The sequence below is a fragment of the Mycobacterium sp. GA-1199 genome, assembly GCF_001500045.1.
Taxonomy (GTDB): domain Bacteria; phylum Actinomycetota; class Actinomycetes; order Mycobacteriales; family Mycobacteriaceae; genus Mycobacterium.
Map to the genome: position 1 here is coordinate 1 of NZ_LQIX01000012.1, position 56,371 is coordinate 56,371.

General features: G+C 67.9%; 57 protein-coding genes and 1 tRNA gene (1 of these 58 cut by a window edge). 32 read left to right on the plus strand and 26 right to left on the minus strand.

The genetic code is table 11. The annotated features are described in order from the left end of the window. Positions 1 to 163: 163 nt before the first annotated feature. Positions 164 to 1,033: a type IV toxin-antitoxin system AbiEi family antitoxin gene (locus AU198_RS08990; protein ID WP_064347739.1), complete on the minus strand. Its 870-nt coding sequence runs from the start codon at positions 1,031 to 1,033 to the stop codon at positions 164 to 166. A gap of 179 nt (positions 1,034 to 1,212) precedes the next feature. On the opposite strand from AU198_RS08990, the gene AU198_RS08995 reads away from it, so the two are divergent. After that, positions 1,213 to 3,108 (plus strand): DNA polymerase III subunits gamma/tau, encoded by a 1,896-nt coding sequence (locus AU198_RS08995; RefSeq protein WP_064348163.1) that lies wholly within the window; start codon positions 1,213 to 1,215, stop codon positions 3,106 to 3,108. Between the two features lie 14 nt (positions 3,109 to 3,122). Here AU198_RS08995 and AU198_RS09000 read toward each other — a convergent pair whose 3' ends face one another. Both AU198_RS09000 and AU198_RS09005 read right to left on the minus strand, forming a co-directional pair. Further along, positions 3,123 to 4,436 carry a class I SAM-dependent methyltransferase gene (locus AU198_RS09000; protein WP_064347741.1) on the minus strand — a complete coding sequence of 438 codons (1,314 nt, stop codon included), beginning with the start codon at positions 4,434 to 4,436 and terminating at the stop codon, positions 3,123 to 3,125. Continuing rightward, complete coding sequence (locus AU198_RS09005) at positions 4,433 to 5,833, minus strand: FAD-binding oxidoreductase (protein WP_064347743.1); 1,401 nt, start codon at positions 5,831 to 5,833, stop codon at positions 4,433 to 4,435. The genes AU198_RS09000 and AU198_RS09005 overlap by 4 nt, the downstream gene beginning before the upstream one ends. Before the next feature lie 68 nt (positions 5,834 to 5,901). Here AU198_RS09005 and AU198_RS09010 point away from each other — a divergent pair, with 68 nt between their 5' ends. Then, positions 5,902 to 6,339 carry an SRPBCC family protein gene (locus AU198_RS09010; protein ID WP_064347745.1) on the plus strand — a complete coding sequence of 146 codons (438 nt, stop codon included), beginning with the start codon at positions 5,902 to 5,904 and terminating at the stop codon, positions 6,337 to 6,339. Positions 6,340 to 6,404: 65 nt separating this feature from the next. On the opposite strand, the gene AU198_RS09015 is transcribed toward AU198_RS09010, so the two are convergent. Further along, on the minus strand, positions 6,405 to 7,178 hold the full coding sequence (locus tag AU198_RS09015; protein WP_064348164.1) for an Rv3717 family N-acetylmuramoyl-L-alanine amidase: 774 nt from the start codon (positions 7,176 to 7,178) through the stop codon (positions 6,405 to 6,407). 111 nt (positions 7,179 to 7,289) lie between these two features. Between AU198_RS09015 and AU198_RS09020 the strand changes: the two genes are divergently transcribed. The 3 genes from AU198_RS09020 to AU198_RS09030 are packed head-to-tail and all read left to right on the plus strand — an operon-like array spanning position 7,290 to position 8,643. After that, entirely contained in the window at positions 7,290 to 7,622 is a 333-nt protein-coding gene (locus tag AU198_RS09020; protein WP_064347748.1) for a YbaB/EbfC family nucleoid-associated protein, read from the plus strand. Then, entirely contained in the window at positions 7,623 to 8,234 is a 612-nt protein-coding gene (gene recR / locus AU198_RS09025) for a recombination mediator RecR (RefSeq protein ID WP_064347750.1), read from the plus strand. A gap of 16 nt (positions 8,235 to 8,250) precedes the next feature. Further along, entirely contained in the window at positions 8,251 to 8,643 is a 393-nt protein-coding gene (locus tag AU198_RS09030; RefSeq protein WP_064347751.1) for a hypothetical protein, read from the plus strand. A gap of 21 nt (positions 8,644 to 8,664) precedes the next feature. On the opposite strand, the gene AU198_RS09035 is transcribed toward AU198_RS09030, so the two are convergent. Further along, entirely contained in the window at positions 8,665 to 9,381 is a 717-nt protein-coding gene (locus AU198_RS09035) for a type 1 glutamine amidotransferase (protein WP_064347752.1), read from the minus strand. Next, entirely contained in the window at positions 9,374 to 10,609 is a 1,236-nt protein-coding gene (locus tag AU198_RS09040; RefSeq protein ID WP_064347753.1) for a Mur ligase family protein, read from the minus strand. The genes AU198_RS09035 and AU198_RS09040 overlap by 8 nt, the downstream gene beginning before the upstream one ends. 83 nt (positions 10,610 to 10,692) lie before the next feature. On the opposite strand from AU198_RS09040, the gene AU198_RS09045 reads away from it, so the two are divergent. Both AU198_RS09045 and AU198_RS26800 read left to right on the plus strand, forming a co-directional pair. After that, a complete protein-coding gene (locus AU198_RS09045; protein WP_064347755.1) occupies positions 10,693 to 11,733 on the plus strand; it encodes a DEDDh family exonuclease in 1,041 nt (346 codons plus the stop codon). Positions 11,734 to 11,762: 29 nt separating this feature from the next. After that, entirely contained in the window at positions 11,763 to 11,888 is a 126-nt protein-coding gene (locus AU198_RS26800) for a hypothetical protein (protein ID WP_286141447.1), read from the plus strand. Positions 11,889 to 11,891: 3 nt separating this feature from the next. Here the strand turns inward: AU198_RS26800 and leuA are convergent, their stop codons facing one another. Then, positions 11,892 to 13,751 (minus strand): 2-isopropylmalate synthase, encoded by a 1,860-nt coding sequence (gene leuA, locus AU198_RS09050; protein WP_231744614.1) that lies wholly within the window; start codon positions 13,749 to 13,751, stop codon positions 11,892 to 11,894. A 211-nt stretch (positions 13,752 to 13,962) separates the two neighbouring features. Between leuA and AU198_RS09060 the strand changes: the two genes are divergently transcribed. From AU198_RS09060 to AU198_RS09080, 5 genes are all read left to right on the plus strand, one after another. Continuing rightward, positions 13,963 to 14,415 (plus strand): hypothetical protein, encoded by a 453-nt coding sequence (locus AU198_RS09060; protein WP_231744615.1) that lies wholly within the window; start codon positions 13,963 to 13,965, stop codon positions 14,413 to 14,415. A 21-nt stretch (positions 14,416 to 14,436) separates the two neighbouring features. After that, positions 14,437 to 15,420 (plus strand): linear amide C-N hydrolase, encoded by a 984-nt coding sequence (locus AU198_RS09065; RefSeq protein WP_064348165.1) that lies wholly within the window; start codon positions 14,437 to 14,439, stop codon positions 15,418 to 15,420. 101 nt (positions 15,421 to 15,521) lie between these two features. Beyond that, complete coding sequence (locus tag AU198_RS09070) at positions 15,522 to 16,787, plus strand: aspartate kinase (RefSeq protein WP_064347761.1); 1,266 nt, start codon at positions 15,522 to 15,524, stop codon at positions 16,785 to 16,787. Next, entirely contained in the window at positions 16,788 to 17,825 is a 1,038-nt protein-coding gene (locus AU198_RS09075) for an aspartate-semialdehyde dehydrogenase (protein ID WP_064347762.1), read from the plus strand. It begins immediately after the preceding gene. Between the two features lie 67 nt (positions 17,826 to 17,892). Beyond that, the gene (locus AU198_RS09080; RefSeq protein WP_231744616.1) at positions 17,893 to 18,969 is read left to right on the plus strand and encodes a DUF4185 domain-containing protein; all 1,077 of its coding nucleotides are present in this window, start codon (positions 17,893 to 17,895) and stop codon (positions 18,967 to 18,969) included. Here AU198_RS09080 and AU198_RS09085 read toward each other — a convergent pair whose 3' ends face one another. After that, positions 18,970 to 20,187, minus strand: a complete 1,218-nt coding sequence (locus AU198_RS09085; RefSeq protein ID WP_064347763.1) for an oxygenase MpaB family protein — start codon at positions 20,185 to 20,187, stop codon at positions 18,970 to 18,972. It abuts the gene before it with no gap. 157 nt (positions 20,188 to 20,344) lie between these two features. Between AU198_RS09085 and AU198_RS09090 the strand changes: the two genes are divergently transcribed. The 8 genes from AU198_RS09090 (at position 20,345) to egtE (ending at position 27,483) form a co-directional block, all read left to right on the plus strand. Further along, positions 20,345 to 20,725, plus strand: a complete 381-nt coding sequence (locus tag AU198_RS09090; RefSeq protein ID WP_082690970.1) for a hypothetical protein — start codon at positions 20,345 to 20,347, stop codon at positions 20,723 to 20,725. 142 nt (positions 20,726 to 20,867) lie between these two features. Further along, positions 20,868 to 21,296, plus strand: coding sequence for an organic hydroperoxide resistance protein (locus tag AU198_RS09095; protein WP_174523802.1), 429 nt, complete (start codon positions 20,868 to 20,870; stop codon positions 21,294 to 21,296). Positions 21,297 to 21,350: 54 nt separating this feature from the next. Further along, positions 21,351 to 21,950, plus strand: coding sequence for a sensor domain-containing protein (locus tag AU198_RS09100; RefSeq protein ID WP_064348167.1), 600 nt, complete (start codon positions 21,351 to 21,353; stop codon positions 21,948 to 21,950). 113 nt (positions 21,951 to 22,063) lie between these two features. After that, a complete protein-coding gene (gene egtA / locus AU198_RS09105) occupies positions 22,064 to 23,356 on the plus strand; it encodes an ergothioneine biosynthesis glutamate--cysteine ligase EgtA (RefSeq protein WP_064348168.1) in 1,293 nt (430 codons plus the stop codon). Further along, on the plus strand, positions 23,353 to 24,693 hold the full coding sequence (gene egtB / locus AU198_RS09110; protein ID WP_082690941.1) for an ergothioneine biosynthesis protein EgtB: 1,341 nt from the start codon (positions 23,353 to 23,355) through the stop codon (positions 24,691 to 24,693). Before egtA ends, egtB begins: the two co-directional genes overlap by 4 nt. Next, positions 24,693 to 25,382 (plus strand): ergothioneine biosynthesis protein EgtC, encoded by a 690-nt coding sequence (gene egtC / locus AU198_RS09115; RefSeq protein WP_064347770.1) that lies wholly within the window; start codon positions 24,693 to 24,695, stop codon positions 25,380 to 25,382. The genes egtB and egtC overlap by 1 nt, the downstream gene beginning before the upstream one ends. Continuing rightward, positions 25,382 to 26,371 (plus strand): L-histidine N(alpha)-methyltransferase, encoded by a 990-nt coding sequence (egtD, locus tag AU198_RS09120; RefSeq protein WP_064347772.1) that lies wholly within the window; start codon positions 25,382 to 25,384, stop codon positions 26,369 to 26,371. Before egtC ends, egtD begins: the two co-directional genes overlap by 1 nt. Then, entirely contained in the window at positions 26,368 to 27,483 is a 1,116-nt protein-coding gene (gene egtE, locus AU198_RS09125) for an ergothioneine biosynthesis PLP-dependent enzyme EgtE (RefSeq protein WP_064347773.1), read from the plus strand. Before egtD ends, egtE begins: the two co-directional genes overlap by 4 nt. A gap of 4 nt (positions 27,484 to 27,487) precedes the next feature. On the opposite strand, the gene AU198_RS09130 is transcribed toward egtE, so the two are convergent. Both AU198_RS09130 and AU198_RS09135 read right to left on the minus strand, forming a co-directional pair. Continuing rightward, on the minus strand, positions 27,488 to 27,928 hold the full coding sequence (locus AU198_RS09130; RefSeq protein WP_231744617.1) for a hypothetical protein: 441 nt from the start codon (positions 27,926 to 27,928) through the stop codon (positions 27,488 to 27,490). After that, complete coding sequence (locus AU198_RS09135; protein ID WP_064348170.1) at positions 27,925 to 29,409, minus strand: glutamate-cysteine ligase family protein; 1,485 nt, start codon at positions 29,407 to 29,409, stop codon at positions 27,925 to 27,927. Before AU198_RS09135 ends, AU198_RS09130 begins: the two co-directional genes overlap by 4 nt. Before the next feature lie 129 nt (positions 29,410 to 29,538). On the opposite strand from AU198_RS09135, the gene AU198_RS09140 reads away from it, so the two are divergent. The 3 genes from AU198_RS09140 to AU198_RS09150 are packed head-to-tail and all read left to right on the plus strand — an operon-like array spanning position 29,539 to position 33,220. Then, positions 29,539 to 30,339 (plus strand): MBL fold metallo-hydrolase, encoded by an 801-nt coding sequence (locus tag AU198_RS09140; protein WP_064347775.1) that lies wholly within the window; start codon positions 29,539 to 29,541, stop codon positions 30,337 to 30,339. A 54-nt stretch (positions 30,340 to 30,393) separates the two neighbouring features. Beyond that, positions 30,394 to 32,052, plus strand: coding sequence for a catalase (locus AU198_RS09145; RefSeq protein WP_064347777.1), 1,659 nt, complete (start codon positions 30,394 to 30,396; stop codon positions 32,050 to 32,052). Positions 32,053 to 32,080: 28 nt separating this feature from the next. Further along, positions 32,081 to 33,220, plus strand: coding sequence for an acyltransferase family protein (locus AU198_RS09150; protein ID WP_064347779.1), 1,140 nt, complete (start codon positions 32,081 to 32,083; stop codon positions 33,218 to 33,220). A 125-nt stretch (positions 33,221 to 33,345) separates the two neighbouring features. Here AU198_RS09150 and AU198_RS09155 read toward each other — a convergent pair whose 3' ends face one another. Beyond that, a complete protein-coding gene (locus AU198_RS09155) occupies positions 33,346 to 34,170 on the minus strand; it encodes a class I SAM-dependent methyltransferase (RefSeq protein WP_231744618.1) in 825 nt (274 codons plus the stop codon). Between the two features lie 37 nt (positions 34,171 to 34,207). On the opposite strand from AU198_RS09155, the gene glpK reads away from it, so the two are divergent. Then, complete coding sequence (gene glpK, locus AU198_RS09160; protein ID WP_286141448.1) at positions 34,208 to 35,734, plus strand: glycerol kinase GlpK; 1,527 nt, start codon at positions 34,208 to 34,210, stop codon at positions 35,732 to 35,734. Between the two features lie 7 nt (positions 35,735 to 35,741). On the opposite strand, the gene AU198_RS09165 is transcribed toward glpK, so the two are convergent. Together AU198_RS09165 and AU198_RS09170 are read right to left on the minus strand one after the other, a co-directional pair. Further along, positions 35,742 to 36,623: an oxidoreductase gene (locus AU198_RS09165; protein ID WP_064348172.1), complete on the minus strand. Its 882-nt coding sequence runs from the start codon at positions 36,621 to 36,623 to the stop codon at positions 35,742 to 35,744. Positions 36,624 to 36,640: 17 nt separating this feature from the next. Further along, entirely contained in the window at positions 36,641 to 37,504 is an 864-nt protein-coding gene (locus AU198_RS09170; protein WP_064347783.1) for an RDD family protein, read from the minus strand. A gap of 28 nt (positions 37,505 to 37,532) precedes the next feature. Here AU198_RS09170 and AU198_RS09175 point away from each other — a divergent pair, with 28 nt between their 5' ends. After that, the gene (locus AU198_RS09175; protein ID WP_064347784.1) at positions 37,533 to 38,525 is read left to right on the plus strand and encodes a stage II sporulation protein M; all 993 of its coding nucleotides are present in this window, start codon (positions 37,533 to 37,535) and stop codon (positions 38,523 to 38,525) included. Here AU198_RS09175 and AU198_RS09180 read toward each other — a convergent pair. From AU198_RS09180 to AU198_RS09200, 5 genes are read right to left on the minus strand one after another with little or no spacing between them, the layout of a single operon-like run. Further along, positions 38,522 to 39,844 (minus strand): DUF58 domain-containing protein, encoded by a 1,323-nt coding sequence (locus AU198_RS09180; protein ID WP_064347786.1) that lies wholly within the window; start codon positions 39,842 to 39,844, stop codon positions 38,522 to 38,524. The two genes, AU198_RS09175 and AU198_RS09180, sit on opposite strands and share 4 nt — an antisense overlap. Next, the gene (locus AU198_RS09185) at positions 39,844 to 40,806 is read right to left on the minus strand and encodes an AAA family ATPase (RefSeq protein WP_064347788.1); all 963 of its coding nucleotides are present in this window, start codon (positions 40,804 to 40,806) and stop codon (positions 39,844 to 39,846) included. The genes AU198_RS09180 and AU198_RS09185 overlap by 1 nt, the downstream gene beginning before the upstream one ends. Beyond that, positions 40,803 to 41,951 carry a DUF4350 domain-containing protein gene (locus tag AU198_RS09190; RefSeq protein WP_064348173.1) on the minus strand — a complete coding sequence of 383 codons (1,149 nt, stop codon included), beginning with the start codon at positions 41,949 to 41,951 and terminating at the stop codon, positions 40,803 to 40,805. The genes AU198_RS09185 and AU198_RS09190 overlap by 4 nt, the downstream gene beginning before the upstream one ends. Continuing rightward, the gene (locus AU198_RS09195) at positions 41,948 to 42,601 is read right to left on the minus strand and encodes a DUF4129 domain-containing protein (protein ID WP_064347790.1); all 654 of its coding nucleotides are present in this window, start codon (positions 42,599 to 42,601) and stop codon (positions 41,948 to 41,950) included. The genes AU198_RS09190 and AU198_RS09195 overlap by 4 nt, the downstream gene beginning before the upstream one ends. 1 nt (position 42,602) lies before the next feature. Further along, positions 42,603 to 43,793 (minus strand): glycerophosphoryl diester phosphodiesterase membrane domain-containing protein, encoded by a 1,191-nt coding sequence (locus tag AU198_RS09200; protein ID WP_197416069.1) that lies wholly within the window; start codon positions 43,791 to 43,793, stop codon positions 42,603 to 42,605. Positions 43,794 to 43,874: 81 nt separating this feature from the next. Between AU198_RS09200 and AU198_RS09205 the strand changes: the two genes are divergently transcribed. Genes AU198_RS09205 through AU198_RS26395 form a run of 3 tightly spaced genes read left to right on the plus strand, consistent with a single transcriptional unit; the run spans position 43,875 to position 45,548 of the window. Then, the gene (locus AU198_RS09205; protein WP_064347793.1) at positions 43,875 to 44,339 is read left to right on the plus strand and encodes a GatB/YqeY domain-containing protein; all 465 of its coding nucleotides are present in this window, start codon (positions 43,875 to 43,877) and stop codon (positions 44,337 to 44,339) included. 49 nt (positions 44,340 to 44,388) lie between these two features. After that, on the plus strand, positions 44,389 to 45,375 hold the full coding sequence (locus AU198_RS09210) for an LLM class F420-dependent oxidoreductase (RefSeq protein ID WP_064347794.1): 987 nt from the start codon (positions 44,389 to 44,391) through the stop codon (positions 45,373 to 45,375). Between the two features lie 11 nt (positions 45,376 to 45,386). Further along, positions 45,387 to 45,548 carry a hypothetical protein gene (locus AU198_RS26395; RefSeq protein WP_164674022.1) on the plus strand — a complete coding sequence of 54 codons (162 nt, stop codon included), beginning with the start codon at positions 45,387 to 45,389 and terminating at the stop codon, positions 45,546 to 45,548. Here AU198_RS26395 and AU198_RS09215 read toward each other — a convergent pair whose 3' ends face one another. Continuing rightward, entirely contained in the window at positions 45,549 to 46,220 is a 672-nt protein-coding gene (locus tag AU198_RS09215; RefSeq protein WP_064347795.1) for a hypothetical protein, read from the minus strand. A 124-nt stretch (positions 46,221 to 46,344) separates the two neighbouring features. On the opposite strand from AU198_RS09215, the gene AU198_RS09220 reads away from it, so the two are divergent. Both AU198_RS09220 and AU198_RS09225 read left to right on the plus strand, forming a co-directional pair. Further along, on the plus strand, positions 46,345 to 47,040 hold the full coding sequence (locus AU198_RS09220; protein ID WP_064347797.1) for a HemK2/MTQ2 family protein methyltransferase: 696 nt from the start codon (positions 46,345 to 46,347) through the stop codon (positions 47,038 to 47,040). Beyond that, positions 47,037 to 47,291, plus strand: a complete 255-nt coding sequence (locus AU198_RS09225) for a CDGSH iron-sulfur domain-containing protein (RefSeq protein ID WP_064347798.1) — start codon at positions 47,037 to 47,039, stop codon at positions 47,289 to 47,291. Before AU198_RS09220 ends, AU198_RS09225 begins: the two co-directional genes overlap by 4 nt. On the opposite strand, the gene AU198_RS09230 is transcribed toward AU198_RS09225, so the two are convergent. From AU198_RS09230 to ponA2, 5 genes are all read right to left on the minus strand, one after another. Next, positions 47,271 to 48,290 (minus strand): iron-containing redox enzyme family protein, encoded by a 1,020-nt coding sequence (locus AU198_RS09230; protein ID WP_197416071.1) that lies wholly within the window; start codon positions 48,288 to 48,290, stop codon positions 47,271 to 47,273. The genes AU198_RS09225 and AU198_RS09230 overlap by 21 nt on opposite strands. A 93-nt stretch (positions 48,291 to 48,383) precedes the next feature. Next, positions 48,384 to 48,457, minus strand: a tRNA-Pro gene (locus tag AU198_RS09235). A 389-nt stretch (positions 48,458 to 48,846) separates the two neighbouring features. Beyond that, positions 48,847 to 49,953, minus strand: a complete 1,107-nt coding sequence (gene cds1 / locus AU198_RS09240; protein ID WP_064348174.1) for an L-cysteine desulfhydrase Cds1 — start codon at positions 49,951 to 49,953, stop codon at positions 48,847 to 48,849. A gap of 11 nt (positions 49,954 to 49,964) precedes the next feature. After that, positions 49,965 to 50,927, minus strand: a complete 963-nt coding sequence (locus AU198_RS09245) for a metallophosphoesterase (RefSeq protein WP_064347802.1) — start codon at positions 50,925 to 50,927, stop codon at positions 49,965 to 49,967. A gap of 72 nt (positions 50,928 to 50,999) precedes the next feature. Then, positions 51,000 to 53,462, minus strand: a complete 2,463-nt coding sequence (ponA2, locus tag AU198_RS09250) for a transglycosylase/D,D-transpeptidase PonA2 (protein ID WP_064347803.1) — start codon at positions 53,460 to 53,462, stop codon at positions 51,000 to 51,002. A gap of 295 nt (positions 53,463 to 53,757) precedes the next feature. On the opposite strand from ponA2, the gene AU198_RS09255 reads away from it, so the two are divergent. Then, the gene (locus AU198_RS09255; protein ID WP_064347805.1) at positions 53,758 to 54,114 is read left to right on the plus strand and encodes a WhiB family transcriptional regulator; all 357 of its coding nucleotides are present in this window, start codon (positions 53,758 to 53,760) and stop codon (positions 54,112 to 54,114) included. 21 nt (positions 54,115 to 54,135) lie between these two features. Here AU198_RS09255 and bagB read toward each other — a convergent pair whose 3' ends face one another. Both bagB and bagA read right to left on the minus strand, forming a co-directional pair. Next, on the minus strand, positions 54,136 to 55,263 hold the full coding sequence (bagB, locus tag AU198_RS09260) for an ATPase BagB (protein WP_064347806.1): 1,128 nt from the start codon (positions 55,261 to 55,263) through the stop codon (positions 54,136 to 54,138). After that, entirely contained in the window at positions 55,263 to 56,282 is a 1,020-nt protein-coding gene (gene bagA / locus AU198_RS09265) for an ATPase BagA (protein WP_064347808.1), read from the minus strand. Before bagA ends, bagB begins: the two co-directional genes overlap by 1 nt. A 76-nt stretch (positions 56,283 to 56,358) precedes the next feature. Between bagA and sp36 the strand changes: the two genes are divergently transcribed. Next, positions 56,359 to 56,371 carry the beginning of a Sp36 family protein gene (sp36, locus tag AU198_RS26135; protein ID WP_109747120.1) on the plus strand. The gene runs 149 nt beyond the window's last position, so the window shows 13 of its 162 coding nt (coding positions 1–13); its start codon is at positions 56,359 to 56,361; its stop codon lies beyond the right edge, outside the window.

Below are 56,371 nucleotides of genomic sequence, written 5' to 3' on the forward strand. Positions count from 1 at the left end.
CACCCGCACCCCGGGCGGCATCTCCAACAGTCGATCCCAGACAGACACGATCAAAGAAATCTCGACGAACCGAAACTCCGAACGGACTCGGCATAGCGCAACTCCAATCACAACAGATGTTGCACTGACCGTATGAATCCGCGGCGAAAAACCGTCGCCAGATTCACAACCGAAGCCCGCGTGCGCGCAACGCGCTCTCGACCCTCGCCACATAGGTGGCGCGCCGGTAGCGCAGCAGGTCTCTGCTAACCCGGATGATCACCCAGTCGAGTTCGGTCAAGGCGAACTGCTTGTCGATGTCGCGCTGCCTCGCGCTCGGATCGGTCCAGTGTTGCGGGCCGTCGTATTCGATACCGACCTTGAAGTCCTCATACGCCATGTCGAGCCGGGCGAGGAACTGCCTGTACTCGTCGAATACGCGAACCTGCGTCTGCGGCGCCGGAAGCCCCGCGTCGATCAGCGCCAGCCGGGCCACCGTCTCCTGCGGGGATTCCGCACCGGCGTCCATCAGCGGAAGCACGCGTCTGAGCCGAGGAATGCCGCGGGCGCCCGCCTGCGCGGCGATCACCGCCTCCACGTCGACGTGTTTAAGGCTGGTGGCGTTGGCCAGAGCGTCGAGACGCTGCACTGCGACGGTCCGGTCTTCGAGATGGCGACCGAGGTCGAACGCCGTGCGTGCCGGAGTCGTCACACGCATCGCGGTCATGGTCAGGAGTTCGTTCGGTAGTACGCGTTCTATCCGCACGACGAGTTTGGTTGGCGCCCTGCGGTTGTCGTGGATGAGTTCAGCGGGCTCCGACCCGTCGATGTACTTGGTGCCCAAGACCGCCGCTGCCGACAGGCCCGCGACGATTCCGCGCCGCTTCGACCACAGCCATGCTGCCTGCGCGCGATCGCGCGCCGATACCGTGGCGTCACGTGGGACGTAGATACCCGGATACATCGGGGCGTACAGGCGGCGCATCACACGCTCGGAGATTGCGCCGGTGGCCAATGCTTCGCTCCCGACGAACGGCCATGGCAGTTCGGTCATGCTCGTACGGTGCATGCGGGGACCGACGGATCACGGCTGGGATCGCGAGTCATCCACAGGGTCGCCACCGTTTGTGCACCTGACGACGCTTAGAGCGTCCAAACCGTCGTCAGATGCACAATCCAGCGAGACAGGGCTGGCCCGCCCAGCCGTCACACCGCGCCGGTAGCCTGCTGACCGTGGCGCTCTACCGCAAGTACCGGCCCGCGACGTTCGCCGAAGTCGTCGGCCAGGAACATGTCACCGAGCCCCTGTCGACGGCGCTGACGTCGGGCCGGATCAACCACGCGTACCTGTTCTCCGGTCCGCGCGGGTGTGGCAAGACCTCGTCGGCACGCATCCTGGCGCGATCGCTGAACTGTGCGCAGGGCCCGACGGCCACGCCGTGCGGAGTGTGCGATTCCTGCGTGGCGCTCGCGCCGAACGGGCCCGGAAGCGTCGACGTCGTCGAACTCGACGCCGCCAGCCACGGCGGTGTCGACGACACCCGCGAGTTGCGTGACCGCGCGTTCTACGCCCCTGCGCAGTCGCGGTACCGAATCTTCATCGTCGACGAAGCGCACATGGTCACCACGGCAGGGTTCAACGCGCTGCTGAAGATCGTCGAGGAACCGCCCGAACACCTCATCTTCGTGTTCGCGACCACCGAACCGGAGAAGGTGCTGCCGACCATCCGCTCGCGCACACACCACTACCCGTTCCGACTGCTGGCACCTCGCACCATGCGCACGCTGCTGGAGGGCATCTGCGAGCAGGAGAACGTCACCGTCGACGACGCGGTGTACCCGCTGGTGATCCGCGCCGGCGGCGGGTCGCCCCGCGACACCCTGTCGGTGCTCGACCAGTTGCTCGCCGGTGCCGAAGGCAACCACGTCAACTACACGCGGGCACTGGCACTGCTGGGTGCGACGGATGTGGCGCTCATCGACGACGCGATCGACGCGCTGGCCGCCGGGGACGGCGCCGCGCTCTTCGGGGTGGTCGAGGCGGTGATCGACGCCGGTCACGACCCGCGACGGTTCGCGACCGATTTGTTGGAGCGGTTCCGCGACCTGATCATCCTGCAGTCGGTACCCGACGCCGCGGCGCGCGGAGTGGTCGACGGGCCCGAGGATGTGCTCGACCGGATGCGCGAGCAGGCCACGCGCATCGGCACCGCGACACTGACCCGCTACGCCGAAGTGGTGCACGCCGGCCTCGGCGAGATGCGCGGGGCCACGGCACCCCGGCTGCTGCTGGAAGTGGTGTGCGCGCGGCTGCTGCTGCCATCGGCCAGTGACACGGAATCGGCTCTACTGCAACGGATCGAGCGCATCGAGACGCGCCTGGACATGTCGATTCCGGCCGGAGAGGGCGCAGCGCCTCAGGTGAGCGGGCCGCCAAAGCAGTACGCCCGCAGGAGTAAGACCGAAACGTCGGCGGCCGAGTCGCCGCCCGCGCCGCCGCGCAGCGAGCCGCGGCCCCAACCCCAGCCCGAACCGAAGCCAGAGCCCCAGGCCGAAAGCAAGCCCGTACCCAAGCCCGAGTCCACGCCGACAGCGCCCGTGGCCGAGAGCAAACCGCCGTCGCCGCCCCCGGTGCGGCCGCCGTCCGATCCGGTGGTCGAGGCACCGCCCCCTGCCGCGGTGACGGGTGAGCCGAACGCCGCCGCGGTGCGCAGCATGTGGTCGACGGTGCGGGACAAGGTGCGCGAGCGCAGCCGCACCACCGAGGTGATGTTGTCGGGTGCGATCGTGCGCGCGGTCGAGGGCGACACACTGGTGCTCAGCCACGACTCGGCGCCGCTGGCCAAGCGATTGAGCGAACAGCGCAACGCCGACGTCATCCGCGAAGCGTTGAAGGACGCCCTCGGGGTGAACTGGAAGATCCGCTGCGAGGCGGGTCCGGCCGCGGCACCGCCGCCGCCGAAGGAACCGGTTCCGGCCGCGCCGCCTCCGCCTCCGCACGACGACGACGAGGAGGCGATGCTGGCCGAGGCCGGCAGCGACACCTCGGACACGCCGCGCCGCGATCCCGAGGAAGCCGCGCTCGAGCTACTGCAGAACGAGTTGGGCGCCCGGCGTATCGACGGCTGAGGCTGAGACGTCCACTACGGCGTCCACCACGGCCGCAGCGGCAGGCCGCCGTCGTAGCCGTCACGATCCAGCCTGACCGCCAGAACCTGGTGCAGCTGAACGACATTCGTCTCGAAGCCCAGGCGCGAGCCGGCCATGTACAGACCCCACACCTTGGCCGTCGCCAGCCCGACCTCGGCGACGGCGTCGTCCCAGTGCTCCACCAGGTTGCGACACCAGTCGCGCAGCGTCAGCGCGTAGTGGTGGCGCAGGTTCTCCTCGTGAACCACCTCCAGGCCGACATCCTGCGCCTCGGTGATGATGCGCCCGGAACCGGTGAGCTCCCCGTCGGGGAAGACGTACCGGTCGATGAAGCCCCCGGCGGTGGAACCGGTCCGGTTGTCCGGTCGGGTGATGCAGTGGTTGAGCAGCAGTGCGCCGTGACGCATCTTCGACTGGAGGAAATCGAAGTAGGCGGGGTAGTTGTGCACGCCGATGTGCTCGGTCAGCCCTATCGACGACACCGCGTCGAAATCGGACTCGCGCACATCGCGGTAGTCGCCGTGGCGCACCTCGGCGAGATCTCCGAGCCCGTCGCGGGCGATCGCCTCCCGCGCCCAGGACGCCTGCTCCTTCGACAGCGTGACCCCGAGCGCCTTGACGCCGTGCCGTGCGGCATAGCGCACCATGCCGCCCCACCCGCAGCCCACGTCGAGCAGGCGGTCGCCCGGTTTGAGGCGCAGCTTCTCGAACACCAGCCGGTACTTGTTCTCCTGCGCCTCCTCCAGCGTCGACCCGCTGTGCGGATAGCACGCGCACGTGTAGGTCATCGACGGGCCGAGCACCCACTCGTAGAACGTGTTGGAGACGTCGTAGTGGTGATGAATCGCCTCGGCATCACGAGTCTTGCTGTGGCGCAGTCCTTCCGCGATCCGACGCCACCGCGGCAGCGCCTCCTGCGGGGGCGGCGCGATCGGCTTGAGGTGCTCGATGCCGATGGAGCGCACGATCTGGGCGAGCACCCGCGCGGGCGGACGTTTGAAGTCCATCTTGTCGGCGAGCGCCTTGAGCAGCTCATAAGGATCCCCCGGATGCACACCGTGCGTCGCCAGATCGCCCGATACGTAAGCGCGCGCCAGCCCCAGATCCCCAAGCGCAGTTGCCAGATACGTCGTGCCGCGCGGCGTCAGCAGCTCCATGCCGAGCGGGGCGTCTTCGGGTCCGGCTGTGCTTCCGTCGTAGGCGCTGAAGCGCAGCGGCAGGTTTCCGCCCGCGAAGATCTCCAAAATCTCGGCCAGCGTGAGCTTTCCCGCCGGTGCCTGCGCCGCGTGTTCCTTGAAAGTCGTCATCGTCTCTGCACCGCCTTCGCATAGAGATCGAGCAGCCGTGAATCTGGATCGTATGCCTTTTTCACTATCTTGTATGTCTCGCCGCCGTACAGATCGTCGAACTCTTCGCGGCTGTAGAACGAATCCGAATACAACGACTTGTGACCGTCGAGTTCGCTGACCTTGCGTTCGATCAACATGTTGGTGTGTCCTTCGCTGGGGCCGACCGGCACCGACGACCAGAACCCGACGTTGACGTAGGTGTGGTTCGGCCGAAGCGGATACAGGGGCCACGCGCCGTCTGCGCCGGCGTCGTCGCGAAGTCGTAACGGGCACAACCAGATCGGCTCGATCGGCACATTGTCGAGAAACCAGTGCAGGAATTCGGTGACTCGTTCGATCGGCACTTCGACGTCCTGCACGACGCGTTCGCGCGGCGGCCGCCCGTTACGCTGCTCGATCCGATCGGCGATGTCGAACCGCTGGTCGAGCGCGACCAGCTTCCAGTAGAAGCTGGAGCGCCGGTACCGACGGGGCCACCACCGGCGAATCCGCGGGTTCTGGACGCCGAACGCCCGTGAGCACCAGAACCAGTCGGTGTCCCACCGCCACAGGTAGTCGTGGATCGTCAGACGGTCGTGCTTCTGAGCGCCGTTGTCCCCCGCGTGCTGAATCGAGCGGTAGTAGATGTGCTGGCCGGTGTAGTCGCTGACGGGTCCGGGTGTGGTGGTCTTGAATCCGAGTGTCAGGTAGGCCTCGTCGGCGGAGAACACCACACCGTCGAGATAGTCGACGGGAGCGCCCTCGTAGCCGCGCGTCTCGACGATGCCGTCCATGGCGGCGACGAGGTCCTCGATGCTGTTGAACCGCAGGTGGCGCAGCGCGACGAACGGCTTCACGGTTTCCAGCTCGATCTTCAACCGAACCGAATAGCCCAATGTGCCATACGAATTCGGGAATGTTCGATACAAGTCGGTGTTCTGGTCCGGTGACGCGGTGACGACGTCGCCGGTGCCGGTGAGGATGTCCATCTCCAGTACCGACTCGTGTGGAAGCCCGTTCCGGAACGACGTCGACTCGATGCCGAGCCCGGTGACCGCCCCGCCGAGCGTGATCGTCTTCAGCTGCGGTACCACCAACGGCGACAAGCCGTGTGGCAACGTCGCGGCGACAAGATCTTCGTACGTGCACATACCGGCCACGTCGGCGGTGCGCGCCTCGGGGTCCACGGCGATGACACCGGTCAACCCCGAGACGTCCAGGCCCTTCGCGGTGGTTTTGGCCCGCGGGCGGAACAGGTTCGACGTGGGCTTGGCCAGGCGAACGGTGGCATCGGGCGGAATCGCACGATAGCTGCTCAGTAGCCGCTGCACGCCCGCGGCATGAAGAGCACGTGCGTCGGTTCGGGCAACAGACACGGATATACGCTAGTCCGAGGTCGCAGGCGATGCGACCGCATAGAACTTCTACCGAGGAGCGTGCACCGATGGGACAGGTCAGTGCATCGAGCACCGTCCTGATCGACACTGCGCCGGAGACGGTGTTGTCGGCCATCGCGGACTACGCGAACGTGCGACCGAAGATCCTGTCGCCGCACTACAGCGACTACCAGGTGCTCGAGGGCGGACAGGGAGCGGGCACTGTGGCCACCTGGAAGCTGCAGGCGACCAAGTCGCGGGTCCGCGACGTCAAAGCCGAGATCGACGTGGCCGGTCACACGGTCATCGAAAAGGACGCCAACTCCTCGATGATCACCAACTGGACCGTCGCACCCGCCGGTCCCGGATCCTCGGTGACGGTCAAGACGTCCTGGCAGGGTGCGGGCGGGATCGGCGGCTTCTTCGAGAAGACGTTCGCGCCGCTGGGGCTGCGCAAGATCCAGTCCGAGGTGCTGGAGAACCTCAAGAAGCATCTCGAGGGATGACCTCGCTAAGCGGTTGATCGCAAGCACCTGGTGCACGCGATCAACCCGTTAGAGGCAGGTCGGGACTACGTCGACCCCAGGAACCCCGCGATGCCGCGCACCACGGCGTCGGCGTACTTCTGCCGCCCCTCCGGCGTCTTCATCAACGCCGAATCGACCGGGTTCTTCATGTTGCCCAGCTCCACCAGGATCGACGGGTACTGGGCGAGGTTCAGGCCCGCGATGTCCGACCGCGGGTTGAGGCCGCCCGAGCCGATGTAGGTCGACGGCACGAAACCGGATGCCTGCAACTGGTCGCGCATGATCCCCGCGAATCGGGGAGACGGCCCCGCCTGCGCGTCGTTGAGCGGCGGGGACGAGTACAGGACGTGAAAACCGCGCCCGGTCGGCGGGCCGCCGTCGGCGTGGATGCTCACGATCGCGTTGGGTTTGATCGAGTTGGCCAGCGCGGCGCGCTCGTCGACGCACGGGCCCAGGCCGGTGTCGTCGCCGCGCGACATGGCGGTGCGCACGCCCAGCGCGTGCAGGGCCTGGCGAACGCGCAGCGTGGTCTCCCAGGCGAACGTGTGCTCGGCGTAACCGTCGTCGGTGGAAGTGCCGCTGGCCTGGCAGTCCTTGGTGCCGCCGCGGCCGGTGGGCACCTGTTTGCTGATCGAGGCGTCGTTGGCGCCGTTGTGTCCCGGGTCGAGGAACACGATCTTGCCCGCGATGTTCGCGGGCGCGGCCTCGGCCTCGAAGGCGGGGTTGACGAGCGTCGATGCGGCGACGAGAAGTCCGGTCGCCACCGCGGCACAGCCGCGCAATGCTCTCGTGGCGCCGACACGCAGGCGGGCAGGCACGGCCGTCACCGTAACCGCAACGACGACTACGCTGAAAGCTCAAACGGCCGCGAGCCGAGGACAGAAACCAAGTCGAGACCGGACCGCAACCAAGACGCAAGGGGACCACTCATGCAACCGCAAGGCCAACCCGATATGTCCGCGCTGCTCGCGCAGGCCCAGCAGGTGCAGCAGCAGCTGATGGAGGCGCAGGAGGCGCTGGCCAACGCCCAGGTGCACGGTCAGGCCGGCGGCGGTCTGGTGCAGGTCACGATGAGGGGCAGCGGCGAGGTGGTGGCCGTGTCGATCGACCCGAAGGTCGTCGATCCCGAGGACATCGAGACCCTGCAGGATCTCGTGGTCGGCGCCATCTCCGACGCCGCCAAGCAGGTCACCATCCTCGCCCACGACCGGCTTGGGCCGCTCGCGGGCGGCATGGGCAATCTCGGTATCCCGGGAATGTAATTGTTCGAGGGACCCGTCCAGGATCTGATCGACGAGCTCGGCAAGCTGCCCGGCATCGGGCCGAAGAGCGCTCAGCGGATCGCCTTTCACCTGCTGTCGGTGGAGCCGCCCGACATCGACCGGTTGACCGCCGTGCTGAACAAGGTGCGCGACGGGGTGAAGTTCTGCGCGGTGTGCGGCAACGTCTCCGACGACGACCGCTGCCGCATCTGCAGCGATCCCCGGCGCGACGCCGCACTGGTCTGCGTGGTCGAAGAGCCGAAAGACGTACAGGCCGTCGAGCGCACCCGCGAGTTCCGCGGGCGCTACCACGTGCTGGGCGGCGCGCTGGATCCGCTGTCCGGCGTCGGGCCCGAACAGCTGCGAATCCGTGAGCTGCTCAACAGGATCGGCGAGCGGGTGGACGGGGTGGACATCACCGAGGTGATCATCGCGACCGACCCCAACACCGAAGGCGAGGCGACGGCGACCTACCTCGTGCGCATGCTGCGCGACATCCCGGGGCTGACGGTCACACGGATCGCGTCTGGTCTGCCGATGGGTGGAGACCTGGAGTTCGCCGATGAGCTGACGCTCGGCCGCGCACTGGCCGGCCGACGCGCGATGGCATAGCCGAGAAAGGACATCCATGCCGGACGAGTTCAAGGTCGAGGTCGAGCTCGGCAGCGAGCAGCATCTCTCGTTCTGGGAGAAGCTGCGCACCCTTGATCTGGACAACGACGCGCGCGAGCGGCTCGGATCGCGGGTGACGGTGACCCGCGACGGCGAGCGCATCCAGCTGTACACCGCCACCTTGGCCGACGCGCAGGAGGCCGAGCGCACGGTGCGCACGTTGGTGGCCGACGACGGCGTCGACGCGCAGTACACGGTCAGCCGGTGGGACGCCGCGAGCCAGGAGTGGGTGGACCCTGTCAGCGGTGAAGAGGTGCCCGACGATGCGCCGGAGGTGCCGACTCCGGATCCGCGCTATGTGATCCTCGAGGCGTACAAGCCGGAGTTCCTGCGCGACCTCGGCCTGTAACTCCGCGCCGCGGAAGTTGTCTCAGACCCGTCGGGGCGCGGCCAGGCGTTCGCGCCGCAACTGCTCCACCTCGTCGAGGTGCAGTGGCGGCAGGTCACCGACCACCCGGCTCAACAGGTGGTCGGCCAGCTCCGGGTTGCGGGCCAGGCACGGTCCGTGCAGATAGGTGGCGATGACGCTGCCCTGCACCGCGCCGTCGAAACCGTCTCCGTCGCGATTCCCCGCACCCTTGATCACCTTGGCAAGGGGCCGCGCGTCTGCGCCGAGAACGGTCCCACCGCGGTGGTTTTCGAATCCCGTCAGCCGCTGCGATAGGCCGGTCAGCAACGGCTGGGACACCACCTCGCCGATCGTGCGCTTGCCCTGCGGTGAGGTCGTGACATCGAGCAGGCCCACGCCGTCCACGCGTTCGCCCGACGAAGTCTCGTACCAGTGCCCCAGCACCTGGATGGCCGCGCAGATCGCCAGCACCGGCGCTCCCCGCGCCGCCGCCTGTTGCAAACCGGGATACCGCAGCAGGTGCTTGGTGGCCAGGCGTTGGGCATAGTCCTCGGCGCCCCCGAGCGTGTACAGGTCCAGCTCCGACGGCACCGGATCGTCCAACGTGATCTCCACGATCTCGGCGTCGAAACCCCGCAGCCGCAGGCGTTGTCGCAGCACGACGGAATTGCCCCCGTCACCGTAGGTTCCCATCACGTCGGGCAACACCAACCCGATACGCACCGCCGACTCACGCATCGGGCAGCCGCCTGTTCAGCTGCAGAAAAGCGGTGTAGTTGGCGATCACCTCAACGTGCCCGGGCGGACACGAGGCGATCGCGGCGAGCGTGTCATGCACCAGCGTGTGCTCGACGCCCGCGTAGCCCAAGCGCACTGCCAGGTCGGTGCCTCGCTCGCCTGCCGCCACCACGTGGGTGTCCTCGAAGTGCTCGAAGCGGACGTCCCACAACCAGGACAGGTCTTCACCGTCGGGCACCTGGCCGTTGACCGAGATCACCACGCCCGCACCGTGTTTGTCGACCATCGACAAGGCTTCCTGCCAGCCTGCCGGGTTCTTCGCCAACAGCACCCGCGCGGTGTGCTCGCCGAGTCGCACGGTGCGGTAGCGCCCGGCGACCTCGTCGACACCCGACACCGCTGCCACCGCCTCCGCCGGATCGGCGCCCATCGCGACCGCCGCCGCCACGGCCTGCGCGGCGTTGCCGCGGTTGACGGCGCCGGGCAGCGACAGCGTCATCGGCAGCGAAAACCCGTCCGGGCCATAGATATTGGTGTCATCGAACCACCAGTGCGGGCTGGGACGCTTGAAATCGGTTCCGGTGGAACGCCAGTCGCGGCTCTTGCCGCCGTCGCGCAGGATGATCTCACCGGAGCGGGGGCAGCTGACCGAATCGTTGGCCCAGCTGCCGCCCGCGGCCACCCACACCACGTTGGGGCTGTCGTATGCGGCCGAGGTCATCAGCACGTCGTCACAGTTGGCGACCACGACGGCCGACGGGTGACGAGCCAGTCCGGCGCGCAGGGTGCGTTCGATGTGGTTGATCTCGCCGACGCGGTCCAGTTGATCGCGCGACAGGTTCAGCAGCACGATCACCTCAGGGTCGACCGCTTCGGCCACGTGTGGGACGTGCATTTCGTCGACCTCGAGGGCGGCCAGGGGCGCCTGCCGCGCACCGGCCAGCGCGGCCACCAGCCCGGCGTCCATGTTCGCGCCGGTGTCGTTGGTGGCGACCGGTCCGATTGTGCGCAGCGCCGCCGCGATCATCCTGGTCGTCGTCGACTTGCCGTTGGTCCCGGTGACCACCACGGTGTCACGGTCCGCGCCGAGCTGGCGCAGCAGGGACTTGTCGAGCGCCAGCGCGACCAGCCCGCCGATCATCGCCCCCGCACCGCGCCCGGTGACCCGCGACGCCCAGCGGGCGCCCGCACCGGCCGCGAGGGCGAGCCGTCCACGTGTCGTGACCACCCCGGCAGTTTAGGTAGCCGACACGCTGGCAGGCGATTCGGCGAGGTCCCGGCTTTGTCACAGCACCGTGCGATCCTGACGAAGTGGGCCCAACGGACACCGGAGGTCACCGGCCGAGCGGCTCTGACGCCGAGAATCGGCCCCGCTGGGGCCGGCCGGCAGAGCATGCCGGAGAAGGCTGGGCGGTCGTCGACGTGGAGACCTCGGGCTTCCGACCGGGCCAGGCCCGCATCGTCAGCATCGCCGCGCTCGCCCTAGGCGACGACGGCAACGTCGAGAAGAGCCTGTACACGCTGCTGAACCCCGGTGTCGATCCGGGCCCGACCCATGTACACGGTCTGACGGCCGACATGTTGGAGGGCCAACCCACCTTCGCCGACATCGTCGACCATCTCGTCGAGTTGCTCGATTGCCGCACGCTGGTCGCGCACAACGTCGGCTTCGATTACTCGTTCCTGGCCGCCGAAACCGAATTGGTCAACCGCGAGCTGCCCACCGACACCGTGATGTGCACCGTCGAACTGGCGCGCAGGCTGGACCTGGGCACCGAGAACCTGCGGCTGGAAACGCTCGCCGCGAACTGGGGCATCAGCCAGATCCGGCCGCACGACGCCCTCGACGACGCCCTCGTGCTCGCCCAGATCCTCAAGCCGGCGCTCGTACGCGCGCGGGAACGCCGGGTCTGGCTACCGGTGCACCCGGTATCCCGAAGACGCTGGCCCAACGGTGTGGTCACCCACGACGAGCTGCGCCCACTCAAGGCGGTGGCCTCCCGCTTGCCGTGCCCCTACCTCAATCCGGGCCGATACGTCACCGGGCGACCGCTGGTGCAGGGCATGCGGATCGCCCTGTCGGCCGAGCTTGAACGCACCCACGAAGAGCTCATCGAGCGGATCCTGCACGCCGGGCTGGCCTACACCGACACCGTGGACGCCGAGACCTCGCTGGTGCTCTGCAACGACGCCCATCCGGCCCAGGGCAAGGGTTACCACGCCGGGGAGCTGGGTGTCCCGCTGGTCGGCGACGCGGAATTCATGCGCGCGATCGACAGCGTCGTCGGCGGCACCGGCGTCGAGGAGTTCACCGACACCACGCTCGCCGGCGACCAGTTCGCACTGTTCTGAATGGCAGACCATCGCATCGAACGGTCCTTGTGATCTCGATCGACGGTTCACCGATCACGTTCCAGTGGTTCGATCTGGTGTCCGCGCTGGCGATCCTGGGTCTCCTCGCGGTCATCTTCTGGATGTCGCTCGTCGACTCACCCCGACGCGAGTGAGGGTCAGCGCGACGCCCGGTTGACCGCCGAGACCACCGCGCGCAGCGATGCGGTGGTGATCGAGGTCGCGATGCCGACACCCCATACGGTGGTTCCGCCGATCGACGCCTCGACGTAGGCCGCGGCTTGCGCCTCCTCACCCGCTGAGAGCGCGTGCTCGGAGTAGTCGAGCACCGAAACGTCAAAACCGATGGCGCCCAACGCATCGACGAACGCGGCGAGCGGACCGTTGCCCGCGCCGACGATCTCGCGCTCGACACCGTCGACCTTCACCACCGCCTCGATGGTGTCGGTGCCACCGTCGACCTCCGCGGCCGTCACCTTCTGGCGGATGCGCTCGAGTGGGCGGATCGGCGCCAGATACTCCTCGGCGAAGACGTCCCACATCTCCTTCGGGGACACCTCGCCGCCCTCGCCGTCGGTGATCTTCTGGATCGCCTGGCTGAACTCGATCTGCAGCCGTCGCGGAAGTGCCAGACCGTGATCGGCCTTCATGATGTAGGCGACGCCGCCCTTGCCGGACTGCGAGTTCACCCGGATGACGGCCTCGTACGTGCGACCGACGTCCTTCGGGTCGATCGGCAGATACGGCACCTGCCAAAGGATGTCGTCGACGTCCTTGTCCGCGGCGTCGGCATCGACCTTCATCTGGTCCAGGCCCTTGTTGATGGCGTCCTGGTGGCTGCCCGAGAACGCGGTGTAGACCAGATCGCCGCCGTACGGGTGGCGTTCGTGCACCGGCAGCTGATTGCAGTACTCGACGGTGCGGCGGATCTCGTCGATGTTGGAGAAGTCGATCTGCGGGTCGACGCCGCGCGAGAACAGGTTCAGCCCCAGCGTCACCAGGCAGACGTTCCCGGTGCGCTCCCCATTGCCGAACAGGCAGCCCTCGATCCGGTCGGCACCGGCCTGATAGCCCAATTCTGCTGCGGCGACGGCGGTTCCGCGATCGTTGTGCGGATGCAGGCTCAAGATGATGCTGTCGCGAGGACTCAGATGCCGGTGCATCCACTCGATCGAGTCGGCGTAGACGTTCGGGGTCGCCATCTCGACGGTCGCGGGCAGGTTGACGATCAGCGGCACGTCGGGCGTCGGCTCGATGATCTCGGCGACGGCGTTGCACACGTCGACCGCATACTCCAGTTCGGTGCCCGTGTAGGACTCCGGCGAGTACTCGAACCGCCACTGGGTGCCGGGATACTTCTTGGCCTCCTCCACGCACATCCGCGCGCCGTCGGTGGCGATCGCCTTGACCGCGTCGCGGTCGGCGCGGAACACCACCCGCCGCTGCAGGATCGACGTGGAGTTGTAGAAGTGCACGATCGCGCGCGGCGCACCTTCACAGGCCTCAAACGTCCGCTCGATCAGCTCCGGGCGGCACTGCGTCAGCACCTGGATGGTGACGTCGTCGGGGATGACGCCTTCGGTGATGATCTCGCGGACGAAGTCGAAGTCGGTCTGGCTGGCCGACGGGAAGCCGACCTCGATCTCTTTGTAGCCCATACGCACCAGCAGGTCGAACATGCGGCGCTTGCGCTGCGGGCTCATCGGGTCGATCAGCGCCTGGTTGCCGTCGCGCAGGTCGACCGCGCACCACATCGGCGCCGAGTCGATGACCCTGTCCGGCCAGGTGCGGTCGGGCAGCGTGATGTTCTCGACCTCGTCGGCGAAACTGCGGTACCGGTTGATCGGCATCGCCGAACCGCGCTGGGTGTTCCACGCCGGCTGGCCGGGATGGGGCGGACCCGAAGGTTTGGTGATCTGACGGACTGAGGAGAACGCGTCGGGGGAATCGGGTGATGGTTTCGAGAACGTGGTCACGGTATTGCTCCGGGAGTTTGAAGGGGAACTCGACCGGCGCATCGCGAACACCCGCGACGGGAAGCCGGTCCGATCAGACCCCGTCGCGGCTGCCGAGAAGGAGCACCCGCTGCACGTCGAACACTGTACTCCGGGCCGCGCGCGTCACCAAACCACTGCGCTGGCGCGAGCGCGCAGCTAGGTACGGTTTGGGGCACCGGACTTTACAACAGTGATCGCTCGCCGAGTTGTGGCGCTGGCTAGAGTTGCGGCGGTGAAGTCTCTTGATCGGCGGTGGTGGGTGGCGATCGCCGTCGTGGTGATCGTGATCGTGGCACTGGTCTACAGCCAACTGCAGCAACCGCCCGAAGAATGCCGTCCGGTCCTCGATTTCCTCGAATACAACCAGCAGCAGAACGACTTGATCAGCTCCAAGAGCGAGGGCGCCGAGGGTCCGCCGACCGCGGCCGAGGAGCTGGCGTACCGCGAATGGGCCGACGGCCTCTCCGAGCGCGCCCGCAAGATCGACACCCCCGAGCTGCGGTTCACCGCCGTCGAAGTCGCCGACCTCGCCGGCCTGTTCGTCCAGAAGTTGCCCCAGGCGCGCGCGGAGACGCAGAACAGGGCTCCCGGCGCACCGGCACCACAGATCTACTACGAGATGTCGGCGCTCGACACCCAACTGCGGCGCAAGCTCGCCGAGCTGTCCGAGGCCTGCGCGAACTGAGCGCCTCATACGATGCGTGTCGTGTGCACCCGCGTCGTCTACCTCGGAACCGAGAATCGCAACATCACCGGCCGCTCCATGGACTGGAAGTCGGAGATCCAAACGAATCTGTGGGCGCTACCGCGGGGCGTCCACCGAACCGGTCAGGCCGGCACCGGCTCGACGGAGTGGACGTCGAAGTACGGCAGCGTGGTCGCGACCGGCTACGACATCAGCACAACCGATGGCGTGAACGAGGCCGGACTCGTGGTCAATCTGCTGTGGCTGGCCGAATCGGTGTATCCCGCCGAAACCGCCGCGGGTCCCGCGGTCTCGTTGGCGCTGTGGGGCCAGTACGTGCTCGACAACTTCGCGACGGTTGGCGAGGCCGTGGCGGCGCTGACCGCGACCCCGCTGCGGGTGGCCACCGCCCAGGTCCCCGGCGAGGAGCGGATGGCGACGCTGCACCTGGCGATGTCGGATGCCGGCGGCGACAGCGCGATCGTCGAGTACATCGACGGTGAGCAGGTCATTCACCACGGAAGCCAATACCGCGTGATGACGAACTCACCGACCTTCGACAAGCAGCTGGCGATCAGCGAGTACTGGAAGCAGATCGGCGGCACCGTGATGCTGCCGGGGACCAACCGTGCCGCGGACCGGTTCGTGCGGGCGTCGTTCTACATCGACGCGGTCCCCAAGACCGACGATCCGCTGCTGGCCGCCGCGACGGTGTTCAGCGTCGTGCGCAACGCGTCGGTGCCGTACGGGATCTCCACGCCCGACGAGCCGAACATCTCGACCACCCGCTGGCGCACGGTCGTCGACCACAAGGCGTTGCGCTACTTCTTCGAGTCGGCGCTCTCGCCGAACACGTTCTGGGTCGAGCTGGGCAACCTCGACTTCTCGCCGGGCGGCCCGACGCTGCGGCTGCCGCTCGGCGAGGGCGAGAAGACGATCTACGCCGGTGATGCCAGCGCGAAGTTCGAGGAAGCCGACCCGTTCCCGTTCCTCGGAGTTGCCTGATCGTCGCGGGTTCCCGCCGGCCCACCACGGGGGAAAGAAATCGGATGCGCGCAGCCCTTATCCTTATTGGGATCCTTCCCAGCACTTGAAAGGCTTGATCAGTGGCGCTCGTCGTGCAGAAGTACGGCGGATCCTCGGTGGCCGATGCCGAGCGGATCCGACGCGTGGCCGAGCGGATTGTCGAGACGCGCAAGCAGGGCAACGACGTGGTCGTGGTCGTCTCGGCGATGGGCGACACCACCGACGAGCTGCTCGACCTGGCCAACCAGGTGTGCCCGGCGCCGCCGCCGCGCGAGATGGACATGCTGCTGACAGCCGGTGAGCGGATTTCCAATGCGCTGGTCGCGATGGCCATCCACTCGCTCGGCGCGCAGGCCCGCTCGTTCACCGGTTCCCAGGCCGGCGTGATCACCACCGGAATCCACGGCAACGCGAAGATCATCGACGTCACCCCCGGCCGGTTGCGGGACGCGCTCGACGAGGGCGTCATCGTCCTGGTCGCCGGGTTCCAGGGGGTCAGCCAGGACAGCAGGGACGTCACCACGTTGGGGCGCGGCGGGTCGGACACCACCGCCGTGGCGTTGGCCGCGGCGCTGAAGGCCGACGTCTGCGAGATCTACACCGACGTCGACGGCATCTTCACTGCGGACCCGCGGATCGTGCCCAACGCGCACCACCTCGAGCAGGTCAGCTTCGAGGAGATGCTCGAGATGGCCGCCTGCGGCGCCAAGGTGCTGATGCTGCGCTGCGTGGAGTACGCCCGGCGCTACGACGTGCCGATTCGCGTGCGCTCGTCATACTCGGACAACCCCGGCACCCTGGTGACCGGATCGATGGAGGACATACCCGTGGAAGATGCCATCCTGACCGGAGTCGCACACGACCGCAGCGAGGCCAAGGTCACCGTCGTCGGTATCCCGGACGTGCCGGGTTATGCCGCCAAGGTGTTCCGCGCCGTCGCCGACGCCGACATCAACATCGACATGGTGTTGCAGAACATCTCCAAGGTCGAGGACGGCAAGACCGACATCACGTTCACCTGCCCGCGGGACAACGGCCCGGCCGCGGTGCAGAAGCTGACCTCGCTGCAGGGCGAGATCGGTTTCACCGGTGTGCTCTACGACGACCACATCGGCAAGGTGTCGCTGGTGGGCGCCGGCATGAAGAGCCATCCCGGAGTGACCGCCAAATTCTGCGAGACGCTGGCCGAGGTCGGGGTGAACATCGACCTGATCTCCACTTCGGAGATCCGGATCTCGGTGCTGGTCAAGGACACCGACCTGGACAAGGCAGTCGCCGCGCTCCACGAGGCTTTTGGGCTCGGCGGTGACCAGGACGCCATCGTCTACGCGGGGACGGGCCGTTAAATGGTCAACATCGGTGTGGTTGGGGCGACCGGTCAGGTCGGCCAGGTGATGCGAACGCTGTTGGAGGACCGCGACTTTCCGGCCACCGGTGTGCGGTTCTTCGCCTCAGCGCGCTCGCAGGGTCGGAAGCTTCCCTTCCGGGGGCAGGAGATCGAGGTCGAGGACGCCGCGACCGCCGATCCCTCGGGCCTGGACATCGCGTTGTTCTCCGCCGGCGCGACGATGTCGCGCGTGCAGGCGCCGCGGTTCGCCGAAGCCGGTGCGATCGTGGTCGACAACTCGTCGGCCTGGCGTAAGGACCCCGACGTTCCGCTGGTGGTCAGCGAGGTGAACTTCGCACGCGACGTGCGGGGCGTCACCCTCAAGAAGGGCATCATCGCGAACCCGAACTGCACGACGATGGCCGCGATGCCGGTGCTCAAGCCGCTGCACGACGAAGCGGGCCTGGTGCGCATGATCGCCTCGACCTATCAGGCGGTGTCGGGAAGCGGCGTCGCCGGGGTGGAGGAGTTGTTCGGCCAGTCCAGCGCGGTCGTGAACAACAGCCGGGATCTGGTGGCCGACGGTTCCGCGGTCGACTTCCCGGCGCCCTCGAAGTACGTCGCGCCGATCGCGTTCAACGTGGTCCCGCTGGCCGGGTCGTATGTCGACGACGACTCCGGTGAAACCGACGAGGACCAGAAGTTGCGCAACGAGACCCGAAAGATCCTGGGCATCCCGGATCTGGCGGTGAGCGGTACCTGCGTGCGGGTCCCGGTGTACACGGGGCATTCGTTGTCGCTGAACGTTGAATTCTCCCAACCGCTTTCGGTGCAGCGGGCCACGGAGTTGTTGGGCGCGGCGCCGGGCGTGACGCTGGTCGACGTGCCGACACCGTTGGCTGCGGCGGGGGTGGACGACTCGCTGGTCGGCCGGATCCGGCAGGATCCCGGCGTGCCTGACGGGCGCGGGCTGGCGCTGTTCGTGTCCGGCGACAACCTTCGCAAGGGCGCGGCACTCAACACGATTCAGATCGCCGAGCTGCTGGCCCGGGGCTGATTTGCGTCGGGACCGACGTTTTGGCGGGAAATCGCGACTGCTTTCAGCCATTTCGTCGGTCTCGGCATTGGGTTTCGTCGCGGTACCGTTGGCCGCCGCCCAGCCCGCGCCGATCCCCGATCCCGTGTTGCCTCCGCTGGCGCCCGGGCAGGTGATCAGGATCGGTCCGACGGCCGGAACCGGAACTCCGACACGCGATTACGGTATCGGGGCCACGGATCTGTGCGAGTTCATGGAGTTCCCCAGCGGCATCCTCCAGGTGTGCGGCGACAGTTTCGCCGGGCAGGGAGTCGGCTACGGGGGATGGTTCTCGCCGATCGCATTGCACGTCGAGACGGAGTCGATCGACGACCCGGGCGGCGTGCGCTACGACGGTGTGACCGGAACCGACCGTCCGCTGCTGGCCGATCCGACGCCACCTGGCATGTCGCAACTGCCGGCCGGTGTCGTCCAGATCAACCGGCAGAACTACCTGATGGTCACCACCGTGCGGGAGCTTGATCCGCAGAGTTCACGGCTGGTGAAAGCCAAACCGGCACAGGGGAATTGGCCCACGCTGCCGGACTCTGAGCGCGCCGCCTCCTATGCCGAGGGCAGGCAGTCGCAGATCAGCGGCTACTACGACCCGATCCCGCGCGCCGACTCCGAAACCGGGTGGGTGTACATCGTGGCCAACAACTTCGACCGCAGCGCGCCGCTGGAGCTGTACCGGGCCACGCCGCAGGAGTTCGAGGACCGGTCGAGTTGGCAAGGGTGGTCGGCAGATTCCGGGTGGGGCAGTCCGCCGACACCGCTGTGGCCGGACGCGGTCGGCGAGATGAGCATCCGCCAGATCGACGGGAAAACCGTGCTGTCGTATTTCAACGCCACCACCGGGAACATGGAGATGCGGGTGGCCAACGCCCCCACCGGGCTGGGCGCGGCGCCGGTGACGACCGTCGTCGTGGCCTCCGAATGGCCGGATCCCGTCGACCACCTCGGACCTCCCGAGAGCAACCGCCTGGCCCAACCGTACGGCGGCTACATCTCACCGGGATCGACGCTCGACGAGGTGCGGGTGTTCGTCAGTCAGTGGAACACCGGACCGCGCGGCGGGTCGCCTTACCGGGTGATCCAATTCGCGGTCAACCCGTTCAAGCCGTAGTCAGGCGACGGTGCTGACGTGTTCGGCCGATTCGCCGATCGTGGCGCCGCCGTCACCGATGATCGTGCGCATCAACACCTGGTGCTCGCGGTCGCCGCGGGCGGTTGCCTTCGCGATACCGCCGGGCAGGGCGACCGCGGCCACACTGCGGGTCAGGTTCACCGGTAGCCGCAGCACGGGATACCACGGCAGATGGGGGCGCAGGCCCAGTGCGCGCATCGTGCGCGGCCCGAGGAAGCCGCTGGTGACCGAAAGATGCTGCGCGCGTGCGATACGACGCCGGATCGCGGGCATCGTCTCGTAGTGCCAGATCATCGGGTCGTCGGCCATCGGAGCCGCGAGCAGCTTCGACGACTCGTCGGGTTCGGCGAGCGCGCCCAGGGTGTGATAGAGGACCCGAATGCTGTCGCGGAACCCGCGCGGCAGCCACTCGTCCTCCACGCCCATCAACCATCCGACGTAGCGGGTCAAGTGTGCGACGGCGTCACAGTCCTTCGGCCGCAACACGATTCCCATCCCCACGACGCCGACGGCCGGCGCGACCAGCGCGCCGATCAGCGTCGCCGCCATATCGGTCTGGTTGATCGGGACGCCCCAGTCATCGACGCGCCAGTCGGGCATCGCTCCGACGTGGCGGCGCACCAGTCCGTGGATCAGCCGAACCCGAAGGGTGGACCGGTAACCGGCGCCCAGGCGCTCGAGACCACCGTCGGAGATGACGTCCATCGCCCACTGCATCGTCTCGGCGAAGCGCTTGTTCGAACCCTTCTCCAGGGCGCCGGTGCGCAACAGTGTCTTGTTGAAACCTGAGAACTGGTAGCCGCCGAGAAGCGATACGTCACGTGCGACGTACATGCCGTCGGCGCCGCCGCGACGCAGCGCCTGCGCACCGCGGCGCAACTTCACCGGGTCGGCCCAGTCGGGCAGCTGCTCCACGCCCGTGAAGAATTCGCGCAACGGTTCCGGGGCGTCGGGAACCGCGTCGATTCCATAGGTGAGCGCTCGATCGAACAACGGGCGGGTCTGCTTCACGCCGGCGCCCGACATCCACTCGACGAGGCGGTCCATCGGTTCGTCTCCGACGGTCAGCCGCTCACCCAGCCTGCGCCACTGCGCCGGTGTGGGCTCGCCGATGGCCAGCGCCTTGGCGATGACGCGGATGCCGGCCGGGACGGGGCGAGGCCGCTCGGGGTGACGCGTCGGGATCGGGCGCTGCATGGTCTCTCGGCTTCCCTTCCGGCAATGACAACGCGTGTAGTCGAAACTATTCTGCGGCCTGAGCGGTGTCAATCGGCCGGGACCGACGGCCACTTTCACAGCCGGCTCATAGGTGCCACATGACGGGCTCATCGAAACGGCTCGCATGATGGCTGCCATGACTGAAACACCATCCGAACCCGCCACCACCCCCGTGGTCGCAGCACCTCACCATGACCCCGTCGGCCCGCGCCGCTCCAAGCTCGGCGCCGCTGCCGCCTGGGTCGGCATCGCCGCCGGGGTCGTGTTCATCGTCGCCGTGATCTTCTTCTCCGGTTTCATCCTCGGTGCGCACTCGGGAGGCCACCAGCGCGGCGGCCATCACGGCGGCCACGACCGCGACGTCGCAGTGTTCCATCGGGGGCCGCCGCCGGGAGGCCCGATGATGCCGGGCGGGCCGGGTCAGCGACCGCCCTTCGGGCCGGGCGCCGACGGGCCGCGGTTCCAGCCGCCGCAGTCCCCCGAGGCTCCGACCACGACGGCGCCGTCCCGTCCGTAAAGCCATCCCCCGTCTGGTGTGCACTCAGATCGATAATCGGCCGCGAATCAGCCGAATCGGCGATCTGAGTGCACACCAGCGCCGATACCCGGTGTGGGACGGGCGTCTTGCCGAATGTGAGTGGGCTGGCATGATCGAGCCCATGAGCATTGAGGTCAAGTACACGGCAGAGTCCACCGCGTCCGGAGGCGGCCGTGACGGCCACGTCCGTTCCTCCGACGGCAAGATCGATCTCGACACCCGCCCGCCCAAGGAGCTCGGCGGCAGCGGTGAGGGCGTCAACCCAGAACTGCTGTTCTCGTCGGGTTACGCGGCGTGCTTCCTCGGCGCACTGCGGCTGCAGGCCCGCAACAACAAGATCGACATCGACGAAGCCACCTCGATCACCGCACAGGTCGGCTTCGGACCGGACTCCGAGGGCGGGTTCGGGCTCACGGCACACCTGATCGGCTACCTGCCCGGCCTCGAGCAGAGCGTGGCCGACGACCTGATGGCGAAGGCACACGACTTCTGCCCGTACTCGAAGGCCACCCGCGGCAACATCGAAGTCAAGTTGTCCGCGAAGGTCTGACCGGTGCGGGCGGTCGCCGCGGCGGGCGTCTGCGTGGCCATCGGGCTCTCGGTCATGGCGCCCGCCGGCCCCGCCGCAGCGCGCCCGTCGGATCCCGGCGTGGTCAACTACGCCGTGCTGCCGAAGGGTTCGGTGGGCAACATCGTCGGCGCCACAATGCGATTCGAGTCGTTGTTCACCGAACCGGTGCAGACCTTCTCGGTCGAGCTTCCTGCGTGCAACAACTGGGCCGACATCGGCCTGCCCGACGTCTACGCCGACCCCGATCTCGCATCGTTCAACGGCGCGGTGACCCAGGAGTCGCCGACGGATGCGACGCATCTGGTCAAACAAGCGGTCGGGGTGTTCGCGACGACCGACGCCGCCGACCGGGCCTTCCGACGCGTCGTCGACCGCACGGTCGGCTGCAACGGGCAGACCACCGCGATGCACCTGGACAACTTCACGACCCAGGTGTGGACCTTCACCGGCGGGCCCACCACGGCCACCGACGCCGATTGGGTCAAACAGGAGGCGGGCACGGACCGGCGCTGCTTCACCACCACTCGCAAGCGCGAGAACGTCCTGCTGCAGGCGAAGGTCTGTCAGTCCGGCAACGGTGGCCCGGCGGTGAATGCACTGGCCGGCGCGATGCAGAACACCCTCGGCCAGTAGCCCGGGGCGGGGCCTCGTAACGAAGGCGTCATCCAAAAAACGCTGGATTTGTCGGTGCCGTCTGGAAGATGGTTGAAGGGGCAGCGGTCCACTCCCGGAAGGGGATGGTTGGAATGACCTTCACCATCGCGTCCGAGGTGGCGGACGCGCACCCGCCGTCCAGCCCGTGCACCCAGCTGACCAGCGCCGATGCCGCCGCGCGCCAGGTCGGCGCCGGGTGTCTGCGGGACGCCCCGGTCGGTCGGGTGGGCCTCGAAATCGAGGCGCACTGCTTCGATCTGACCGATCCCACGCGCCGGCCCGGTTGGGATGAGCTCACCGTCACCATCGCCGGCCTGCCACCCCTACCGGGCGGCAGCAGGGTCACCGTCGAACCGGGCGGCGCCGTGGAACTGTCCGGTCCGCCGCTCGCGGGCCCGCTCTCGGCGATCGACGCGATGGTCGCCGACCGCGCGGTGCTCTGCGCCGCGTTCGCGGGCTCCGGATTCGGGTTGGTGTCGTTGGGCGCCGATCCGCTGCGGCCACCGCAGCGCGTCAACCCCGGCGCGCGCTACCGCGCGATGGAGGCCTTCTTCGCCGCCAGCGGCACCCCAGCCGCGGGTGCGGCGATGATGACGTCGACGGCTTCGGTGCAGGTCAACCTCGATGCGGGCCCGCGTGATGGTTGGGCGCACCGGGTCCGGCTCGCGCACGCGCTCGGCCCCACGATGATCGCGATCACCGCGAATTCGCCGCTGCTGAGCGGCGACGACTCCGGCTGGCAGTCGACGCGGCAACGCGTGTGGGGCCAGCTGGATTCGGCCCGCTGCGGCCCTGTCCTCGGCGAGAACGGCGAGGACCCGGCCAGTGATTGGGCACGGTACGCGCTCAACGCTCCGGTGATGCTCGTCAACCACGCCGACGCCGACGCCGAACCGGTCACCGAGTGGGTGCCGTTCGCCGACTGGGCCGACGGGCGGGTCAAGCTGGGCGGCCGCCGTCCCACCGCTGCGGACCTCGACTACCACCTGACCACGTTGTTCCCTCCGGTCCGCCCGCGGCAGTGGCTGGAGATCCGCTATCTCGACAGCGTGCCGGAAGCGGTCTGGCCGGCGGTCGCGTTCACGCTTGTCACCCTCCTTGACGACCCGACGGCGGCCGAAATCGCCGCCGAAGCCACCGAACCCGTCGCCACCGCCTGGGATCAGGCCGCCCACGTCGGCCTGGCCGATCCCCGGTTGCGGGCCGCCGCGCAACGGTGTGTGCGGGCGGCCGCGGAACGCGCGCCCGCCGAACTCGCGGAATCGATGCACCGGCTGATGCGTTCAGTCGAGCAGGGACGCTGCCCGGCCGACGATTTCCGCGACCGCGCCGCCCAGCACGGGATCGCGCCCGCGGTCACGCAACTGGCACGAGGGGAACTGTGACACCTCGCGAAACCATCGCGCGCGAACTCACCCGGGCACGCCGGCGCACGCTGCGCCTCGTCGACTTCGACGACGCGGAGCTGGGCCGCCAGTACAGCCCGCTGATGAGCCCGTTGGTGTGGGACCTCGCGCACATCGGGCAGCAGGAGGAGCTGTGGCTGCTGCGCGACGGAAACCCGGACCGGCCCGGCATGCTGCGCCCCGACGTCGAACGTCTCTACGACGCGTTCGTCAACTCCCGGGCCAGCCGCGTGAACTTGCCGCTGCTCCCGCCGTCGGACGCCAGGGCGTACTGCGCGACGGTGCGCGACAAGGTGCTCGACACGCTGGACGTCCTACCCGACGACGAGCCCGGTTTTGCGTTCGGCCTGGTGATCAGCCACGAGAACCAGCACGACGAAACCATGCTGCAGGCGCTGAACCTGCGAAGCGGCCCCCCGTTGCTCGACACCGGAATCGCGCTTCCCGAAGGCCGCCCCGGCGTCGCGGGCAGATCGGTGCTGGTGCCCGGCGGCGAGTTCGTCCTCGGCGTCGACGCGACCACCGAACCGTACTCGCTGGACAACGAACGCCCCGCACACGTCGTCGACGTGCCTGCCTTCCGTATCGGGCGCGTCCCGGTCACCAATGGCGAATGGCGCCGGTTCATCGACGACGGTGGCTACGACGAGCCCCGGTGGTGGTCGGAGCGCGGTTGGGCGTACCGCACCGAAGCGGGTCTGACCGCGCCGCAGTTCTGGAATCCGGACGTCACCCGCACCCGGTTCGGCCACGTCGAGGAGATCCCCGACGCCGAGCCGGTACAGCACGTCACATTCTTCGAAGCCGAGGCCTACGCCGCGTGGGCGGGTGCCCGGCTGCCCACCGAGGTGGAATGGGAGAAGGCCTGCGCATGGGACCCGGCGGTCGGCGCACGTCGCCGATACCCTTGGGGCGCAACCGAACCCACTGCTGCCCTGGCCAACCTCGGCGGCGACGCGCTGCGTCCCGCGCCCGTCGGCGCCTACCCGGCCGGTGCGTCAGCCTACGGCGCCGAGCAGATGCTGGGCGACGTGTGGGAGTGGACGACGTCGCCGCTGCGCCCGTGGCCGGGATTCACGCCGATGATCTACGACCGCTACTCACAGCCCTTCTTCGAGGGTGATTACAAGGTGCTGCGCGGCGGATCATGGGCGGTCGCGGCCAGCATCCTGCGGCCCAGCTTCCGCAACTGGGACCACCCGATCCGGCGCCAGATCTTCTCCGGCGTGCGGCTGGCCTGGGACGTCGGCGATGAGCCGCTCGCGCGAAGAGGGAATGACGGCGATGAGCCGCTTGCGCGAAGAGGGAGCAACTGATGTGCCGGCATCTCGGGTGGCTCGGTGAACCGGCCTCGGTGGCGTCGCTGATCCTCGAGCCCGCCAACGGTCTTCTCGTGCAATCGTATTCGCCCCGCAGGCAGAAGCACGGATTGATGAACGCCGACGGATGGGGTGTGGGCTTCTTCGACGGCCAGACGCCGCGGCGCTGGCGCAGTGCGACGCCGATGTGGGGTGATGCCTCGCTCGCCTCGGTCGCGCCGGCGCTGCGCAGCGGTTGTATCGTGGCCGCGGTGCGGTCTGCGAGCGTCGGCATGCCGATCGAGGCGACCGCGGTGGCGCCGTTCACCGACGGGCGCTGGCTGCTCTCCCACAACGGGCTGGTCGACCGCCGGGCGCTCCCGCTGTCGCCCGCCGCCGAGTCGACCAACGACAGCGCCCTGCTCGCCGCGCTCATCTTCGACCGGGGGTTGGACTCGCTGGGCGAGACCATCGTCGACGCCGCCGCGGCCGACCCGAACGCCCGGCTGAACATCCTGGCAGGCAACGGATCCCGTCTGATCGCGACGACATGGGGCGACACGCTGTCCGTGCTGCGACGTAGCGACGGTGTCGTGTTGGCCAGCGAACCCTACGACGACGACCCCGCGTGGGAGGAGATCCCGGACCGCCACCTCGTCGAGGTCACGTCGTCGGGAGTGCAACTGGCCGCATTGAAGGGAGCCTGATGGCGCGGGGATCCGATCGCGCGGGCACGCTGTCGTTGTCGAACCACCTGTCCGCCGACTCGGCGGCGAACGCGCTGCGCCGGGACGTGCTCGACGGCTTGACTGCAACCCCGAAGTCGTTGCCGCCCAAGTGGTTCTACGATTCGATAGGCAGCGACCTGTTCGACCAGATCACGCGGCTGCCGGAGTACTACCCGACGCGCGCGGAGGCCGAGATCCTCAGAAACCGATCGGTCGACATCGCGGCGGCTTGCCGCGCCGACACCCTGGTGGAATTGGGCAGCGGCACGTCGGAGAAGACCCGCATGCTGCTCGACGCGCTACGAGACCGCGGCTCGTTGCGCCGGTTCATCCCGTTCGACGTCGACGCGAGTGTGCTGGCCGCCGCGGGGGCGGCGCTTGCAGACGAGTTTCCCGGTCTCGAGATAGACGCCGTCTGCGGGGATTTCGAGAAGCACCTGGACAAGATCCCCCGTGTCGGGCGCCGCCTGGTCGCCTTCCTGGGCTCGACGATCGGCAACCTCACCGCAGGCCCGCGCGCCGAATTCCTTTCCGCCCTTTCCGACACCTTGCAACCCGGTGACAGCCTGCTGCTCGGCACCGATCTGGTGAAGGACGCCGACCGTCTGGTGCGCGCCTACGACGACGGCGCGGGCGTGACCGCGCGCTTCAACCGCAACGTGCTCGCCGTCGTCAACCGTGAACTGGACGCCGATTTCGACCTCGAGAAGTTTGAACACGTCGCCGTGTGGAACGCCGGTGACGAACGAATCGAGATGTGGCTGCGCGCCACCGAACCGCAGCGGGTGCACGTGCGCGATCTCGGGTTGACCGTCGAGTTCGGCGCCGGTGAGGCGATGCTCACCGAGGTGTCCTGCAAATTCCGGCGTGCCGGCGTCGAGGCCGAACTCGCCGCCGTCGGACTTCGGATGACCCACTGGTGGACCGACGCCGCCGGCGACTTCGGCCTGTCGCTGGCGACGAAATGAGCCTCGCGGATCGCTGGCGGGCGGCCCGCCCAGCGGTGGCTGGAGTGCACCTTGACAGCGCCGCCTGTTCGCGTCAGAGCGTCGCGGCGATCGACGCCGCCGTCCAGCACGCGCGCCACGAAGCCGAAGTCGGCGGTTACGTCGCGGCCGAGGCCGCCGCACCGGTGCTCGACGCCGGGCGCGCCGCACTCGCCGCGCTGACCGGTTTGGCCAGCACCGACTTCGTGTTCACCACCGGCGCGAACAACGCGCTGGACCTGCTGCTCGGCGCATGGCCAGGAGAACGGACCGTGGCGTGCCTGTCCGGCGAATACGGGCCGAACCTGGCGATCATGGCCGCCAACGGATTTGCCGTCCGCGCCCTGCGCGCCGACGGCCACGGGCGGCTCGACGTCGCGGCGGCCGCGCGCCAGATGGCCGCCGACCCGCCGGCGCTGGTGCACTTGACGGCGCTGGCCAGCCACCGCGGGCTGGCGCAGCCGCTGTCGGCGCTGGCCGCCACGTGCGCAGAACTCGGTGTGCCGCTGGTCGTCGACGCCGCCCAGGCGCTGGGACACCTGGACTGCGCGGTCACACCTGCGGCGATCTACGGTTCGTCCCGTAAGTGGATCGCCGGGCCTCGCGGCGTGGGATTCCTCGGAATTCACCGCGAGCTCGCCCAGCGGCTGCAACCACGGCTACCACCCCCGGAGTGGAATCTGCCCTTGTCCGTTTTGCAGCGCTTGGAGCAGGGGGAGGCCAATGTCGCTGCCCGCGTGGGCTTTTCGGTAGCGCTCGGCGAGCATCTGGCCGACGGGCCTGCCGCGGTGCGGGCCCGCCTGGCGGAGGTGGGCCGGATGACCCGCGACGCGGTGGCCGGCCTCGACCGATGGCGGGTCGTCGAGCCGCACGATGAACCGACCGCGATCACCACGTTGGCCCCCACCGATGGCGCCGACCCGCAGAAGATCCGCAACTGGCTGATCGCCGAACACCGCATCGTCACCACGTTCGCCGATGTGCAGCGCGCCCCGTTCGAGATGACGACGCCGGTGCTGCGGGCCTCCCCGCACGTCGACGTCACCGACGAGGAACTCGCCCGGTTCGCCGAGGCCCTGGCCGCCGCCGGGTGACCCGTCAACCGGTCCGGTGCACCAGCAGCGTCGCCCGGTACTCCGAAAGCGGCGGAACGTCCTCGGGTGTCCGGGGATACGGGTCGAGCGCCTGCAACGTGAGCGCGTAATCGCCGGTCTGCACCGTCTGCCTGTTCTGCCCGGGCGCCGGGTTGGTGTTGAACTCGACGGTCTGCTCGCCGGACCGTTCGTCGTCGACCACGACGACGATTCGCGCCTGGCCGGTCCAGAAGCATTCCACCTCGGTGGGGCACCGCGAATCCTCCGGTATCTCGGTGAACCGCAGCCGCAGCGGCTCACCGACGATCTCGGCTTGCTGTCCGCCGGCGAGCACGAACGGGCGATCCAGCCCGGCCTCGATCGTGTCCGCGCGCGCCTGCTGACCGCCGTGGCACCCGGCCGCCAACGCGGCCAGCACCAGCAATGGCAGCCAGACCGCTCTCACTCGTCGAATCCCTCGTCCCAGGTGTGTACCGGTTGGTTGCTGTGCATCCGCTCGCAGTACCGGCGCAGCATCTCCGCGAGCGCGGCGGGCCGCGCCATACCGCGCTCCTGCAGCGCGCGCACCGTCGCGACCTGCCACGTGGCGCCGTTTCGGCCGGTCTTGGCCCGTCCCTCGATGACCCCGAGGTACCGATCGCGCACCTCGGCTGCGACCTCCCACCGGCGCAGGCCCTCGTCGGCCATGGGCAGCAGTTCGCGCAGTACCAACTCGTCGACGGTCACCTCGCCGAAGCCGGGCCAGTACAGGCGGGTATCCATACCGTGCTGGGCGGCCTCGACGAAATTGTGTTGTGCGGCGGCGAAACTCATCTTCGTCCACAGCGGCCGGTCGTCCTCGGACAAGGTGCGCAGCGTGCCGTAGTAGAAGGCGGCGTTGGCCATCATGTCGACGACGGTCGGGCCGGCCGGCAGCACGCGATTCTCCACGCGCAGGTGCGGACGGCCGTTGACGACGTCGTACACCGGCCGGTTCCACCGGTAGATGGTGCCGTTGTGCAGCCGGAGCTCGGAGAGCCTGGGGGTGCGACCCTCGGCGAGCTCGCGAACCGGGTCCTCCTCGGACAGCTCGGGCAGCAGCGACGGGAAGTAGCGCACATTCTCCTCGAACAGGTCGAAGATCGACGTGATCCAGCGTTCGCCGAACCACACCCGCGGGCGGACACCCTGCGCCTTGAGTTCGTCCGGTCGGGTGTCGGTGGCCTGGGCGAACAGCTCGATGCGGGTCTCGGCCCACAGCTCGTGGCCGAAGAAGTACGGCGAGTTGGCGCCCAGCGCCACCTGCGGACCCGCCAGCACCTGAGCGGCATTCCAGTTCTGCGCGAAGTCGGCCGGCGACACCTGAAGATGCAGCTGCATGCTCGTACACGCCGACTCCGGCGCGATGGAGGCGGTCTGCAGGCTCACCCGCTCCGGACCGACGATGTCGATCAGGATGTCCTCGCCGCGGGCGGTGAAGATCGAGTCGTTGAGCGCCTGATACCGCGTCGACTCGCTCATCCAGTGTCCCGCGAGGTGCTCGGGCAGCAGCGTGGGCAGGATGCCGATCATCACGATGTGTGCGTCGTGGCGGCCGGCCTTCGTCTCGGCCGCATTGAGGCTCGCCCGGACGTCGGTTTCCAGGTCGAGCGCGGCACGCCCGGGTAACCGGCGCGGCGGCACGTTGAATTCGATGTTGTAGGCGCCCAGTTCGGTCTGGTACGCCGGATCGGCGATCGCCCGCAGGACCTCGGCGTTGCTCATCGCCGGCTGGTAGGCCGAGTCGACGAGATTGCACTCGATCTCCATACCGGTCAGCGGCCGCTCGAAGTCGAAACTCGACTGGGTGAGCATGGTCTCGAAGACGTCGAGGCACTGCTGCACCTTGCGGCGGTACTCCCGGCGGTGCGCGCCGCTGTAGCCGGTGCCCTTCACTTCCTCGCCCACCCCGCCATTGTCCATCGTCGGCGAGCGTCCGCGTCTGCACTCGGACACGCCGCGATTCGCGAACATTGAGCGGTCGCTCGCAAAGGATGCGGCCCGCATAAACCCCATCGCGGCGGGTAGTCAGGGGCGATGGACGTCACCGTCACCTTCATCGGCACCGCCACCACACTGATTTCCGGCGGCGGCATAACCCTCTTGACCGATCCGAACTTCCTGCACCAGGGCCAGCACGCGTACCTCGGATACGGGCTGCTGTCCAAGCGGCTCAAAGGTCCGGCGCTCGACATCGACCAGTTGCCCGCCCTCGACGCGGTGGTGCTGTCACATATGCACGGCGATCACTGGGACCGGGTGACACAGAGCCGCCTCGACCACGGTCTTCCGATCCTGACCACACCGCACGCCGCCAAACGGCTGGCACACCGGGGCTTCGGCAGGTCGTTGGCGCTCGAGACCTGGCAGCACCACACGATCACCAAGGGAACGGTCAGCGTCACCGTCACGAGCCTGCCCGGCCGCCACGCGCCCACGCCGGTCGACCGCTTCCTGCCGCCGGTGATGGGCAGCATGATCGAGTTCTCCGACGGCACTGCCCGCCGCAGGCTCTACGTCTCCGGCGATACCCTGTTCGTCGACGAATTGCGGGAAATGCCAGTGCGATTCGAATCGATCGACGTCGGCGTGCTGCACCTGGGCGGTACCCGGCTGCCGTTCGGCAGGCACCTTCCGTTCGGGTTGACCGTGACGATGGACGGCCAACAGGGCGCCGACGTCGTCGAGCTGCTGAACCTTCCCAGGATGATCCCGGTGCATTTCGACGACTACGGGGTGTTCGCGTCCCCGCTGTCCGACTTCGTCGACGAGATGAAGCGCCGCGGCCTGTCCGACCGGATCATCGAATTGGAGCGCGGTTCCTCCGTCACCGTTTAATCCCGGCACCGGTGGGTAGGCGGCCAGGCTAGCGACAAACCGGAAGGACCTCTGATGACCGACGTCTCCTCGATGCCTCCTGACCCCGACGACACCCGCGAGATCCTCACCGACCGCCAAGGTCACCCGATTTACGACAACCAGAACCAGCGCACCATCGGCGCCCGCGGGCCGGCGACGATGGAGAACTACCAGTTCCTGGAGAAGATGAGCCACTTCGACCGGGAACGCATCCCCGAACGGGTGGTGCACGCCCGCGGCGCGGTGGCGTTCGGCTACTTCGAGGCGACCGGCAAGTGGGGTGACGAGCCGATCGAGCGCTACACCCGAGCCAAGCTTTTCAACACCGCGGGCAAGCGCACCGACCTCGCGATCCGGTTCTCGACCGTCATCGGTGGCCGGGACTCCTCCGAGGTGGCCCGCGATCCGCGCGGCTTCGCGGTGAAGTTCTACACCGAGGACGGCAACTGGGACCTCGTCGGCAACAACCTGGCCGTCTTCTTCATCCGCGACGCGATCAAGTTTCCGGACGTCATTCACGCGCTCAAGCCGGATCCTGTCACCCACCATCAGGAGCCGGCGCGCATCTTCGACTTCATGTCGCAGACCCCCGAGTGCATGCACATGATCGTGAACCTGTTCTCACCCCGCGGTATCCCCGCCAATTACCGGAGCATGCAGGGTTTCGGGGTCAACACGTACCGCTGGGTCAACGCCGAGGGGCAAAGTCACCTCGTCAAGTACCACTGGATGCCCAAGCAGGGGGTCAAGAGCCTGACCGAGGCGGACGCCGCCGCCGTGCAAGCCACCGAACTCGGCAGCGCCACCAAGGATCTCTACGAGTCGATCGAACGCGGCGACTACCCCGAGTGGGAACTGCTGGTCCAGATCATGAGCGATGACGACCATCCCGAGCTCGACTGGGATCCGCTCGACGACACCAAAGTGTGGCCGGAGAACGACTTCCCGCCGCAACTCGTCGGCCGCATGGTCCTGAATCGCAACGTGGACAACTTCTTCAACGACAACGAGCAGTTGGCGCTCGGCACCGGTGTGTTGGTGGACGGGCTGGAGTTCTCCGATGACAAGATGCTGGTCGGTCGGACCTTCTCCTATTCGGACACCCAGCGTTACCGCGTCGGACCCAACTACCTGCAGCTGCCCGTCAACCGGCCGAAGAACGCGAAGGTCGCAACGAATCAGCAGGGCGGCCAGATGCAGTACGGCGTCGACAACGTCGGGACCAATCCTCATGTGAACTACGAGCCGTCGATCACCGGGGGCCTGCGTGAGGCCTCCGCACCCATTCCCGACGACGTGGGTCCGGAGATCTCGGGACGTCTGACGCGCAAACGCATACCGCGCACCAACGACTACGAGCAGGCCGGGCAGCGCTACCAGTTGATGGACCAATGGGAGAAGGACGACCTGGTCAACAATTTCGTCACCAACATCTCCGAAGCGACCCGCGAGGTGCAGGAGCGGATGGTGTGGCACTTCTTCATGTGCGACGACGAACTCGGCTTGCGGGTCGGCGAAGGCCTCGGCATTTCGGTCGACGATGTGCGCGACCTGGAACCGCTGAAGTCCCAGACGCTTTCAGAGGACGAGGAACGGCGTCGCCAGCACCTCGGCAAGAACGGCCCGCGTGACGTCGAGGGGTTGCAGATGACGCATTGTGTCCCGAATGAACGCGTGGTGATGGCCACGTAAGGGGCTGCCCTACCGGCATACTGGCCGGGTGAGTTCGTCACCGGGCGACCTCGACCAGGGTGGTCTGGAACAGGTCTCGAGGGTCGACCGCGTCGCGTCGCTGACGGGCATCCGGGCCGTCGCAGCGTTGTTGGTGACGGCCACCCACGCCGCATACGGCACCGGCGCCTACAACCGGGGATACGTCGGGCTGGTGTTCGCGCGCATGGAGATCGGCGTGGCGATCTTCTTCGTGCTGTCGGGCTTCCTGCTGTTCAATGGATGGGTACGGGCCGCGGCGAGCGGCACTGCCCCGCCGCGGACGCGTCGATATGCGCGAAACCGATTGCGTCGCATCATGCCGGCCTACGTGGTGACGGTGCTGCTGGCGTTCGCACTGTACGAGTTCCGCACCATCGAACCCAATCCCGGCCACACCTGGCACGGCCTGGTGCGTAACCTCACGCTCACCCAGATCTACAGCTCCAACTACATCACGGCCTACATGCATCAGGGGCTGACCCAGATGTGGAGTCTCGCGGTCGAAGTGGCGTTCTACGCCGTGCTGCCCGTGCTGGCCTACCTGCTGCTGGTCGTGCTGTGCCGGCGCCGGTGGCGCCCCGGTGTGCTGTTGGCCGCGCTGGCGGTGCTCGGTGTGCTGAGCCCGCTGTGGCTCGTCATCATCCACACGACGGATTGGCTGCCCAACGGCGCAGGGCTGTGGCTGCCGCACTACTTGGTGTGGTTCGTCGGCGGGATGACCCTCAGTGTGCTGGCGCGCACGGACTTTCGGTGTTACGCACTGATCGCGCTGCCGCTCGCGGTGGCGATGTACCTGGTGGTGTCGACGCCGATCGCCGGACGCGTCGACGCGCCCGCGCTCGACCTCGGACAGGACATCGCCAAGGTGATGTTCTACGCGGCAATCGCGACACTGGTTGTCGCGCCGTTGGCCCTCGGCGACAAAGGCTGGTACGCAGCGCTACTCAGCAGCCGACCGATGGTGTGGCTCGGCGAGATCTCCTACGAGATCTTCCTGTTGCACGTGATCGTGATGGAGATCGCGATGGTGTCGGTGCTGCAGTGGCGGGTGTACACCGGTTCGGTGGCGGTGCTGTTCGTCGTGACCCTGGTTTTGACGATTCCGGTTGCGTGGCTTCTGCATCGGCTGACCCGTCCGCGCGGCTGACCTGCGGTGACAGGTTTGGTGAGCCGAAAGCGGGGTATCAACCTCGGCATGAGGATGATTGGGTCTCTGTTGGCGCGGCATCCGGGACTGTACGACGTGCTCGATGCCTTCATCGAGTTCGGCTATCAGCGTTGGTCGTTCGGTCGCAACGGATCCGGGGCGCCGCGTTGAGCCACCACGACCTGAGGGCTCAACAATCCGCCGCGTAGCTCGACCTCGATAGTGGGGTCGGCATACGCCGCCAGTGCGCGCAGCGCCGACGGACTGTAGGAGCGGAGCGAGCTGATGACGCCGTCGTGGACGAACGGCACTATCGCGGCGAACGGAAGCATGGTCGCCAGGCGCACGAGATGCAGCGGTGAGGGCGGGCGGGGCAAGTCGATGACCAACAACTTGCCGGCCACCCGGGTGCCTTCCGACATCGCCCGCGCGGCCGCCGCAGGCGGCAGGTGATGAAACGACAGCGCGAAGACCGCGAGGTCGAACGAGGCGTCGGCGACGTCGATCGCCGTGGCGTCCATCTCCCGAATCGTTGCGCGTGGATGCCCACCCAGCTCGCTCGCGTCCATCGCCGCCACGTTCGCCGCGTCCACATCGGTGACGGTCAACTTCGCCGAGGGGTGCCAGTCGAGCAGCTTGCGCGACAGCGCCCCGTGGCCCGCCCCCAGCTCGAGGATCCTCGGATCCGCGACGTCTTCGACCTCTGCGAGCGCGATCTCGGCGAACCGCTCGGTGTTGCCGAACCATCCGCCGGTCAATTCGAGCGCGCGGATCACGCGGCGTTTGCGCTCGGCGTCGCCCGGCGCGCCGGATTCGCGGTCCAGGTACTCGAGCCGATCGGTCTGCAACAGGCGGTCCAGGCATGACGCGTCGGGCCCGCCGCGCGGCATGCGGTCGATGCCGGGCGTTCTCGTTTCAATCCCGGCGGGCTTTTCGGCCATGTAGTCCATGATGGACGACGGACCGCAGCAAAGAGGGGAGTGCGCGTTGGCTCAAAATGCCGAGTTCGTCGCCGCCATCGACCAGGGCACCACGAGCACCCGATGCATGATCTTCGACCACGGCGGCGCCGAGATCGGACGCCATCAGCTCGAGCACGAGCAGATCCTGCCCAAGGCCGGGTGGGTCGAGCACAATCCCGTCGAGATCTGGGAGCGCACCGCGGCGGTGATCATGTCCGCGCTCAACAAGACGAACCTGTCGGCAACCGACCTCGCTGCGCTCGGCATCACGAACCAGCGCGAGACGGCGCTGGTGTGGAACAAGCGGACCGGCCGACCGTATTACAACGCGATCGTGTGGCAGGACACCCGCACCGACCGCATCGCCTCGGCACTGGACCGCGACGGTCGCGGCGACGTCATCCGCCGCAAGGCCGGCCTGCCCCCCGCGACTTACTTCTCCGGCGGCAAGGTGCAATGGATCCTGGAGAACGTCGACGGGGTACGTCGCGACGCCGAGAACGGTGACGCGCTCTTCGGTACGCCGGACTCCTGGGTGCTGTGGAACCTGACCGGGGGAACCCGCGGCGGGACGCACATCACCGACGTCACCAACGCCAGCCGCACCATGCTGATGAACCTGGAGACTCTGGATTGGGACGACGAGCTGTTGTCGTTCTTCGGCATTCCGCGACAGATGTTGCCCGAGATCAAGCCGTCGTCATGCCCGGGGTCCTACGGCATCACCCGCGACGACGGGCCCGTTGCCGGCCAGGTGCCGCTGACCGGTGCGCTCGGTGACCAGCAGGCGGCGATGGTCGGACAGGTGTGTCTGAACGCCGGGGAGGCCAAGAACACCTACGGCACAGGCAATTTCCTGCTCCTCAACACCGGCGAGAAGATCGTCCGGTCGGAGAACGGGCTGTTGACCACGGTCTGCTACCAGTTCGGTGACGCGAAACCCGTTTACGCTCTGGAGGGTTCGATCGCGGTCACCGGTTCGGCCGTGCAGTGGCTGCGTGATCAGCTCGGCATCATCCGCGACGCCGCGCACAGCGAACCACTCGCCCGGGAGGTGTCCGATAACGGCGGGGTCTACTTCGTGCCGGCGTTCTCGGGACTCTTTGCACCGTACTGGCGTTCGGATGCCCGCGGTGCGATCGTCGGCCTGTCGCGGTACAACACGAACGCGCACCTGGCCCGCGCGACGCTGGAGGCGATCTGCTACCAGAGCCGCGACGTCGTCGATGCGATGGAAGCCGACTCCGGTGTGCACATGGAGCTGCTCAAGGTCGACGGCGGTATCACCGCCAACGACCTGTGCATGCAGATCCAAGCCGACGTGCTCGGTGTCGAGGTGGTCAAGCCGGTCGTCGCCGAGACCACGGCCTTGGGTGCGGCCTATGCCGCCGGGCTGGCGGTCGGGTTCTGGGAGAACGGCGACGACCTGCGCGCCAACTGGCAGGAAGGCAAGCGCTGGACCCCGTCGTGGAGCGACGAGCAGCGTGAATCCGGTTATGCCGGTTGGCAGAAGGCGGTGCAGCGCACGCTGGACTGGGTCGACGTCGAGTAGTGACAAATCATGAGGCGGCGGCGTCGAGTTCGCGTCTGGTTGCGTCGTCGAGGTCGATGCCGGCGACGGCCGTGTTCTCCTCCAGATGGGTCACCGACGACGTGCCCGGGATCAGCAGCACGTTCGGTGCGACGTTCAGCGTCCACGCGAGCACGATCTGCGCCGGTGTGCGACCGAGCTTCTCGGCCTCCCGCTTGACCGCCGAATGCCCGAGCACCGGGTTGTCCGGTGAGAACGCCGAACCCAGCGGGAAGAACGGCACGAACGCGATATCGCGTTCGATGCACGCGTCGAGCACCGGCTGTGAACTGCGGTCGATGAGGTTGTAGGCGTTCTGCACGCAGACGATCTCGGTGCGGTCCACCGCGACCCGCAGATGCTCGGCACTGATGCTGCTCAGCCCGATGCCGCCGATCAGCCCCTCGTCGCGCGCCTTGATCATCGCCGTGAGCTGACGGTCGAACAGTTCCCGATTCTCGACGCGGGTGGGCGTGCTGATGCCGTCGTCGGCGAAGACGCGCAGGTTCACCGCGGCCAGGCGGTCGGTGCCGAGCGTGGCGAGGTTCTCCTCGAGTTGCCTGCGCAGATCGTCGGGGTCCTGGGCGGGCAGCCACTCACCGTGGGGTCCGCGTACGCCACCGACCTTGCTGACCAGTGCCAGGTCTGCGGGGTAGGGATGCAGCGCCTCGCGTATCAGTTCGTTCGCGACCTTCGGACCGTAGATCTGCGCGGTGTCGATGTGGTTGATGCCGAGTTCGACCACCCGCCGAAGCACGGCCAGCGCCTGGTCACGATCGCGTGGCGGGCCGAAGACACCCGGACCCGGCAGTTGCATGGCGCCGAAGCCGACGCGTCCGACATGGAATGAGCCCAGCGGGAAGGTTTGCATACTCAATCCGTACACCCTCAGCCCGGCGGTGCGAAGCCGCCGGGATCGGATGGGGTCGAACTTTGCTGCGGCGGTGCGGGATACCCGCTCGCGGACGGTGGGGGACTGGGCCATGGCGGCGGTGCGGGCGCCACCTGCAGCCGCGCCAGTTCACGGCGGTGGCGCTCGGCCAGCACCGCTGCGAGCACCAGATGCGGCGGTGTCCCGGGAGGCGGGGGCGGCGAGATCTGCGCGACGACGTCGGCGGTGATGCGATACGCCATCTGATCTCGCACCGCCGGATGCAATTGCGCTGCGCGGCCGAGGAACTGGCGTGCCAGCTCGGCCTGCTCCGGGTGCAGCCCGGAGAGCTGTAACGACGACGCCCACCAGGCCAGCTGCGGCGGCATCGGCGGTGGAGGCGACATCCGCGGTGTGCGCTCGCTGATCACGATGGTCCCCGCGAAGATGTCCCCCAGCCGCTTTCCTTTGGCCGACAACAGGCTGCTGATCACCGCAGGACCGCCGGCCAGCATCCAGATCTCGATCACACCGGACAACGCGCGGAAGAACGCCTGCCGAAACCGTTCTGGGCCACCGTCTTCGGAAACCACCCGAAGGCCCATCGCCATCTTGCCCAGGGACCGCCCCCGGGTCGCGGTCTCGAACACGAGCGGATATCCCAGCAGGGCGAGCACGGTGAAGATGATCAGCACGGCCCCCGACAACGCCGGGTCCAACTGGGTCAGCGTCAGGCTGAAGAGCAGGATGCCGATCAGGTAGAGCAGGAACACGACCGTGATGTCGATCAGAGCGGCGACGGCGCGCACCGGAAGCTGCGCGATCTGGACGTCGAGGACCACCGCGTCACCGGTTACGACGGGTTCCTGCTGCCAGACCATAAGCGTCAACGCTACTAGGATTGCGCGCGTGGATGTCGACGCGTTCGTGCTCGCGCACCGTCCGACGTGGGACCGGCTCGAGCACCTGATCAAGCGGCGTCGACAGCTCACCGGCCCCGAAGTCGACGAGCTGGTCGACCTCTACCAGCGTGTGTCGACGCATCTGTCGATCGTGCGCACCGCGAACGCGGACCCCGTGGTCATCGGCCGGCTTTCGGGGCTGGTCGCGCAGGCGCGAGCCGCGGTGACGGGCGCCCACGCCCCGCTGTGGCGTGAGTTTCTGCGGTTCTGGACGGTGTCGTTCCCGGTCGTCGCCTACCGGTCGCGGTGGTGGTGGCTGAGCACCGCCGTCGCGTTCTTCGCGGTGGCCGCCCTGATCGCGGTGTGGGTTTCGGGCAGCCCGGAAGTGCGAGCCATGATCGGAACGGCCGACGAGATCGACCAGATGGTCAACAACGACTTCGCGGCGTATTACAGCGAGCACCCGGCAGGCTCGTTCGCACTGCAGGTTTGGGTGAACAACGCCTGGATTGCGTTGCAGTGCCTCGGGTTTGCGATTCTGCTCGGCATTCCCATCCCCTACGTGATTCTCCAGAACGCCGCCAACCTGGGGGTGGCGGCGGGTCTGATGTTCGGTGCGGGCAAAGGCGACATCTTCCTCGGCCTGATCACTCCGCACGGTCTGCTCGAGCTGACCGCGGTGTTCCTGGCGGCCGGGGCGGGGATGCGGCTGGGCTGGAACGTGATCTCACCGGGTGACCGGCCACGGGGACAGGTGCTCGCCGAGCAGGGTCGCGCGATCGGCGCGGTGGCCGGCGGTCTGGTGGCGATCCTGTTGATCTCCGGCCTCATCGAGGCGCTCGTGACGCCCTCGCCGTTACCGACCGCGGCGCGCATCGCCATCGGTGTGGCCGCCGAGATCGCGTTCCTCGGCTACATCTTCTACTACGGGCGAAAGGCCGAGCGCGCCGGTGAGACCGGAGACGTCGAGGACGCGCCCGACGTCGTACCGATCGGCTAGAGCCGGCCGGTGGCCTTCAGCGCCAGGTAGTGGTCGGCCAAGGCGGGCGCCAGCTCCTCGGGTGCGGCGTCGACCACATCGACGCCGCGGCGCCGCAAGCGAGACCCGATGGCACGCCGCTCGTTGCGCGCTCGTTCGGCTGCCGCCGCCGCGTAGACCTGCGGGGCGTCGGCGCGGCCGGCGGCAAGCGCCTCGACCCGGGGGTCGGCCACCGCGGCCACGAGCACCGCGTGCTTGGCCGTCAGCTGCCCAAGCACGGTCATCAGGCCCTCGTCCAGCGCCGACGCGTTCAAGTCGGTGAGCAACACCACCAGCGCATGCCTGCGGACGCGGCGCAGCACCGCTGCCACCATCGCGCCCGCGTCGGACTCGATCAGCGCCGGCTCGATCGGCGCCATCGCAGCGACCAGCTGAGCCAGAAGGTCGGTGCGTGAGGCGTTGAACACGGCGGCCCTGGTGACGCGGTCGTGGGCCAGGAAGTCGACGTGGTCACCCGCGCGCGAGGCCAGCGCGGCCAGCAGCAGCGCGGCGTCCATGGACCAGTCCAGCCGCGGCCACCCCGACGGGTCGTTCGAGGTGGGATCGATGCCGACGCGGCCCGCCGAGGTGCGACCGGTGTCGAGCACGATCACCACACGCTGGTCCCGTTCCGGGCGCCACGTCCTGACCACGACGTCGGCGCGGCGGGCAGAGGCGCGCCAGTCGATCGACCTGACGTCGTCGCCGATCACGTATTCACGCAGCGAGTCGAACTCCGTGCCCTGCCCCCGAATGAGGACGGGTGTATTGCCCTCCAGTTCACGGAGTTTGGCCAGCCGAGCGGGAAGGTGCTTGCGCGACAGGAACGGCGGCAGAATCCGGACCCGCCACGGCACCCGGTGCGAGCTCTGCCGTCCGGCCAGCCCGAGCGGTCCGGTCGCGCGAGCCGTCACCAACGATGACTCCTGGTCGCCGCGTCGTACGGGCTGCAATGTCGTCTCGACTCGACTTCGTTGACCCGCAGCCAGATTCACCGGATGAACACGCGGATGGGCCCGCGTGCTCGGCGGCCACGCGTCACGCACGACACCCTTGATTCGGCGTTTGCCGGCGTTCTCGATCAGCAGCGCCACCGTGACGTCCTGGCCCAGCCGGGCGGTGGTGTCGCCGGACCGGGTGAACCGCACGCGGCGGGTGTCTCCGGCCAGTGCGGTGTCGAGCGCGATCAGTACGACGAGCGCACCGAGCAGGACGGCGAACGTGGACGCCGGCTGAGGAGAGACCGCGATCGGCAGGACGCAGACCAGTGCGACCAGCGCGGAGCGTCCGGTGAGGATCACTAGCGCGGCACCGGTACTGCCGCGAGGATCCCGTCGAGCACGCCGTCGGGTGTGACGCCTTCCAACTCCGCCTCCGGCCGCAGTTGGATGCGGTGACGCAGCGTCGAACGGGCCATCGCCTTCACGTCGTCGGGGGTGACGTAGTTGCGCCCCGACAGCCAGGCCCACGACTTGGCCGTCGCCAACAGAGCTGTCGCCCCGCGTGGCGAAACTCCCAACTGCAGCGACGGCGAATGCCTTGTCGCGGCGCAGATGTCGACGATGTAGCCGAGCACCTCGTCGGCGACCAGGACCTGGCGCACGGCGGCCCGCCCGGCGGCCAACTCCGCCGCTCCGGCGACGGGCCGCACGTCGGACAGGTCTCTGGGATCGAAGCCGTGGGCGTGCCGGTTCAGGATCGCGACCTCCTGCTCGCGTGTCGGCAACGGCACCGTGAGCTTGAGCAGGAAACGGTCCAGCTGCGCCTCCGGCAGTTGGTAAGTGCCCTCGTACTCGATCGGGTTCTGCGTGGCCGCAACGATGAACGGATCAGGCAGGGGACGGGCTTGGCCCTCCACACTGACCTGACGTTCTTCCATGGCCTCCAGCAGTGCGGCCTGCGTCTTGGGCGGCGTGCGGTTGATCTCGTCGGCCAGCAGCAGGTTGGTGAAGACGGGTCCGGAACGGAACTCGAATTCCGCGGTGCGTGCGTCGTAGATCAGTGAGCCGGTGACATCACCGGGCATCAGGTCGGGCGTGAACTGCAGGCGTTTGAAGTCCAGCTGCAGCGCCGAGGCCAGCGTGCGCACCAGCAGCGTCTTGGCGACACCGGGAACTCCCTCGAGGAGAACATGACCGCGGCACAACAGCGCGATCACCAGTCCGCTGACGACGGCGTCCTGTCCGACGACCGCCTTGGCTATCTCGGCGCGAAGCGCCAGCAATGCGGTTCGCGCCGAATCGTTTCCGCCTGCCTGAGTCACGAGTGTGCGACCTGCCTTTCGATGTTGTCGAGTGCGCGTGCGAGATCGACCAGTTCGGCGTCGTCGCCGGGCGGCGGACCGAACAAGATGTGCGCGGCCGTCTGGGGATGGACGCCGCTGTGCGCGGCGACGGCCTGGACCAGCGCGGCCGGGTCGGGGTTGACGCCCAGGCCGAGGCGGGGCTGCATGCGCTGCAGCGCCGCGGTGCGCAGCGCGTCTGCCGCACTGTCGCGGGCACGACGCGAGCGGTAGAGCCGGCCGCGTCCCTCCACGGTTTCGGAGGCTCGCACGACGACGGGCAGGCGTTCGGCGACCAGTGGACCGATGCGGCGGCCCTTCCAGAGCGCCAGCAGCACGACCACCGCGACCAGCTGCCACATCACCCAGCTCACGTGGTCGGGTGCGAGGTCGAACAGGCTTGCCGCGCCATCGGATTCGCCCTCGGTGACCTGCGGCGCATACCAGATCATGCGCGGGTTCGTGCCTGCGAGGTTCATCGCGAGCGCCGCGTTACCGGCCTTGGGCAATCCGCGGTTCGTCATGAACCCGGAATCGCCGACCAGCGTGATATCCCGGCCATCGGCGGTGTAGCGGACCAATGCGCCCTCGTAGCAGCGGGTCAGGTCGATGTCCTCACCGGAGGCCTCGTAGGCGTCGCTCACGCTGAACTGGACGGCCCCGGCGCGGGTGGCCTCCCGAAGATCACAGTCCGGGCGCTCGCCACCGCCGAACGTGGTGGCCCCACTCAGCTTCACCTCAGGCGCCAGGGCCTCGCGGGTGCGTGAGTTGGGTTGTACCAGCAGGCGATCACCCGGTACGCGTGCGAGGCGTTCGAGCACGGCGTCGTCGACGAGGTGGTAGGTCTGCACCACGACCAGCAGGGTGTCGGGACGGGCGGCCGCCTCCACCGCGGCCACGTCAGGTGCTTCGACGACATCGACACCGTTCTCCCGCAGCAGCGTCATCAAGGCGCGCGTCCCGTCCGGTCCGGTGGAGTTCGGGTCCATCCAGCCGCCGGGACGTGGCGCGGTCAGATAGGCGCTGAGAACGGCGATCGCGACGATGACGGCCAGTGCCAACACGATCCAGCGCGCTCGACGCCATCGTGTGCGCAGCGTGGGCTCCAGGGCGGTGTCGGTGGTCATCGGACCTCGGCCCACCCGTCCGTCGCGGCAGGCGCGGCAGCGGTGGCGGCGGCCACCGGAGCGCGCGACCTCACGTGGTCGTCGAGATCGGCGACCAGCCGGTAGGCCGACTCGGTGCCCGGCATCTCGCCATAAGTGACGTCATTGAATGCGGTTGCCGCAGAGGAGAGTTCATCCATCAGATGGGGAAGCTCTCGGCCGGCGTCACGCGCGAGCTCGGTTGCGGTGCGGCCGGGGACCGGGTCGAGCACACCGGTCTCCTCCAACTGTCGGGCGACGGCGCGCAGCCGGTGCCGGATGGCCGCGGCCCAGTCCGCTGTCGTCGCGCACTGTTCCGCCGCCGCGCGATGCTGCGCGGCGGTCATGTCGTGCTCGCCGAACAACGCCTCGGCGTGGCCGCGGGCCGTTCGCATGGTCCGGCGCCCGATCCGGATCGCCGCGACCACTCCAATGGCCACGAGGATCAGCAGGACCGTGATCGTCACCCAGCCGCCCGGTATCGACGCGCCCTCCGCGGCCAGCCGGTAGATCAGATCGTCGATCCATTCGCTGAAGCGGTCGGTCAGGGAAGGCTTGGGGTATATCGGCTTTGCGAGCTCGCGCTGCGCCGCATCGTGCGCGGCATCACTGTCGATGTCTACTGTCGGCACGTCAGGTCTGGCGGGTCAGCCACAGATGGTCGGTGGAGTCGGACGGGGCGGTGGGTCCGTAGCCGGCGCCGGTCTGCAGCACCAGATCGAAGGCCTCCCTGCGGATACGAGCGTCGGTGTACTGCAGCGCGACCACACCGGCGCTGAAGGGGGCGGTGATGATCTGGCCGATCGCGCCCCCGACGGACAGCAGGACCAAGGCGAACAGCGCGGCCGTCGTGGTCGTGGCCGCCATGAGGATTATCTGCCCGCCCAGACTGAACGGGAACGCGACGGCACCGGCGACGAGTTGCGCAACGATCACCGCGAGCAGGCGAATGCCCAAGACCCGCCAGAAGTCCCGCTTGATCAAGGCGAAGGACCGCTTGACCGCCTCGATGATGCCGAGTCGCTCGAGGACGATGATGACCGGAGTGAACGTCAGCATCGTCCCCAGGTACACCAGCGCCGCAATCAGTGCCAGTACCAACGGGATACCGATGAGAACTGCGGCCGCGCCGCCCGCCGCGGCCCCCACTGCGAAGATGAAGCCGACGACCACGGCGATCAACAGCATCGCACCGAGGACCTCCAAGACGGAGAAGCCGATCAGCGCCCAGAGCCGGCCCCGAAGCCGTTGCCACGCTTGCCCGATGGTGATTCCGGAGCCGAATACGGCCCTGCCCACGACGACCGTGAGCAGACCACTCAGCAGGATTGCGGACAGCCCCGTCGCGACCGACCCGGCGAGGCTCGACAGCATGGTGCTCGCCAGCACGCCCGCCGACACCTCCTCCTCACCGCTGAGCGTGGGGATCAACCGCCCGCCGACGGCCAGCGGGCCGACGGACAGGATCAGCGCGACCAGTTGGGTGACGACCACCACGATGGTCGTCAACCCGAGCGTCGCTTTCGGATTGGCCCGGATGTATCCGACCGCGCCGTTGAAGATGTCCGACAGGGTCAGGGGGCGCAGAGCGATGACACCCGGCTTGAGCGCAGGCGGCCCGTAACCCGGAGGTCCGTAACCCGGTGGGCCATAGCCCGGTGGAGGTCCGTAACCCGGTGGAGGTCCGTAACCCGGTGGGCCGTACCCAGGAGGTGAACCGTAGCCCGGAGGCGGGCCGTACCCCGGCGGTGGCGCGTAGCCCGGAGGGGGATAGCCCGGCGGCGGTGGGCCTGCAAAACCGGACCCGCCGGCGTCGGTGCTCATGGCCACCATCCTGTCGATGACAGTGCGAATTGACAACGCCGTCGGACGGTTGCGACGGTCGAGCGCGGGTAGCTTTGGCTCATGGGCGAACTCAAGGAACGGTTGCGGGCCGACCTCACGACGGCCATGAAGTCGCAGGACAAGCTGCGCACCGCGACACTGCGGATGCTGCTCGCCGCGATCACCACCGAGGAGGTTGCCGGTAAAGAGTCGCGTGAACTGTCCGACGCCGAGGTGCTCAAGGTGCTGGCCAAGGAATCCAAGAAGCGCGGCGAATCCGCGGTGATCTACACGCAGAACGGTCGCGGCGACCTGGCCGCCAATGAGCACGCCGAGGCCCAGGTCATCGACGAGTACCTGCCGACGCCGCTGACCGAAGCCGAACTGGCCGACGTCGCCGACACCGCGATCGCACAGGTCGCCGAGGACCTCGGTGAGCGGCCCGGCACCAAGCAGATGGGGCTGGTGATGAAGGCCGCGACCGCCATCGCGGCCGGCAAGGCCGACGGTGCGCGACTCTCCGCGGCGGTTAAGGCCAGGCTGTAGCGGGCGCGGCAATCGTTTTCGCCGGCTGAGGCTCGGGTACCCCCGACCCATGACGCGGTTCGGATACACCCTGATGACAGAGCAGAGCGGGCCAAAAGAACTTGTCCGCTATGCGGTTTCGGCCGAACAGGCCGGATTCGACTTCGAGGTGTCCTCCGACCACTACTTCCCGTGGCTGTCCGCACAGGGACATGCGCCGTACGCGTGGTCGGTGCTGGGCGCGGTCGCCCATGTCACCGAGCGTGTCGAGTTGTTCACCTACGTCACCTGCCCCACGATGCGCTACCACCCCGCGGTCGTCGCGCAGAAGGCCGCGACACTGCAGATCCTCGCCGACGGCCGTTTCACGCTCGGCCTGGGCAGCGGGGAGAATCTCAACGAGCACGTCGTCGGCAAGCGCTGGCCGACGGTGGCGCGCCGCCAGGAGATGCTGCGCGAAGCGATACAGATCATCCGCGAGCTGTTCACCGGCGACCTCGTCGACTGGAAGGGCGAGTATTTCGAGGTCGACTCGGCGCGGCTGTGGGACCTGCCGGAAACGCCGGTCGCCATCGCCACCGCCGTCTCGGGTGAGCGGTCGGTCGAGACGTTCGCGCCGCTGTCCGACCACCTGATCGCGGTCGAGCCGAACAAGGATCTCGTCGATGCGTGGCACGATGCCCGGCGCGCCACCGGCCTGCCCGGTGACGTGCGCGTCGTCGGGCAGATCCCGATCTGCTGGGACACCGACAAGGACGCCGCGGTGCGCCGCGCGCACGACCAGTTCAGGTGGTTCAGCGGCGGGTGGGCCGTCAACTCCGACCTTCCGACAACCGCCGGCTTCGACGGCGCGACGCAATACGTGCGCCCGGACGACGTGGCCGAGTCCATCCCCTGCGGACCCGATCTCGATGCGATCGTCGAAGCGGTCAGCAAGTACTGGGAAGCCGGCTTCACCGACATCGCGCTCGTGCAGATCGGCGACGAGGGTCAAGAGCAGTTCCTCAAGGAAGCGGCAACGCCGCTGCTGGACAAGCTGCGGACCGCAGCCAACTAGAAGGGACCGATATGCCGACCGGAAAAGGCATCTACGACGACGACGACGCCGACGAGCGCGACAAGCGCAAGGCGCAACGCACGGGACCGAAGGACGAGGGCGGCGACGGCGGCATGGCGACCCGCGAGAACGCCCCGGACGTCGCGGAGTCCGGCGGGGAGCCTACGGCCTGATCACTCGGCGTCGCGGCCCTGCCTGCTGCGCTTGTAGGCCGAGCGCCGGAAGTCGCCGAGCCAGCGCGGCGCCAACTCGACCTCGGGGTCGCTGTGCAGGGCGGGGTCGAACGCGATGTCGTCACAGCTCGGGTCGACGTGGCGAAGCGTCAACCGGGCCAGCGGGCGGAATCCTCCCCTGACCGGCGCCTGGTCGATGTTGAAGGTCAGTCCGGTCGCGTCGATCTGCTTTTCTATGGCATCGAGCGACAGCCCCGCCGCCTCGACCCGGGTGGCCAGCCGGGCCCGCACCCACCACAGGGCATCGTGGTACCGCAACGGCATCAAGCTGGAGAAGGTCGCCCCGGACCACGACAGGACGGGGGCCAGCCCGACGCGCGTCCCCGAGATCGTCGACGCCAACAACACATCCCACGGGCTGCAGGCCCGAAGATCCGGCGGCGGCGGGATCCGGAACGCCAGACCGGCGACGTCGGGAGTAGAGCCGGGCAGGCCGACACCCTTGGAGACCCGTGCGATGACGTCGCAGGAGTTCATCGGCAGCCCTTCACCATCGGGCGCGACGCGTTCGAGGACCCCCTCGGCCATCACCCCCGAGGGATGGAACAGCCGCCGATCGCGAAGGGCGGCGCCGAAGCGGATGGGAAGCGAGGCTATATCGGAGGCTTGCACGGTAGACGAGTGCCCGCGCGGGGACGCAGCAAAACGAGCGGCCACGTTTCAACAGCCCCGATACCGGGCATTAATTCCGCGCAGTGCTGCAGTACGCAGCAGAAGACCCTGTCGAAAGGCCGTCGTGACAACCGCATACACCGATGTCCGTGGACCGCTGGTCGCGGATGAGGGCGTCTACGCGCCGCAGGAAGATTCGCAGCTGCTCATCGAGGTCATGGACAATATGGCGCTGGCACGCGGCCGGCACGTGGTCGACTTGTGCACCGGCAGCGGCGTCGTCGCCATTGGGGCGGCCGAGCAGGGCGCCGCATCGGTGACCGCCTTCGACATCTGCCAGCGTGCGGTGCGGTGTGCGCGGGCAAACGCGATGGCGTCGGGAGCCGACGTCGACGTGCACCTCGGATCATGGGCGCGCGCAGTCGAATTCGGCCCCTTCGATCTGATCGTCTGCAACCCGCCGTATGTGCCGCACGATCCGAGCGCCGAATGCGAGCCGCTCCCCGAATATGTGGGGCCGCCTCGGGCGTGGGATGCCGGATGCGACGGCCGGCTCGTACTCGACCCGTTGTGCGCCACGGTGCCCGACCTTCTCGACCACGGAGGCAGCCTACTGTTGGTGCAGTCGGAGTTCGCCGATCCGCGCCAGACGCTGGGCGCGCTCGCCAGCGCCGGTCTTGACACCGAAATAGTTGCACGGCAATGGATTCCGTTTGGTCCCGTGCTGTCATCGAGGGCGTTGTGGCTCGAGGAATGCGGCCGCCTCGAACCCGGCCGTCGCGAAGAGGAGCTGCTCGTGATCCGGGCGGACAAGCCATGAGCGATGCCGAACCGCGCACCGTGCGTGTGGTGCCCAACGGCCCGCTCATGGTGCAGGGGCCGGTGCGCATCGAGATGCCCGACGGCCAAGTCATCGAGTCGGACCGGTTCATGGTCGCGGTCTGCACGTGCCGGCGTAGCAAGGATTATCCGTTGTGCGACACCAGTCACCGGTGTCGTAAGCGTGCCGACACGTCCGCTAGGCGCGACGCGCCTGCCGACAAAGTCGCGTCAGCTCAGCGGCCTGCGTAGCGACGAGCGGTTCTCGGTCCAGCAGTTCATCAGGTGCGTGGCCAGGCGGCCCTCGACCACTTCCAACGCCCGCATGCCGAATACCACGTCGCGGTCCAGGTGCGGTTCCCTGGCGACGAGGTCACCGACGACGTCGGTCCGGACCACCTGCTCGTGGACGGCATCGGCCACCACATGTTCGTGGTAGAACGCCACGCAGGCGTCGGGTGCGCCCATGCGGCGCAACGCGTCCACCAACCGCCGCGAGCCAGGTGATGACGTGATCTCCGTCGACGCGAAATGTCCGATCGACGCGCCGCGCAGGTCGCGGTGCAAGCCGAACAGCGACATCAGGTTCACCGACGCCAACGCGTCGGCGGAGACGTTGTCGAGGTAGCCGAGGTAGGACGGGTCGAGCCCAGCCGCGTCCATCAACTGCGCGTACAGGTGCTGGTGCACGTGTTCGCCACGGCCACCGCCGAATTCGTCGAACTCGACCGCGACGAATGCCGCCTTCGAGTGTCCGGCCAGGCGGGGGATGGTCCACGCATGCGGGTCGCCCTCTTTGAGGTGGTACACCGAGCGGTGCACGAAGTATTCGAGCATCTGCTCCCAGGTGCCCTTGTCGCGCAGGAAGTATGACGGACCCTCGCCGTCGACCGGTTCGATGGACAGCTTGTCCATCTCGGCTTCTGCAGTCTCCCCCTCGGCGATCTCGCCGACGTCCTGGCGCACCGCGTCCAGGAATGCCTCCTCGAACCGGCCGCGAAGGTGCAGCAGCGCGGGGTTCCACTCCCAGCGCGGGCTCACACCGGCGAAGCCGCGATAGTGCAGCTCGTAGCAGATGTAGAGGGCGAGCTGAAGGTCGAGGCCGTAGGGGTCGGCGTCGAACATCGGAACGTCGATGGGACGCAGGGGCAACGACGGGCGGCCGCGCTGCAGCAGTTCGATGACGGCGGCCGACAACGGTCCGACGGCCTTCGGCAGGGCAGGTTCGACTAGCGTCGACGGGAGAGTCACGTCCTCTTCCATACCCTCATACGCGCCGGTCAAACGTATGTTCGGCCGGGGAGTCGCTCGGCTCACAGTGACTCTGGAGCCGATGCCTTCTTGTCGGGGTGGCGGGATTCGAACCCACGACCTCTTCGTCCCGAACGAAGCGCGCTACCAAGCTGCGCCACACCCCGCGTGAAGCCACGACAGCGTATCGCACCGGCGGGCCGCCAAGCCAAACGCCTAGGGGCGGCGGCGCTCTGCACGGTCACTCGCTTTCCCCGTTCGCGAGACGTACACCAGGGCGGTATCTCACGCAGTACCGCGACCGTGGTGTACGCCTCGCGAACGCGACAAGAAAGCGGCAGCGATAAGGAACCGATCCCAACGTCGGCGAGCCGTGATCTGCGACACGCCGCGGGAAGCAACCGGATGTCGGTGGCGTTCTCCATCATGTAAGCAATCGACGAAGCGAGGACGAGATGACTGGTCTTGGCGCATCCATCTACCTGGGTTTCTTCGTTCTCGCCGCGGTGTGGCTTTTCCTCACCTCCGACGGTCCGCTGATCGGCGGTGACGACGATCAGGACCAGCGTCCCGAGCGTTCGAACTCGGTCAACACCGACGCGAACTCCGAAGGCTCGAGCCCCTGGCTGGTCAGCCACTCGTCGCAGAAGTAGGTGTCCGCATAGCGGTCGCCGCTGTCGGCCAGCAGTGTCACCACCGATCCGCTGCGACCTTCGTCCCTCATCTCGGCCAGCAGGCCGAACGCCCCCCACAGGTTCGTCCCGGTCGAGGGGCCCACCCGCCGGCCCAGCACCGTGCTGGCGTGCCGGGCCGCGGCAACCGAAGCGGCGTCCGGCACGACGACCATCCGGTCGACCACGCCCGGCAGGAACGACGGCTCCACCCGTGGCCGGCCGATTCCCTCGATGCGTGACGACACACCGGTGACGACATCACCGCGGCCCTGCGCGTAGGAGGGGAAGAAGGCCGAGTTCTCCGGGTCGACCACACACAGTCGGGTGGCGTAGCGGCGGTAGCGGATGTAGCGGCCGATGGTGGCACTCGTCCCGCCGGTGCCCGCGCCCACCACGATCCACTCGGGCACCGGGTGCGCCTCGTCTCGCATCTGCTCGAAGATCGACTCGGCGATGTTGTTGTTACCGCGCCAGTCGGTGGCCCGCTCGGCGTTGGTGAACTGATCGATGTAGTGCCCGCCGGTCGCTTCGGCCAGCCGCTCGGCCTCGGCGTACACCTGACTGGATTCGGCGACGAAATGGCAACGGCCGCCCTGAGATTCGATCAGCGCGATCTTGCTGGCACTCGTCGATGACGGCATCACCGCGATGAACGGCAGGCCGAGCAGCGCCGCGAAGTACGCCTCGGACACCGCCGTCGACCCCGACGACGCCTCGATGATCGTGGTGCCCTCGGCGATCCACCCGTTGCACAGCGCGTAGAGAAACAGCGACCGCGCCAGCCGATGCTTGAGGCTGCCCGTGATATGCGTCGACTCGTCCTTGAGGTACAGCTGCAGATCGCACCCGTCGCACCAGGCGGACGGCAACGGATAGCGCAACAAGTGGGTGTCGGCGCTGCGGCGCGCGTCGGCCTCGATAAACCGGACGGCGTCGTCGACCCACGCGCGAGGACTACTACGGCTTGCGGTGAGGACCCTGTCGTTCACCGCACCGTCGGTCACCGCACCGCGACGCTCGGATGGGACGTGCCCGCCCGAGCGTCCGCGTCCTGGCCGCCGGTCGGCGCCGCGACCAGTGTCAGCAGCGTGGCCTCGGGACGGCAGCAGAACCGCAGCGGCGCGTACGGCGAGGTGCCGATGCCCGCCGAGACGTGCAGCTGGGTGTGCGCACCCCAGCGCGACGGGCCCTTGGCCCGCGAACGGTCCAGTCCGCAGTTGGTGACGAGGGCGCCGTAGAACGGCAGGCACAACTGGCCGCCGTGGGTGTGGCCGGCCATCACCAGCTGATAGCCGTCGGCCGCGAACCGGTCGAGGACTCGTGGCTCCGGCGAATGGGTCAGCCCCAGCGTGAGGTTCGCGGCGGGACTGGCCGCACCGGCGACGGTCTCGTAGCGGTCCCGCGACAAATGCGGGTCGTCGACTCCAGCGGCGGCGATGAGCTGACCCCGCACCTCCACCTCGCGGCGCGTGTGGGTCAGGTCCAGCCAGCCGCGCTCGGTGAACGCCGCCCGCAGGTCCTGCCACGGCAACGGTTCGCCGTGAACGCGATGGCCCGGGCGGGTGACGTAGTTGAGCGGGTTCTTCGGCGTCGGCCCGAAATAGTCGTTGCTGCCGAACACGAACAGCCCCGGAACCGACAGCAACTCCGACAGTGACTGCACCACGGCGGGCACGGCCTTGGGGTGGGCGAGGTTGTCGCCGGTGTTGACGACCAGATCGGGCTCGAGCGCGACGAGTTCGCGCAGCCAGGCCTGCTTGCGCCGCTGTCCGGGCCGCATGTGGATGTCGCTGATGTGCAGCACCTTCAGCGGTGAGGACCCGGGCGCCAGCACCGGCATCGTCACTTCTCGCACCGCGAAGGCATTGCGTTCGATCACCGCTGCGTAGCCGATTCCGGCGACCAGCGCGCCGGCGGACGCCGCGGCGGAGTTCTTCAGGATCGTCGTCGAACGGGCGGACATGCTGCAGAGCCTACTGCCAGTGTCCCCGACGGAGCGCTCCCGACCGCTCGGTCGTAACCAACCGCACATCGATCACGGTGGTGGCGCGGGCGGTGGCGGACCCAACACGGGCACGGTGATCGGCGGCAGGCCGGGAATCTCGACCACCGTCTGGCCGACCGGCGCGGGAAGTCCGGGTATGCCGCCGGGCGCAGGCGGAGGCGGCGGCGGTGCCGGTGGAATGCCGTTGGAGACCTGGATCGTGATGATCGACCCCGGCACCGTCTGCCCGCCGGGCGTCGTGCCGACGACGGAGCCGCGCGGCGCATTGCTGTTGACCGAGGACGCCTGGTCGGCGACCTGGAAGCCGGAGTCGCGCAACCGCTGGCGGGCGGCGCTCTCGGTCAGGCCCGAAACGCTGGGCACCCGCGAACCCGGACCGCCCTCGACGTAGCGCGGATCCGTCGGGGGCAGCCGGACCTCGCCGAAGTTGTTGGCGATCGGCTTCATCGCGGCGAACCACGTCCTGGCCGGTTCGTTACCGCCGTACAGGTCGCCGTACCCGCACTTGCGCAGCGGGAACGAGCACAGTTCGCCGGGCGCGGTGGAGTCGTCGTAGACGTAATTCCCGGCGGCGAGCGTGTTGGTGAAGCCGAGGAAGGCCGACGAGCGGTGGGCCTCGGTGGTGCCGGTCTTGCCTGACATCGGCAGGTCCCATCCGACCGACCCGGCCGCTGCCGCGGCGGTGCCCGCTCCCTCGTCGTCCTTGCTCATGGCGTTGGCCAGCGTGTTCGCCAGGCCCTCCGGTACCGCCTGCTCGCAGGTCTCCGTGGTGACCGAGACCTCCTCGCCGTGTCGGTCGATGACCTGGGCGATCGGATTCGGCGGGCACCACACGCCGCCGGAGGCCAGCGTCGCTCCGACGTTGGAGAACTCGAGCGCGTTGATCTCTATCGGTCCCAGCACGAACGAACCGAGGTTCTGCCGCTTGATGAAGTCAGCCAGGCTCTCGTTGCTGCCCGGGTCGTAGTCGCGGGCGGTACCCGGCAACGCGTAGGAGCGCAGTCCCAACCGGACCGCCATGTCGACGCTGCGCTGCACACCGACCTGCGAGATCAGTTTGGCGAAGGCCGTGTTGGGGGAGGTGGCCAACGCGTCGGTGATGTTCATGGTGCCGCGGTAACCGCCCGCGTTCTTCACACACCAGGTCGCGGCCGGGCAACCCGGGGTGTCGCTGCTGCCCAGTCCCTTGGCCTGGAACTGCGCGGGCACGTCGAGCTGGGCGTTGATCCCCATCCCCATCTCCATGGCCGCCGCGGTGGTGAACAGCTTGAACGTCGAACCGGCGCCGTCGCCGACCAGGGAGAACGGCTGGGGCTGCATGGTCTCACCGGCATCGAGGTTGAGTCCGTAGGTGCGGCTGCTGGCCATCGCCAGCACCGGATGCGATTCCTTGCCGGGCTTGATCACGCTCATCACACTGGCGACGCCGTCGAGGTTCGGGCTCGCGAACTGGTTGACCGCCGCCTTCACCGGACCCTGGACGTCTGGGTCGAGGGTGGTTCTGATCAGGTATCCGCCCCTGGCGACCTGCTCCTTGCTGATGCCCGCGCGCGCAAGGTACTCCAGCGCGTAGTCGCAGAAGAACGCGCGGTCGCCGGCGGCGATACAGCCGCGCGGCAACTCCTTGGGCTGCGGCAGGACGCCCAGCGGCTGCTCCTTGGCCGCCCGCAGCGCCTCTGCTTCCTCGGGGATGTTCTGGATCATGGTGTCCAACACGAGGTTTCGCCGCGCCAGCGCACCTTCGGGGTTGGTGTAGGGGTTCAGCGTGCTGGTCGACTGGACCATGCCCGCCAACAGAGCAGCCTGCTGCCAGTTCAACTCGGAGGCGTTGATCCCGAAATACGTCTGCGCGGCGTCCTGCACGCCGAAGGCGCCGTTACCGAAAGACACCAGGTTCAGATAACGGGTCAGGATCTCGGGTTTGGTGAACGTCTTGTCCAGCGTCAGCGCCATCCGGATCTCGCGCAGTTTGCGGGCCGGGGTGGTTTCGATGGCGGCCCGCTTCTCGGCGTCGGTCTGGGCGATCACCAACAGTTGGTAGTTCTTGACGTACTGCTGCTCGATCGTCGAACCGCCGCGGGTGTCGAGATTGCCGGACAGATAACCGGACAGACCGGTCAGCGTGCCCTGCCAGTCGACGCCGTTGTGTTCGGCGAAGCGCTTGTCCTCGATCGAGACGATCGCCAGCTTCATCGTGTTGGCGATCTGGTCGGTGGGCACCTCGAAGCGGCGCTGGTTGTACAGCCAGGCGATGACGTTGCCCTTGGCGTCGACCATCGTCGACACCTGCGGCACCTCACCCTCGACCAGTTGCGCCGAACCGTTGGCCACCACGTCGGAGGCCCGGTTGGACACCAGGCCGAAGCCGCCGACGAGCGGAAACATCAACGCCGCGGTGATCACGCTGGCCAGCAGAACGCACCAGGCGAGCTTGATCACCGTCACCGCCCGCGGAGGCGGGGTCGGCGGTGCACTCGGTGGGCTGTCCGGCATGACGTACAGACTAACGACGTCGCAAAATGTCGGCTCTTCACGGGCGATCGCCGGACCACAAAAACGCGCCGAGCGGCGAGGACGTCAAATTTGCACCCTGACGGCACGGTCGTCCCAAAAAAGAGGGTTTCCATGTATTGCGCAAGACGGCTTTGACCATCTAATTTGGTCGAACAGTGCGATACAGGTCACACTGACCCCTCGCAATGTGACGTAGATCGCATGAGCGCTCTACTACCAGGGATCGCGCCGTACCGGTGTTGACCGGGGGGCGGTTGGAACGGAGGGAACTCTGGTGTCAGCTACGAGGCCCGCGGTGCGCAGGACCGCGATGACGTCGTCGGCTCATAGTGTCGTCCATGGTGCCGAGGCCGAAGCCCGCATCGCCTGGGTGTCGCAAGCCCGATGCCGCCAGACCGATCCTGATGAGCTGTTCGTGCGGGGGGCCGCACAGCGCAAAGCCGCAGTCATCTGCCGGCATTGTCCGGTGATTCTCGAGTGCGGTGCCGACGCGCTCGACAACCGGGTGGAGTTCGGGGTCTGGGGCGGAATGACCGAACGGCAACGCCGCGCTCTGCTCAAGCAGCATCCCGAGGTCGTCTCCTGGGCGGAGTTCTTCAACGCCCAGCGCAAGCACCGCAACGCGGTCTGACCCGCGGCGGCCTAATGGTCGCTACGCGGCGCTCTCGCCGGTGATCTGATCGGCGATCGCCCGCAGCGCCTCCAGGTCCGAGACGTCGAACGGCAGCGAGGGCACGCCCACGATCGGCACGTGCGGGTTGGCCCCCGTGAAGCGCGACAGCAGTCGGATCTCGCGTTTGGCGGTCATGGCCCGGTCGGCGTGAATCCGCAGCACCGCTGCTGTCACCGACTCCGGATCGCTCTTCTCGATGGTCTCGGCGGCCTCTTCGGCCTTCTCGGCGTGTAGATCACACAGCATCGGGTGTGTGCGGTTGAGGATCAAACCGGCCAGCGGCATGTGCTCCTCGGAGAGTCGGTCGACGAAGAACGATGCCTCGCGAAGGGCGTCCGGTTCGGCCGCCGAGACCACCACGAACTGCGTCCCGCGCCGCTTGAGCAATTCATAAGTGCGGTCGGCCTTCTCGCGGAAGCCGCCGAACGTCGAGTCCAGGGACTGCACGAAAGACGCTGCGTCGGAGAGCATTTGCGAACCGAGAACTGTGGACAGCGCTTTCATCGCCAGCCCCATCGCGCCCGTGACCAACCGGCCGATCCCCCGGCCGGGCCCCAGCAGCAGCTTCCAGAGCCTGCTGTCCATGAAGCCGCCCAACCGTTTCGGTGCGTCCAGAAAGTCCAACGCGTTGCGTGACGGTGGTGTGTCGACGACGACCAGGTCCCACCGGTCCTCGGCCAGCAGCTGGCCAAGCTTCTCCATGGCCATGTACTCCTGAGTGCCGGCCAGCGAGGTGGCCACCGTCTGATAGAACTGGTTGTCCAAAATCTCCTGCGCCCGTTGGGTTCCCGAATACTGGATGACCATCTCGTCGAATGTGCGGCGCATGTCGAGCATCATCGCGTGCAGTTCACCCGACACCTCGGGGGCCAGCGGAACCCGCTGGGGGGTGTTGCCGAGCGTCTTGATGCCCAGCGCCTGGGCGAGGCGCTTGGCCGGGTCGATGGTCAGCACCACGACGGTCCTGCCGTACTCCGCCGCGCGCAGCGCCATCGCCGCCGCGGTGGTGGTCTTGCCGACGCCTCCCGCGCCGCAGCACACCACGACGCGGTTCGACGTGTCCTTGAGGATCGAGCCCAAATCGAGGGCCGGTGGAGTCGCACTCATCATCGCACCCCCTGGCGTTCGAGTTCTTCGGCGAGTTCGTACAGGCTGCCGAGGTCCACACCGTCGACGATCTGCGGCAACTGCAGGCGCGCCACGTCCAGAGCGTCGAGCTGCTCCGCGCTTTCGGCGCGCGCCTGGATCCGGGTCGCGTGCTGGATCGTCTCGGTCAACAGGCCGGCGAAATCGGAGTCCGACAACGTGATTCCGGCCTCGGTCAGCCCGGCGCGCACGGTGTCGGCGTCGATGTCTCCTTCGGCCGCCTTGGTCAACGCATCGGCAGGCAGGTAAGCGGGGATGTTGCGGTTGACGATGACGCTGCCGATGGGCAGGTCGAGTTCCTTCAGCTCGTCGATGGCCTCCAGCGTCTCCTGGATGGGCAGCGCCTCGAGCAGCGTGACCAGATGAATAGCGGTCATATCGGAGTGCAGCACCTTGACCACGCTCTCGGCCTGGCCGTGAACCGGGCCACCCTTGGCCAGATCCGACACCGCCTTGGTGACGTCGAGGAACCGCGCGATGCGACCCGTGGGCGGGGAATCGACCACGACGGCGTCGTAGACGGGCTGTTTGCCCTTCTCGGCGCGGGTCACGATCTCGCGTATCTTGCCGGTCAGCAGCACGTCGCGCAGACCCGGCGCGATCGTGGTCGCGAACTCGACGGCCCCGATCCGGCGCATCGCGCGCCCGGCCAGGCCCAGGTTGTAGAACATCTCGAGGTACTCCAGGAACGCGGCCTCGGTGTCGATGGCCAGCGCGTTGACCTGACCGCCGCCCTCGGCGGTCGCGATCTTGACCTCCTGGTAGGGCAGTGGCGGCACGTCGAACAACTGCGCAATGCCTTGGCGCCCTTCGACTTCCACCAACAGCACCTTGCGGCCGCCAGCCGCCAGCGCCAACGCCAGCGATGCGGCGATCGTCGATTTGCCGGTGCCACCCTTGCCGGTGACGAAGTGCAGGCGAGCCTTGCTCAGCCGGGAGGGCCAGCCGACGGATCTACCGCCATTGGTAGTGGAAGCCACCCGTGCATGCTAGCCAACGGGCTTTGGCGCTCCGCAGGTCCGCGGCCCGTAGCGGTCCACAGATAAGCTCGGGCGCATGACCGAACCGA

What these genes read in the sequence shown, in the direction of transcription:
- AU198_RS26395 (WP_164674022.1), top strand. Translation starts at nt 45,387, where the DNA reads ATGCCGACCGGAAAAGGCATCTACGACGACGACGACGCCGACGAGCGC.
- ponA2 (WP_064347803.1), bottom strand. Translation starts at nt 53,462, where the DNA reads ATGCCGGACAGCCCACCGAGTGCACCGCCGACCCCGCCTCCGCGGGCG.
- AU198_RS09075 (WP_064347762.1), top strand. Translation starts at nt 16,788, where the DNA reads ATGGTCAACATCGGTGTGGTTGGGGCGACCGGTCAGGTCGGCCAGGTG.
- AU198_RS09190 (WP_064348173.1), bottom strand. Translation starts at nt 41,951, where the DNA reads ATGACCACCGACACCGCCCTGGAGCCCACGCTGCGCACACGATGGCGT.
- leuA (WP_231744614.1), bottom strand. Translation starts at nt 13,751, where the DNA reads ATGCGCCGGTCGAGTTCCCCTTCAAACTCCCGGAGCAATACCGTGACC.
- AU198_RS09210 (WP_064347794.1), top strand. Translation starts at nt 44,389, where the DNA reads ATGACGCGGTTCGGATACACCCTGATGACAGAGCAGAGCGGGCCAAAA.
- AU198_RS09090 (WP_082690970.1), top strand. Translation starts at nt 20,345, where the DNA reads ATGACTGAAACACCATCCGAACCCGCCACCACCCCCGTGGTCGCAGCA.
- AU198_RS09225 (WP_064347798.1), top strand. Translation starts at nt 47,037, where the DNA reads ATGAGCGATGCCGAACCGCGCACCGTGCGTGTGGTGCCCAACGGCCCG.
- AU198_RS09140 (WP_064347775.1), top strand. Translation starts at nt 29,539, where the DNA reads ATGGACGTCACCGTCACCTTCATCGGCACCGCCACCACACTGATTTCC.
- AU198_RS09170 (WP_064347783.1), bottom strand. Translation starts at nt 37,504, where the DNA reads ATGGTCTGGCAGCAGGAACCCGTCGTAACCGGTGACGCGGTGGTCCTC.
- AU198_RS09200 (WP_197416069.1), bottom strand. Translation starts at nt 43,793, where the DNA reads ATGAGCACCGACGCCGGCGGGTCCGGTTTTGCAGGCCCACCGCCGCCG.
- AU198_RS09020 (WP_064347748.1), top strand. Translation starts at nt 7,290, where the DNA reads ATGCAACCGCAAGGCCAACCCGATATGTCCGCGCTGCTCGCGCAGGCC.
- AU198_RS09245 (WP_064347802.1), bottom strand. Translation starts at nt 50,927, where the DNA reads ATGTCCGCCCGTTCGACGACGATCCTGAAGAACTCCGCCGCGGCGTCC.
- AU198_RS09165 (WP_064348172.1), bottom strand. Translation starts at nt 36,623, where the DNA reads ATGCAAACCTTCCCGCTGGGCTCATTCCATGTCGGACGCGTCGGCTTC.
- AU198_RS09000 (WP_064347741.1), bottom strand. Translation starts at nt 4,436, where the DNA reads ATGACGACTTTCAAGGAACACGCGGCGCAGGCACCGGCGGGAAAGCTC.
- egtD (WP_064347772.1), top strand. Translation starts at nt 25,382, where the DNA reads ATGGCGCGGGGATCCGATCGCGCGGGCACGCTGTCGTTGTCGAACCAC.
- bagB (WP_064347806.1), bottom strand. Translation starts at nt 55,263, where the DNA reads ATGAGTGCGACTCCACCGGCCCTCGATTTGGGCTCGATCCTCAAGGAC.
- AU198_RS09145 (WP_064347777.1), top strand. Translation starts at nt 30,394, where the DNA reads ATGACCGACGTCTCCTCGATGCCTCCTGACCCCGACGACACCCGCGAG.
- egtC (WP_064347770.1), top strand. Translation starts at nt 24,693, where the DNA reads ATGTGCCGGCATCTCGGGTGGCTCGGTGAACCGGCCTCGGTGGCGTCG.
- AU198_RS09095 (WP_174523802.1), top strand. Translation starts at nt 20,868, where the DNA reads ATGAGCATTGAGGTCAAGTACACGGCAGAGTCCACCGCGTCCGGAGGC.
- AU198_RS09030 (WP_064347751.1), top strand. Translation starts at nt 8,251, where the DNA reads ATGCCGGACGAGTTCAAGGTCGAGGTCGAGCTCGGCAGCGAGCAGCAT.
- egtE (WP_064347773.1), top strand. Translation starts at nt 26,368, where the DNA reads ATGAGCCTCGCGGATCGCTGGCGGGCGGCCCGCCCAGCGGTGGCTGGA.
- egtA (WP_064348168.1), top strand. Translation starts at nt 22,064, where the DNA reads ATGACCTTCACCATCGCGTCCGAGGTGGCGGACGCGCACCCGCCGTCC.
- AU198_RS09035 (WP_064347752.1), bottom strand. Translation starts at nt 9,381, where the DNA reads ATGCGTGAGTCGGCGGTGCGTATCGGGTTGGTGTTGCCCGACGTGATG.
- AU198_RS09085 (WP_064347763.1), bottom strand. Translation starts at nt 20,187, where the DNA reads ATGCAGCGCCCGATCCCGACGCGTCACCCCGAGCGGCCTCGCCCCGTC.
- AU198_RS09100 (WP_064348167.1), top strand. Translation starts at nt 21,351, where the DNA reads ATGGCGCCCGCCGGCCCCGCCGCAGCGCGCCCGTCGGATCCCGGCGTG.
- AU198_RS09205 (WP_064347793.1), top strand. Translation starts at nt 43,875, where the DNA reads ATGGGCGAACTCAAGGAACGGTTGCGGGCCGACCTCACGACGGCCATG.
- AU198_RS09155 (WP_231744618.1), bottom strand. Translation starts at nt 34,170, where the DNA reads ATGGACTACATGGCCGAAAAGCCCGCCGGGATTGAAACGAGAACGCCC.
- AU198_RS08990 (WP_064347739.1), bottom strand. Translation starts at nt 1,033, where the DNA reads ATGACCGAACTGCCATGGCCGTTCGTCGGGAGCGAAGCATTGGCCACC.
- AU198_RS09010 (WP_064347745.1), top strand. Translation starts at nt 5,902, where the DNA reads ATGGGACAGGTCAGTGCATCGAGCACCGTCCTGATCGACACTGCGCCG.